The 57,671-nt window shown below is 73.4% G+C and carries 27 protein-coding genes (2 of these 27 cut by a window edge); 7 read left to right on the top strand and 20 right to left on the bottom strand.

The window, feature by feature from the left end; genetic code table 11:
• From AMK27_RS41125 to AMK27_RS06195, 13 genes are all read right to left on the bottom strand, one after another.
• A protein-coding gene (locus AMK27_RS41125) for a bifunctional SDR family oxidoreductase/pyridoxal phosphate-dependent aminotransferase family protein (protein ID WP_079188223.1) crosses the window boundary here: on the bottom strand, positions 1 to 2,548 show its 5' portion. It extends 1,682 nt beyond the left edge of the window; the window shows 2,548 of its 4,230 coding nt (coding positions 1-2,548); its start codon is at positions 2,546 to 2,548; its stop codon lies beyond the left edge, outside the window.
• Entirely contained in the window at positions 2,545 to 3,666 is a 1,122-nt protein-coding gene (locus AMK27_RS06250) for a DNA alkylation repair protein (protein ID WP_073903271.1), read from the bottom strand. Before AMK27_RS06250 ends, AMK27_RS41125 begins: the two co-directional genes overlap by 4 nt.
• A complete protein-coding gene (locus tag AMK27_RS06245; RefSeq protein ID WP_073903269.1) occupies positions 3,659 to 10,225 on the bottom strand; it encodes a type I polyketide synthase in 6,567 nt (2,188 codons plus the stop codon). The genes AMK27_RS06250 and AMK27_RS06245 overlap by 8 nt, the downstream gene beginning before the upstream one ends.
• A 26-nt stretch (positions 10,226 to 10,251) precedes the next feature.
• Complete coding sequence (locus AMK27_RS43470; protein ID WP_073903265.1) at positions 10,252 to 20,007, bottom strand: SDR family NAD(P)-dependent oxidoreductase; 9,756 nt, start codon at positions 20,005 to 20,007, stop codon at positions 10,252 to 10,254.
• The gene (locus AMK27_RS06235; RefSeq protein ID WP_073903262.1) at positions 20,004 to 29,624 is read right to left on the bottom strand and encodes a type I polyketide synthase; all 9,621 of its coding nucleotides are present in this window, start codon (positions 29,622 to 29,624) and stop codon (positions 20,004 to 20,006) included. Before AMK27_RS06235 ends, AMK27_RS43470 begins: the two co-directional genes overlap by 4 nt.
• Entirely contained in the window at positions 29,621 to 30,928 is a 1,308-nt protein-coding gene (locus AMK27_RS06230) for an aromatic ring-hydroxylating oxygenase subunit alpha (RefSeq protein ID WP_241847325.1), read from the bottom strand. Before AMK27_RS06230 ends, AMK27_RS06235 begins: the two co-directional genes overlap by 4 nt.
• 643 nt (positions 30,929 to 31,571) lie before the next feature.
• Positions 31,572 to 32,816 carry an NAD(P)/FAD-dependent oxidoreductase gene (locus AMK27_RS06225; RefSeq protein WP_073903259.1) on the bottom strand — a complete coding sequence of 415 codons (1,245 nt, stop codon included), beginning with the start codon at positions 32,814 to 32,816 and terminating at the stop codon, positions 31,572 to 31,574.
• A gap of 455 nt (positions 32,817 to 33,271) precedes the next feature.
• Positions 33,272 to 33,745 (bottom strand): hypothetical protein, encoded by a 474-nt coding sequence (locus AMK27_RS06220; protein ID WP_073903256.1) that lies wholly within the window; start codon positions 33,743 to 33,745, stop codon positions 33,272 to 33,274.
• A 210-nt stretch (positions 33,746 to 33,955) separates the two neighbouring features.
• Positions 33,956 to 34,132: a CsbD family protein gene (locus tag AMK27_RS06215; protein ID WP_073903253.1), complete on the bottom strand. Its 177-nt coding sequence runs from the start codon at positions 34,130 to 34,132 to the stop codon at positions 33,956 to 33,958.
• Between the two features lie 131 nt (positions 34,133 to 34,263).
• Positions 34,264 to 35,079: a glycosyltransferase family 2 protein gene (locus tag AMK27_RS06210; RefSeq protein ID WP_073904032.1), complete on the bottom strand. Its 816-nt coding sequence runs from the start codon at positions 35,077 to 35,079 to the stop codon at positions 34,264 to 34,266.
• Positions 35,064 to 36,077 carry a glycosyltransferase gene (locus tag AMK27_RS06205; RefSeq protein ID WP_073903250.1) on the bottom strand — a complete coding sequence of 338 codons (1,014 nt, stop codon included), beginning with the start codon at positions 36,075 to 36,077 and terminating at the stop codon, positions 35,064 to 35,066. Before AMK27_RS06205 ends, AMK27_RS06210 begins: the two co-directional genes overlap by 16 nt.
• Complete coding sequence (locus AMK27_RS06200) at positions 36,074 to 37,141, bottom strand: glycosyltransferase (RefSeq protein ID WP_073903248.1); 1,068 nt, start codon at positions 37,139 to 37,141, stop codon at positions 36,074 to 36,076. The genes AMK27_RS06205 and AMK27_RS06200 overlap by 4 nt, the downstream gene beginning before the upstream one ends.
• The gene (locus AMK27_RS06195) at positions 37,141 to 38,229 is read right to left on the bottom strand and encodes a glycosyltransferase (protein ID WP_073903245.1); all 1,089 of its coding nucleotides are present in this window, start codon (positions 38,227 to 38,229) and stop codon (positions 37,141 to 37,143) included. The genes AMK27_RS06200 and AMK27_RS06195 overlap by 1 nt, the downstream gene beginning before the upstream one ends.
• 370 nt (positions 38,230 to 38,599) lie before the next feature.
• Here AMK27_RS06195 and AMK27_RS41120 point away from each other — a divergent pair, with 370 nt between their 5' ends.
• Positions 38,600 to 39,394, top strand: coding sequence for an STAS domain-containing protein (locus AMK27_RS41120; protein WP_079188222.1), 795 nt, complete (start codon positions 38,600 to 38,602; stop codon positions 39,392 to 39,394).
• A gap of 339 nt (positions 39,395 to 39,733) precedes the next feature.
• Positions 39,734 to 40,030, top strand: a complete 297-nt coding sequence (locus AMK27_RS06180; RefSeq protein ID WP_073903243.1) for a hypothetical protein — start codon at positions 39,734 to 39,736, stop codon at positions 40,028 to 40,030.
• A gap of 398 nt (positions 40,031 to 40,428) precedes the next feature.
• On the opposite strand, the gene AMK27_RS06175 is transcribed toward AMK27_RS06180, so the two are convergent.
• Positions 40,429 to 42,576, bottom strand: coding sequence for a SpoIIE family protein phosphatase (locus tag AMK27_RS06175; protein WP_073903241.1), 2,148 nt, complete (start codon positions 42,574 to 42,576; stop codon positions 40,429 to 40,431).
• Positions 42,577 to 42,864: 288 nt separating this feature from the next.
• A complete protein-coding gene (locus AMK27_RS06170) occupies positions 42,865 to 43,026 on the bottom strand; it encodes a hydrophobic protein (protein WP_073903239.1) in 162 nt (53 codons plus the stop codon).
• Between the two features lie 153 nt (positions 43,027 to 43,179).
• Between AMK27_RS06170 and AMK27_RS06165 the strand changes: the two genes are divergently transcribed.
• The gene (locus tag AMK27_RS06165) at positions 43,180 to 43,353 is read left to right on the top strand and encodes a CsbD family protein (protein WP_073903237.1); all 174 of its coding nucleotides are present in this window, start codon (positions 43,180 to 43,182) and stop codon (positions 43,351 to 43,353) included.
• A gap of 127 nt (positions 43,354 to 43,480) precedes the next feature.
• Here the strand turns inward: AMK27_RS06165 and AMK27_RS06160 are convergent, their stop codons facing one another.
• The gene (locus tag AMK27_RS06160; RefSeq protein ID WP_073903234.1) at positions 43,481 to 43,798 is read right to left on the bottom strand and encodes a DUF3040 domain-containing protein; all 318 of its coding nucleotides are present in this window, start codon (positions 43,796 to 43,798) and stop codon (positions 43,481 to 43,483) included.
• 926 nt (positions 43,799 to 44,724) lie between these two features.
• Between AMK27_RS06160 and AMK27_RS06155 the strand changes: the two genes are divergently transcribed.
• From AMK27_RS06155 to AMK27_RS06145, 3 genes are all read left to right on the top strand, one after another.
• Positions 44,725 to 46,674 (top strand): diacylglycerol kinase family protein, encoded by a 1,950-nt coding sequence (locus AMK27_RS06155; protein WP_079188221.1) that lies wholly within the window; start codon positions 44,725 to 44,727, stop codon positions 46,672 to 46,674.
• The gene (locus AMK27_RS06150) at positions 46,674 to 47,627 is read left to right on the top strand and encodes a YihY/virulence factor BrkB family protein (RefSeq protein WP_073903228.1); all 954 of its coding nucleotides are present in this window, start codon (positions 46,674 to 46,676) and stop codon (positions 47,625 to 47,627) included. Before AMK27_RS06155 ends, AMK27_RS06150 begins: the two co-directional genes overlap by 1 nt.
• A 63-nt stretch (positions 47,628 to 47,690) precedes the next feature.
• Positions 47,691 to 48,545, top strand: a complete 855-nt coding sequence (locus tag AMK27_RS06145) for a phosphatase PAP2 family protein (protein ID WP_073903225.1) — start codon at positions 47,691 to 47,693, stop codon at positions 48,543 to 48,545.
• A gap of 120 nt (positions 48,546 to 48,665) precedes the next feature.
• On the opposite strand, the gene AMK27_RS06140 is transcribed toward AMK27_RS06145, so the two are convergent.
• The 3 genes from AMK27_RS06140 to AMK27_RS06130 all read right to left on the bottom strand — a co-directional run bounded on the left by AMK27_RS06140 (position 48,666) and on the right by AMK27_RS06130 (position 55,935).
• Positions 48,666 to 52,394 carry an NACHT domain-containing protein gene (locus AMK27_RS06140; RefSeq protein ID WP_073903222.1) on the bottom strand — a complete coding sequence of 1,243 codons (3,729 nt, stop codon included), beginning with the start codon at positions 52,392 to 52,394 and terminating at the stop codon, positions 48,666 to 48,668.
• A 218-nt stretch (positions 52,395 to 52,612) separates the two neighbouring features.
• Positions 52,613 to 53,098 (bottom strand): hypothetical protein, encoded by a 486-nt coding sequence (locus tag AMK27_RS06135; RefSeq protein WP_073904030.1) that lies wholly within the window; start codon positions 53,096 to 53,098, stop codon positions 52,613 to 52,615.
• A gap of 284 nt (positions 53,099 to 53,382) precedes the next feature.
• Complete coding sequence (locus AMK27_RS06130; RefSeq protein ID WP_241847323.1) at positions 53,383 to 55,935, bottom strand: discoidin domain-containing protein; 2,553 nt, start codon at positions 55,933 to 55,935, stop codon at positions 53,383 to 53,385.
• 312 nt (positions 55,936 to 56,247) lie between these two features.
• Between AMK27_RS06130 and AMK27_RS06125 the strand changes: the two genes are divergently transcribed.
• Positions 56,248 to 57,045, top strand: a complete 798-nt coding sequence (locus tag AMK27_RS06125) for an SGNH/GDSL hydrolase family protein (protein WP_073903219.1) — start codon at positions 56,248 to 56,250, stop codon at positions 57,043 to 57,045.
• A gap of 180 nt (positions 57,046 to 57,225) precedes the next feature.
• Here the strand turns inward: AMK27_RS06125 and AMK27_RS06120 are convergent, their stop codons facing one another.
• Positions 57,226 to 57,671: the end of a hypothetical protein gene (locus AMK27_RS06120; protein WP_073903217.1), read on the bottom strand. The gene runs 682 nt beyond the window's last position; 446 of the gene's 1,128 nt are visible here — the last part of the coding sequence; the start codon falls outside the window, past its right edge; its stop codon occupies positions 57,226 to 57,228.

The raw sequence follows: 57,671 nt of genomic DNA, 5'->3' as shown, positions 1-57,671 counted from the left end.
CCAGGTGCGTGAGGAGTGTGCCGACCCGGGTGTGCTCGAAGAACGCCATCGGGTCCACGTCGAGCCCGTCGGCGGCCAGCGAGGCCGCGAGTTCGACGGCCATCATGGAGTCGAGGCCCAGTTCCAGCAGGTCGTCCTCGGCGGAGACCGAGTCGAGGTGCAGGACCTTGCCGAGGGCGAGGGTGAGCGACGGCCAGAGGCCGGCGTCGGGCGTGACAGCAGTCATGGATGCGTCCTTCGCATTCGCGGCGGAGAGTACGTAGTGCGCGGGTGGGCGGCTCAGGGCCGCGTGGAGCAGGGCGATGCCGTCGTCCTCGGTAAGCGCGGCGACGCCGTGCGCGGCGGCCTTGGGCGCGATGCTCTCGCCCATGCCGACCGTCCACAGGCCCCAGCCGAGGCTGTACCAGGGGAGGCCCTCGGCCCGTCTGCGAGCGGCGTAGCCGTCCATGTAGCCGTTGGCCGCGGCGTAGGCGCTCTGGCCGAGGTTGGCCCGGACGGCCGCGATCGAGGAGAACAGGACGACGAAGGCGGGGTGTTCACCGCCCGAGACGAGGTCGGCGAGGACGTGCGTACCACCCACTTTGGGGCCGAGGACGGCGTCCACCCGGTCGGGCATGAGGCTGCGGGCGAGTCCGTCGCGGAGCACTCCCGCCGCGTGGAACACCCCGTCGAAGGGGCCGGCCGGCGACTCCCCCGGGGATCGGACGTCCGCGGCGACGACCTCGAGGTCGCAGCGCTCGGCGAGCCGGTCGAGGCGCTCTCGTGCCTCGCCCTGTGCGGGTACGGTCCGCCCGACCAGCGTCAGCCGGGCGCAGCCCTGGTCCGCGAGGAACTCCGCGACGCGTAAGCCGATGCCGCCCATACCGCCGGTGATCAGGAAGCGGCCGCCCCGGTACCGCACGTCGCGTGCGGGGGCCGGCGGTGCCGCCAGCAGTACGGGCTCGTACCAGGTGCCCTTCCTGAGGGCGAGCTCCGTGTCGTCCCGGCGCAGCGCCTCCCAGAGGGCGGCTCCGTCGACGTCCTCCGCTCCCCCGGCCCGGTGCGGGCCGGAGCCGAGGTCGGCCAGGCGGACCCTGCTGCGCGGGTGCTCCGTGCGCAGGGTACGGCCGAGGCCCCACAGGGCCGTCATGAAGGGGTCGACCTCGTCCCCCTCCGTCACCACGTGCGCGGTGCCCGTGACGATGAGGAGGTCGGGCATGGGCGGGCGGGCGGCGAGCCGGCGGACCAGCGCGAAGACGTCCTGGAGAGCCTTGGTCGCCGCCGCCGCGTCGTCCGCCGAGCCGTCGGGAGCCACGTAGACGACATCGTGGGGGACGGTGCCGTCCGGCAGGGCGGCGAGTCCCTCGTCGACGAGCTGATCGGGCGTCAGATGGACGACGCGGTGGCCCTCGGTCTCACGGGGCGGGTGTGCCGCCACCAGCAGGACGGTGCGCTCGGCGCCGGCCGGCGGGGCGCCGGTATCGGTGGTGGTGGCCGAAGTGGCGGTGGCGGGTGACACGGCGTCGGCCGCCCGGGCGGGGCCGGCGGTTGCCTGGGCCGTCTCGCGCCAGACCAGGGCCTCGATCGTCGGGACCGCTCGCCCGGCCGCCTCCGGTGTCCGCCCAGATCCGGGACGCTCGCCTTCGGCGGGCGCCGGAGATGCCGTGGACACCGAGGACACCGCGGGGCCTCCGGGCACCACGGACGCCACAGGCGCCACGGGGAGGGCGGCCGGCCGGGGCGCCGGGACGGGCGCTGTGACGGTGTCTCCGGTGGGGGCGGGTGCCGCCGGGGCCGCGGCCTTGAGGGTGATCCGGTCCAGTTCCAGGAGTGTCTCCCCCTGCTGGCTGCAGACCACCGCCCGGCCGCGGACGGCGCCGCCGCCGGTGTCGCCGGTCTCGTCCCTCTCGACCAGGGCGAAGACCGTGCCGGAGATCCGGCGGCGGGCCACCAGTCGGCCGACGTACCAGGGCAGGCACATGCCGGCCGAGCCGTCGTCGAGCATGCCGAGCGCCTGGAAGACGCTGTCGAGCAGCGGCGGCGGTACGAACGGGGGCACCGCGCCGCCGTCCGCCCCGTCCTCGGCCCGGAGCATCAGCAGCATGCGACCGGGGCCCCGGTGCGCCGACCGGACGACCCGGTAGGCGGGCCCGTACGAGATCCCGCTCGCGTCCCGCCACGCGGCCATGTCCGCCGGCGGAACCTGCTGTGTGCAGCCCGCCCTGAGCGCGGCCACGTCGACGTAGCGAGGCGGCGGCAAGGGGGTGCTCGACACCCGGGCGGCACTGTGCTCGACCGGCTCCGCACCCGGCGCCGACGGCAGGGAACGGACCGCCTGCCGGCCCTCCCCGACCGCCGCCACCTCGATGGCGGCGGCCGGGCCGGGGACGGTCAGCGGCGTCTTGAACGCGATCTGCTCCAGCTGCCACACCCGGTCGGGCAGGTCGGCGGCGCAGGCGGAGATCAGGGCGTCGATCTGAGCGGCGGCGGGAACGACCGGGACACCGCCGATCCGGTGGTCGGCGACCAGCGGATCGGCGGCCCTGAGGGTGATCCGACGGGCGCTCACGTCCGCAACCCGAAGCGGCCTGTGGCCCGCACGAGGCCATTGACCTGGATGTCGACGGCGTGCTCGCCGGAGTAGTACACGCGCGTCTGGACCTCCCTGATGGGGTGGGACTTCTCCAGCGTCCGCTTCTCACCGGGGCCGAGTTCCAGCGTGGTCAGCTTGAAGACCTTGGGGATGCTGCGCCCGTTCTTGCGGACGTGGTGCACCACGTAGTCGACGGCGATGCTGTGGCGTCGGTCGTCGGTGTTCTCGATGTCGAAGTCGATGACGAGGGTGTCGCCGACGGTCACCGCGTCCGGGGTGATCCGCAGCCGGGGTACGCGCACGTGCTCGCCGCCGGTCGCCCCGAGCAGGCCCAGGGCCTGCTGGTCGCCCTTCTTCACGAGGGTCCGCAGAGCGTGCTTGACGATCCACCGGGTCTCGGGGGTGGGGCTCTCCTCCAGCCAGCGCAGCGCCGTGGCGAGTGCGACCTCGGGGTGGTCCTTGGAGATGTCGTTGAGGTTGTTGGCGACGGACTTCCGCACGTAATCGGACGAGTCGCTGCGCAGCGGTTCGAGGATCTCCAGGACCGGCTGCGGGTCCTTGACGAAGAAGGCCAGCGTGCGGTGCCAGGGAAGCCGGGGGCGGACGCCCTCGGTGGCCAGCCGGCGCACGTTGTGGCTGGGGCTGACAGCCCAGCCGGCCACCTTCTCCATCGTCAGCTCGTAGTGCTGTTCGAGGTAGGGCCGGATGGCGTACTCACCGGTGTGCCGCTTGGTGATCTCCTCGATGGCTTCGAGGGACAGCTCGGGGTGGTCCAGGCCGTACTCCTCGACGTAGCGGGCCACCGGCATGAGGAACCAGCTGCTGTTGAACATGCCCTCGCCCTCGGCGAGTTCGTCCTCGAGGATGGCGAGGAGGATCGGCACGGCCTTCGCGTAGTCCTCGGGGAGCCGCGTCCGCAGCCCTTCCGCGAGGACCAGGACCCGGTCCTTCAGCTCCAGTCCGGGGATGCGCTTCTCGGTCTCGGCCGCGTAGTCCTCCACGTCGAAACCGGGGTGGACGGATCGGATCTTGCCGCCGATGAGGCGGGCCGCGTCACCGTTGAAGTGACGCTTCAGTCCGTACTCGCTAGCCATGATGCTGGTACCTCTCGTTCGTGTGGTGCGGGTGTTGCACGTTGTTCGGATGGGTGGGGTCGGGGGTGGATGGGGTCGGGGTAGAGGGTCGGGTCGGTATCGGGGGCTGGGTCGCGTTCGCGTTCGCGTTCGGGGAGATCCAGTACCTCTGCCGGTGGAAGGGGTACGTGGGGAGGGTCATCGTGCGATGGCCCTTGCCGGCATGCACACCGGACCAGTCCACCGCTCCTGACGCCGTACCGGCATACGCCGCCACAGCCGCGTACACCTCCGCCTGATCCACCCGGTCACGACGCAACGTCGACAACCACAACGGCTCAACCCCCTGCCACGACGCTCGTGCCAACGACGTCAGCTGCGGCTGCGCACCGATCTCCCACACCACACCCGCACCCGAAGCGGCACCCAGCAGGCCGACGGCCTCCGTGAACCTCACCGGCTCACGAATCCCCCGCGCCCACAGCCCCGCATCCCGCACCGACTCCGCCGTATGCCAGCCACCCGAGATCGTCGAAGCGAACGCCAGCCGCGGAGCCGACCACTCAACCCCGGCCACCACCTCGGCGAACGGAGCCACCGCGCCCTCCATCAACGCCGAATGGAACGCATGACTCACCACCAACGGCTGCGACCGCAGACCCGACCCCTCACGGAACCGCGCCACCGCATCGGCCGGACCCGAAACCGTCACCACACGAGGCGAGTTGAACGCAGCCACCTCTACTTCGGGAAAGGACCTCAGGGCTTCGAGAACGGCTTCCGCATCACCGTGCACGGCAGCCATCGCACCAGCACCCGGCTGCGACTCCATCAACCCACCACGCACCACCGCCAGACGCAGCAGATCCTCCAGACCCACCACACCCGCAGCCCACCCCGCACTCAACTCACCCAGACTGTGACCCACCACCACATCCGGACGAACCCCCAACGACTCCAACCACCGCACCAACGCCACCTGCACCGACACAATCCCCACCTGCGCACACCGGGTCGTGCCGAGGATGCCGGAGGTGTCGGTGAACAGCAGGTCCAGCAGCGGGACTTCCAGCTGGCCGGCGAGGAGATCGGCGCATTCGTCGAGTGCGGCACGGAACGCCGGTTCCGTGCGGTAGAGCCCTTGGCCCATGCCCGTGTACTGGGAGCCCTGGCCGGTGAACATGAAGGCGATCGGGGCGGAGCTCCTGCCACCCTTTCGGGTGACGGGGGTTGTGCCTGAGGCGACGTCCCGGAGAGCGACCGCGAGTTCACCCGCGTCACGGCCTGACACGACCGTACCGAACCTGCTCTCCGCGCGGCCGGTGTTGGCCGTGAACGCGAAGTCACCCACGTGGTTCTCGTCCACGGTGGCCAGGGCGTCCGCGTACGAGCCGGCCAGCGCACGCGCGGTGGTCTCGTCCGCCGCGTCCACACGCACCAGGAACGACTCCTGCCCCACCACCTCACGAACCGGGGCCTCAGGTGCCTCCTCCAGGATCACGTGGGCGTTGACCCCGCCCATCCCGAACGCGCTCACCGCGCCGCGACGCGGACCATCCACCGGACGCGGCCACTCCGACACCCGATCCGCCAGGAAGAACGGAGTCCCCTCGAACCGAATGTGATCATTCGGTCGCACCACATGCAACGACGGAGGAACCACACCCCGCTCCATCGACAACAACACCTTCACCAACCCCGCAAGACCCGCAGCCGGCTCCAGATGACCCACATTCCCCTTCAACGAACCCAACGCACAGAACTGCGAACGAGACGTCAACCCCCGCCACGCACGCGTCAACCCCTCCACCTCGATCGGGTCGCCCAGGCTCGTGCCCGTCCCGTGCGCCTCCACCAGACCGATCGACTCCACCGACACACCCGCATCCACCAACGCAGCCGAGATGACCTCGGCCTGGGCCCGCGGGCTCGGCGCCGAGTAACGGGTGGTGCGGCCGCCGTGGTTCACGGCAGCGCCCTTGACGACGCCCCGGATCCGGTCGCCGTCGCGCAGCGCGTCGTCGCAGCGCCGCAGCACCACGGCCACGGCGCCCTCGCCGGGGACGAAGCCGTCGGCGGTGCTGTCGAAGGCGCGGCTGCGGTGGCGCGGGGAGAGGGCCATCATGTCGCCCATCGACCGGAAGTACTCCGGGCTGATGCCGGCGTGCACGGCCCCGATGACCGCTGTGTCGATGTCGCCGGAGCGCAGGTGCTGGAGCGCGGAGTGCAGGGCGACCAGCGAGGACGAGCAGAGGGTGTTGACGACCGTGCTGGGACCGCGCCAGTCCATCAGGTAGGAGAGCCGGTTGGCGATCATCGCCTCCAGGCCGAGGCCTCGGCCCTCGGGCACTCCGTGGCGGAAGCGCTCCTCGTGGTAGTGGTCGTGGCTGTAGGCGATCCACAGCCCGGTGCGGTCCTCGCCTGCTCGGGCGCCGCCGCGTCCGCCGTCCTCCAGGGCCTCCCAGATCGTCTCGTAGACGATGCGGGCCTGCGGGTCGATCAGCGGCGCCTCGCGGGCGGAGATCCGGAAGGGCGCCGGGTCGAACTCGTCGACCCGGTCGAGGAAGGACGCGTGCGGAAGAGGACCGGCGGCGTCGCCTCGACGGCTTTCGGGCAGCGGGCCGACCGTGTCGCGGCCCTCGGCGAGCAGCTCGGCGAAGGCCGTCAGCGTACTGGCCGTGGGCAGCCTCACCGCGGCGCCCACGACCGCGATGTCGCGCGTCCTGGTCGCGTGGGTGTCGTCGTGGGACGCGGCCTCGGTGGCTGAACGGGACCTGGCGACGGCAGTCACGCGCGCCTGGGGGGCGGGCGGCGGCGCCGGCTCCTGCGGATGGGGCGCCGACGGGGCGACCCGAGGTGCCTCGGCGGTCGGGGGCACCGGGGCCGCTGGAATGACGGGGGCCACGGGGGGAGCGGGGGCCACGGGGGGCGTCGGGACGGCCTGGGCTGTCGGTGCCTCGGATGCCGCCGGGCCAGCAGTCGTCGCCGGGGCGGCCGTGGCAGCCGTCGTCGACGGGGCGGCCGTGGCAGCCGTCGTCGACGGGGCGGCCGGGGCCGAGGGGCTCGGGAGCCGGTCGACGAGTTCGGGTGCCTCCTCCGTCAGGAAGTCCGCGAACTGCCGGGGCGTCGCGTACTCGAAGAAGACCGTCGGGTACAGGGACAGGTCGTGTTCCTGGGAGATCCGCTCGCTCAGTGCCACCAGGCCGACGGAGTCGAAACCGGCCGAGAGGAACTCGGTGTCGGCGTGCTCCTCGGACGTGCCCGTCAGAGCCAGGAACCAGGCCAGCGCCCGTGCGGACGGCGTACTGAAGACGGCGGGGGCCGGGTCGGCGGCGGGAGCGCCCTCGGCCTCGGCCAAGCCATCGGCAACGCCAACGGCGACGGCCTCAGGAAGAGGCTCCACCGGAAGCGGTGCGGCGAGGGCGGGTGCGGGATCGGCGGCCGGGGTGGCCGGGACCGTCGCCCGCACGGTGGCGGGGGCCGGGGCGGCGGCCGGGTCCGGTGCGGGCCCGGCCGCAGTGTCCTCGCGGAACGCCAGCGCCGGGACGCGCTTGGACGACATGTCGCCGAAGACCAGCAGCGGCGTGCCCGACTCGTCGGTGACGGTCTGGGTGACCCGGCACGCCTCGTCGTTCCAGAAGGCGATCTCGGTACGGACGTACGCGGCGTCGTCCAGCGGGCCCAGGACGTCGAGCCGCCCCACCGACAGGGGGATGAACGCGGAGGCGTCCGCGGTGCCGAAGACCGGGTTGGCCGGGTCGATGGCCGCCACGGTCACGCTGTCCAGGAGGCCCGGGAAGAGCTGGACGTCCGGCGGGTTCAGTTCGCGCTGGCGGGGGCCCTCGATCCGGGCGAGGGTGCCGCCGTCCGGCAGGCTCGCCACCCACGAGATGTTCCGGTAGTAGCGCCCGTGGTGGTAGCCGATGCGCCGCAGCCACCGGTACAGGCCGGAGCCCGCGTGGACGGCGGATCCGGCGCAGTCGGCCAGCAGGGGACCGACCTGGAGGCGGGGCGCCGGCTCGGCACGGGCGGCGAGGCGCCCGGTGACGAAGACGTCGCCGGTCTCCCCGTCCTCGACCCGGAACCGCCCGTCCCCGTCGACCCGGCCGACGACCCGCCGGGCCCCGGTGGGGATGAGGGGGCGGTGGAAGAGGATGTCCAGCGCGCCGTGGAACGGTTCGCCGCGCAGGGCGGACCCCTCGCGCAGGAAGTCGAACCAGGCCACGCCCGGGAGCATCAGCGTGCGGTACACGGAGTGCTGCGCGATGGGCACCTCGCCCGGGCCGAACACGCGGGCGTACGTGTATCCGGCGGGCCCCTCGTCGGACACCAGCTCGGCGGGCGAGCCGGGTTCGGCGGACCGGAGCGGCTCGGCGAGGTTCAGGGCGCGTCCGCGCGGCTGGGCGACCGGCAGCAGGCGCTTGCTCCACGCGGCGCCGGTGGTCTTCTGGAACGCGGCCCAGTCGATGTCGCGTCCGGCCTCGAACAGTTCGGCGGCGAGAGCCGCCAGTGCGGCTGCGGCGGTCCGCTCGTCACGGGCCCCGGCCAGGCGCGCGCCGACGTCGCGGCCGGCGGCATCCTGTCGCTCGGCATCGAGGGCCGGGTCGCCGTCGCGCCGCAGGACGTCGCCGAGCGCCTGTTCCAGCGGCAGGCTCCCTCGTACGAAGTCGGCGACCGGCTCCCAGCCGGGCGGGAGGTCGACGGCGTCTCGGGGCAGCCCCAGGTCGCGCAGCGCGATGGCGAGGGCGATCCCCGAGAGGATGCGGAGCAGTTCGCCGGAGAACGCGGCCAGCGGGGTGCCGGTGGCCGTCTCAAACTGGCGTACGACGTCGTGCACGGCGGGGGTGGAGCCGTCGAGGGCGGTGAGCCACGCGGGCGGCGCCGCGGCGGCTTCGGGGCGTACGGAGACGGTCGGGCGGGACGCGCCGGTGGCACCGGTGGTTCCCGGAGCTCCGGAGGCAGTGCGACCGGGTGAGAGGAGCTTGGCGCGCAGGGCGGCCGTCAGCTCGGCCGCGTCCTCGCCGACGACGGCCAGTCGCGCGGCGCGGTGCGGCCGGGCGAGCCGGGCGGTGGCGCACACGTCGGCCAGTTCCTCGGGCCCGCCCCGGAGGGAGGGCAGGAACTCCACCCACTGGGCGCAGAGTTCGCGCAGGCCGTAGGCGGTGTCGGCGGAGAGCGTGAGGACATGGACGGGCTGCCGGGCCCCGGTCGGAGCCGTTGGGTTCCGGCGGGCCGGGGCGGGGACCGCCTCGGCCACGACGTGCGCGTTGGTGCCGCCGAAGCCGAAGCCGCTCACCGCGGCCCGGCGGACCGGCACGTCGGGCCAGGGCAGGGTGGCCTCGGGCAGGTGGAAGGGGCTCTGGTCCAGGTTGAGGCGGGGGTTCGGGGACTCGACGGCCACGGCCGGTACGGTGCCCTCCCGCAGCGAGACGATGATCTTCGCGAGGCCGGCGAGGCCGGAGGCCGAGTGGAGGTGGCCGATGCGGCGCTTGACCGAGCCGAGCGCGACCGAGTTGCGCGGGACGCCGTGGCACCCGAACACCTCGGTGAGCGCCCGGACCTCGATGGGGTCGCCGATGGCGGTTCCGGTGCCGTGCGCCTCGACGTACTGCACGGTCGCCGGGTCGACGGTCCGGTAGACCTTGTCGAGCAGCTCGATCTGGGCTTCCAGGTTGGGCGTGGTGACGCCCATGGTGCGGCCGTCGTTGTTGACGGCGACCCCGCTGATCGCGCCGAGGACCAGGTCGCCGTCGCGGAGCGCCGCCGCCATCGGCTTGAGCACGAGGGCCGCGGCTCCTTCGCCGGGGACGTAGCCGTTGGCCCGGCGGTCGAAGGTGTGGCACAGCCCGTCCGGTGACAGCGCTCCCGTACGGGAGAGGAGGACGAAGGTCAGCGGGTCGATCAGGAGGTCGACCGCGCCGACGAGGGCGAGTTCGCAGCTTCCGGAGGCGAGGCTCTGGCAGGCGAGCCAGACCGCCGAGAGCGAGGAGGAGCAGGCCGTGTCGACGACGAGGCTGGGGCCCGCGAGGTCGAAGCGGTCGGACAGCCAGGCCGCCATGAAGTTCTGCGACCGCCCCCACAGGGCGGCCGGGCCGGGCCCGGTGGCGTCCGCCGGGGTGGGCACCGCAGGGCCCGCCAGGGTGGACATCGCGGGAACCGGAAGGCCGGGGGCGGTCGTGCCGCGGCCCTGGTCGAAGCCGTAGGCGTTCATCCGGGCGCCGATGAACACGCCCGCGTCGAGCCTGCGGCGCGCGCCCAGGTATCCGGAGTCCTCCAGGGCCCGGGCGCCGACCTCCAGCATGACCCGCTGCTGAGGGTCGAGGAGGACGGCGTCCTCGGCGGTCATGCCGAAGGCCTCGTGGTCGAAGGAGAAAGGGTCGACCAGGAACGCGCCCCGGTGGTGGGTACCGCGGTGCGGCGCCTCGCCGAGGTACAGGTGGCGGGCCCACCGGCTCGGCGGGACCTCGCCGACCTCGACCCCGTCGCCGCCCAGCATGGCCGTCAGGTCGGCCACGTCCTCGGCGCCGGGGAGTCTCGTCGCGAGGCCGATGACGGCGATGCGGGTGTCGAGCTCGCTCACGGTTGTCCTTTCGTTCGGCTCGCCGGTCATGCCTGGACCGCCTCCCGTCCGCCGTCGCGGTCGCGGTCGAGCAGGGGGCGCAGCAGCGCGCTCAGGGTGGCGTCGACGGCCCCGGTGCGGTCGGGCGCGGTGGCGGCCGGGGGCGCCGGGACGGCGGCGGGTGCGGCCGGGCCGGAGGGTGCGGGTGCGGGTGCGGCCGGGCCGGCGGCGGGTGCGGCCAGGTCGGCGAGTTCGGCCGCGATGTCGTCGGCGGTGCGGGCCCGCATGAGGAGCGACGGGTCGACGGTCAGGCCGCCCCGTTCGAGGGCGGTGGCCAGTTCCGCGATCACCAGGGAGTCGAGGCCGAGCCCTTGGAGTGGCCGGTCGCCGGGGTCCTCCCCCAGGACGTGGAGGAAGGCTTCCCGGACGTGGGCACGCATCGCGGTGGTGTCGCGCCGGGTGGCCGGCGCCGCCGGAGTGGCCGGAAGCGCAGGGGTGGCCGGTAGCGCGGCATCGGCCGGGGAGGTGGGGACGGGTGCGGCGGTGGCCGTGCCGACCGTCTCCGCCGGGGCGGACGCGGTGCCGGGGAAAACGACGGCGCCGCCCGACCGCAGGTGGTCGAAGAAGGCGTCGAGCGCCTCCTCGGCGCCGACCGAGTGGCCTGCGGAGAAGGTGTCGTCGGCCTTCATCCCGATGCCCGTCCAGTTCGGCCAGGCGTGCGCGGTGACTGCGGTGACCTCGTCGTCCTCCCGTTCGGCGAGGGCCAGTTGGAAGGCGTTGGCGAGGCTGTAGTCGACCAGTCCGCGGCCGGCCAGGGCCTGGGTCCCGGCGATCGAGGAGACGAGGACGGCGAAGTCGGCGCACTGTTCCTTGGCCAGGCGGACGACGTGCAGCGAGCCTGCCACCTTGGGCGCGAGCACCTTCTCGGCGTCGCTCCAGGGGCGGCGGTGCATCGCCCCGAAGGGGTTGACCGCGCCGGAGGCGTGCACGACGCCGACCAGTCGGCCCCAGCGCCGGCCGAGCCGGTCCGCGACGGCGGCGAGGGCCGTCGGGTCGGAGACGTCGCAGGGCACGTACTCGACCTCGGCAGCGCCGCCCGCCAGCTCTCGCAGCGCCTGCGCGCGGGTGGCGTCGAGGGCCGACCGGCCGACGACGGCGACGCGCCGGGCGCCCCGGGCGACGAGGCGTTCGGTCAGTCGCAGTCCGACGGCCCCGAGCCCTCCGGTGACGAGGCAGTAGCCCTCGGCCGGAAGGAAGTACGGAGGGCCGGGCCGGGCGGGCACGGTCTCCGGCACGTACCGGGCGCCCTGCCGGTAGGCGGCGACGGTGGTCCCCGCGTCGGCGTCGTCGGGCTCCGGTGCACCGGACACCAGTGCGGCGAGCTCGGCGGCCAGGTGGGCGGCCTGGTCGGCGGCCGGGTCGGCGGGGTCCAGGTGGACGACGGAGGTGGGTCGGCGGCCTTCCGCTCCCGCGGCCCGGACGGCCATGGCGGCCGCCGCCCGGACCGGGTCCGGACCGGCGTCGCCGCCCTGCGCGCCGTGGCGGGTATGGGCGGCGGACTGCGGGTCCGCCCCGCCGAACGAGGCCCACAGGATCCCGGCCCGCTGCGGCAGCGTCCGCGTCAGGTCACCCATCTCGGCCCACAGGGAAGCGAGTTCGGCGGGGTCCGTGTGCCCGGTGTCCCGGGGTCCGACCACCACGGCGGCGTCGGCCGGCGCGCCGGGCGCGACGACGGTCACGCCCCGGTCCCGCAGCAGCCCGGTCAGGGCCTGCCCGAGGGCGGGGTCGGCGACGTTCAGGCTCACCGTCGCCGGTCCGGCCGAGGCGGCTCGTGCCAGGTCGCGGGCGCGCCACCGGACGCGTACGGCCGGTGTGCCCGTCTGTGCGTCCTGCGCCGGGGTCCCGTTGTGGCCGGTCTGGTCGATGTGGCTGGTCTGGTCGGTCTGGTCGGTCTGGTCGGTCTGGTCGGTCTGGTCGGTCTGGTCGGTCTGGTCGGCCTCGTATGCCTGGCTGGCGTCGTATGCCTGGTCGGCCTCGTCGGGGCCCCGCCAGAAGGCGGACCCGGCGAACGGGTAGGTGGGCAGATCCGTGACGCGGGCTCCCGCGGGGGACAGTCCGAACCAGTCGACGTGCGCGTATCCGGCGGTGGCCAGCTCCGCCGCGTGGGCCGGGTGGCCGGGGGCGGCGGTCGTCCCGCACAGGGCCGCCGCCGCGTCGGCGGTGAGGTCGATGTCGACGCGGGCGACGGGGTGGGTCCCGTCCGCGACCGAGCGGAGCGCCGCCGCGAGGTCCGCCGCCGAGCGTCCGTGGACGGCGGTCTGGTACTCCAGCGGGGAGCGGCCGGTGTTGGCCGTGTGGCACAGGTCGGCCGTCTCGGCGGAGTCCCGTGCCGTGTCGAGGCGAGCGGCGTAGGTGGCGGCCAGCTTCCGTACGGCCGTCTCGTCGGCGCCGGTGACGCGGACCACGAACGACTCCGGGGCGGGTACGTCACGGGCCGGGGCCTCCGGTGCCTCTTCCAGGATCACGTGGGCGTTGACCCCGCCCATCCCGAACGCGCTCACCGCACCACGACGCGGACCATCCACCGGACGCGGCCACTCCGACACCCGATCCGCCAGGAAGAACGGAGTCCCCTCGAACCGAATGTGATCATTCGGCCGCACCACATGCAACGACGGAGGAACCACACCCCGCTCCATCGACAACAACACCTTCACCAACCCCGCAAGACCCGCAGCCGGCTCCAGATGACCCACATTCCCCTTCAACGAACCCAACGCACAGAACTGCGAACGAGACGTCAACCCCCGCCACGCACGCGTCAAACCCTCCACCTCGATCGGATCACCCAAACTCGTACCCGTCCCATGCGCCTCCACCAGACCGATCGACTCCACCGACACACCCGCATCCACCAACGCAGCCGAGATCACCGCCTGCTGCGCCGCACTGCTCGGCACCGTCAACCCACTCGTACGACCCCCGTGATTCACCGCCGAACCCTTCACCACACCCCGGACCCGATCCCCATCACGCAACGCCGCACCCAACGGCTTCAACACCACCGTCACCACCCCCTCCCCCGGCACAAACCCATCCGCACCCGCATCGAACGGCCGCGAGTGGCCGGAGGGTGACAGGGCGCGCAGGTTCCGCATGGCGACGTAGTGCAGGGGCGACATGGCGACGCGGACTCCGGCGACGACGGCCTGTTCGCACTCCCCCGCACGGATGCTCCGCACCGCCGTGTGCAACGCCACCAGCGACGACGAGCACAACGTGTCGATCGTCATGCTCGGCCCGTGCAGATCCAGGAAGAAACTCACCCGGTTCGCCAGGAAGGCGTTGTGGTTGCCCAGACCGGCGGGGGCGTCCAGCTCCGGGGAGAGGTTGTAGTCCTTGTAGTGCTGGTAGCTGGCGCCGACGAACACGCCCGTGTGGGGCGACAGTCCGCGCGGCGGCAGGCCGGCCGACTCCAGCGCCTCCCAGGTGGTGCGAAGCAGCCAGCGGGCCTGCGGGTCGAGGGCCTCGGCCTGCTTGGGGAAGAAGTCGAAGAACCGGGCGTCGAACTCCTCGACGCCGTCGAGGAAGCCGCCCACGTCCGGCTCCCGGCGGTCGGCGTACCGGCCCCAGCGGCGCGCGGGCGCGGGGCCGACCCGGTCTCCGGACTCGGCCAGTACGTCCCACAGTCCTGCCGGGTCCGTGGCGCCGGGCAGGGCCACGGCCATCCCGATCACGGCCACGTCGTCGGCGGAGACCGCCTCGCCGGGGTCAGCTCCGTAGAGCGCGGCCGGGTCGGCGCCGCGGTCCGAGACCCGGGTGGACGCCCGGTGAGGTGCCTGGCCGGTGGCCGGACCGGTGGTCTCGTCGTCGGCCCGGGGCGCCGCTACGGCGGGTGCCGCCTCGGCCTCGGGCCGCGCGAAGGTGTCCTCCGGGGCCAGTTCGGTGACGTGGGCGGCGAGGGTGCGGCAGTCGGCGGCGTCCAGGACGTCCGTCGGGCTGAGCCGCACCCCGTACCGCTCGTCCAGGTCGGCGGCGACGGCCGTCGCCAGCATCGAGTCGATGCCGACGGCGGACAGCGCGGTGGTCGCGGTGATCCGGGGGTCGTGCAGGGCCGCCCGCACCACCTCGACGACGGCCGCCTCGGCCGCCGCCAGCCGTGCCGAGCGGGGCGCCGGCGCGGACGCGTCCGCGCCGGTGGTCGTGGCTGCGGGGCCGGTGGTAGCTGCTCCGGCGGTCGTGGCTGCGCCGCCGCTCGTACCTGCGCGGCCGGTGGTCCTACCTGCCGCGCTGCCCGTACTCGTGCTGTTCCCGGCCACGGTCCGGTACTCGATGCCTTCGAGGCGGACCAGGACGCGGCCGTCGTCCGCCAGCAGGTCGACGTCGCCGTGCCGTACGCCGTCGGCGCCCGCCTCGGCACCGTCGAGGAGCACGAAGGCAGTGCGCCCGGGGTCGCCCCAGCGCGCGGCGCCTTCGACGGCGACCGGCAGGAAGGTGCCGGTCGGCGCCTCGGGGTCGGCGAGCGTGAGCACGGCCATGGCCTGGAGGGCGGCGTCGAGTGCCGCCGCCTCGGCCTCCAGGGGGCTGTCGGCCGGAAGGTCGACGCGGGCCAGGACCTGGCGGGGTCCGTAGTGGACCTCGGTGATCGACCGGAGCGGAGCGGTCAGTTCCATGCCCTTGGCGGCGAACCATGCGTAGAGGCCCGCGGGTTCCAGGTCGCGGCCGAGGTCCGCGCGCAGGGCGTCCAGGTCCCGTGCGGCGGGTGCGGGTCCGGCCTGGGCGGCGCCGGTGGTGAGCCGGGCGATCGTGCGGCCGGCGTGCCGGAAGGCGGCCGGTCCCGTGCGGCCGGGCTCGTCCAGATCGGTGGTCAACGCGTGCGGGCCGCTCCCCCGGCCCGTGAAGGCGACGGCGCTCAGTTCAGCGGCCGCCCGCAGCCCCAGGGCGAGGGGCACGGCGCCGGGCACGGTCTCCTCGCCGAGTACGCGGTGGGCCCGCGAGAGCCTGCGGACGGCCGCGGCCACGTCCTCGCTCCGGACGGCGGCGGCCGGGGCTCCGGTCGGCGCGTCCGAGGCGACGGCGGGGGTCGCCGGTGCCATGGGGGCCGCCGGGGCCACGGATGTCGCGATTGCCGCGCCGAACGGGTACGGCGGCAGCGGCCTCCGGCGTACCGCCGGGTCCGGGTACACGGACGTCCAGTCGACGGCCGCCCCTCCGACGTGGCGCAGGGCGTGGACGCCGAGGCCCGCCGAGGCGGTCTCCACCACGACGGAGCCGCGCACGACGGTGCCGGGTGCCCAGTCCGCGAGCCGCAGGGCGTGGTCGAGTCCGGCGCCGATCTCCCAGGCGGAGCCGCCGAGCACGGCGATCCGGTGCGCGCGGTGGTCGCGTCCGACGGCACTGGAACGGCACAGTTCCCGCAGGCCGGCGGCGGTCTCCCCGCGCAGCACCGCCCGCGTGGCCGCGATGCGCCGCAGCAGGGCCTCCGGGGTGTGGCCGGAGAGGACCAGCAGGTGTTCACCGGTGGAGCCGTCCGCGTGGGCGGCCTCGTCGGCCGGTCCGCCGCCGGTCTCCTCGGCGCCGTGGTCCCGGACGTACTCCTCGACGACGACGTGGGCGTTGGTGCCGCCCATGCCGAAGGAGCTGACGCCGAAGCGCCGCGGTCCCGCGGAGGTCCACGGGCGGGGCTCGGTCGGGATCTCGAACGGCCCGGAGGACAGGTCGAGGTGGCTGCTGGGCTTCTCGAACCCGGCGACCGGAGGGATCTCCCCGTGCCGCAGGCACAGCAGGGCCTTGACGAGCCCGGCGAGCCCGGCGGCGGGCTCCAGGTGCCCGATGTTGCCCTTGACGGCGCCGAGGTGGACCGGCCCTTCGCGGTCGGGGTCGCCGCCGAACACCTCGGTGAGGGCGGCGAGTTCGATGGGGTCGCCGAGCCGGGTCGCGGTGCCGTGGGTCTCGATGAGGGAGATGTCGGCCGGGGCGAGCCCGGCGTCGTCCAGCGCCGCGCGGACGACGGCGGCCTGGGCCCCGCTGCGGGGCACGGGCAGGGCGCTGCCGCGCCCGCCGTGGTTGACGGCCGTACCCCGGACGACGCCCCAGATGAGGTCGCCGTCGCGCTCCGCGTCCGCGAGCGGCTTCAGCAGGACGGCGAGGGCTCCCTCGCCGGGGAGGAAGCCGTCCGCATGCTCGTCGAAGGGCTTGGGCAGGCCCTCCGACAGGGCGCCGAGCTGGCTGAGGCTGCGGTAGTACCAGGGCGTCAGGCCGACCTGGCAGGCCGCCACGATCGCGGCGCCGCAGTGGCCGGCGCGGAGCGCGGCGACCGCCTGCTGGAGCGCGACGAGTGAGGACGAGCAGAGGGTGTCGACGGTCTGCGAGGGGCCGGTGAGGTCGAGCGCGTACGAGATGCGGTTGGCGAGCACCGCGTTCATGGAGCCGAGCGCGGTGTGCGGGCCCACGGTCTCCAGGCCCTGCGTGTCGCGGTGGTGGGTGTAGGTCGCGCCGACGAAGACGCCGATGTCACGGCGGCCGACGAGGCCGGCGTCGTCCCGGACCGCCCAGGCGTGCTCCAGGAGCAGCTTCTGCTGGACGTCCATCTCCTCGGCCTCGCGCACCGAGATGCCGAAGAAGGCCGGGTCGAACCGGTCGGTGTCGGTGAGGAAGGCACCCTTGCGGCAGTACGTGCCCGTCATGCGGGGCCCGCGCTGTTCGACGTGGGCGTCGACGTCCCAGCGTTCGGCGGGTACGTCGGTGAAGGCGTGGCCTCCCGCGCGCACCAGCGGCCACAGGTCGGCCACGCCGCCGGGTGCGCCGGGGAGATCGCCGGACACGGCGACGACGGCGACGTCCAGGTCGCGTCCGCGTGCAGCCGAACGCCGGGGGCGCTCAGGCGTGGCGGCGGGGGCGGAGACGGTCGAGGCGGTGGAAGCGGCGGCGAGGGCGGTCGAGGTCGCGGAATCTGCCACGACCCGGGAGAGGGCGGGCTCGGCAGGCCGGACGGGCTCTGCGGCGGCGGGCTCGACAGGCCGGACGGGCTCGACAGCCTGGGCGGGCTCGGCGACGGCTGCATCGACAGCACCGGCGGCAGCGCCCCCGGCCGGTTCCGGCAGCGCCGCCGCCGCGCCGTAGCGCTCGGTGAGCGCCTCCGCCAGTTCGTCGAAGGCCCCGTACTCCAGGAAGAGGGTGGCCGGGAGGCTGACGCCCCAGCGGCGTGACAGCTCCTCGGACAGTTCGACGCTCATGATCGAGCTCATGCCGTAGTCCGACAGGAGCGCCTCGCGGTCGAGGGACGCGATTCCCAGCCGTTCCACGAGGAACTCCGCCAGCGCGTCGGCGACTCGCCCGACGGCGTCACCGGCTGTCCCACCGGAGCCGTCGGCGCGCTCCCCCTGACCGGAAGGACGGGATCCGACGCCCGCGATCTCGGCGGAGGCGGCGGAGGCGGCAGAGGCTGTCGAGACAGCGGAGGCGGACGCGGTCGAGACAGCGGAGGCGGCGCGGTGCGCCTGGTCCTCCGGCTCGGCGATCTCGGTGCCCGCGTCCGGGTGGGCGATGACGAGCTGCCGGGCGGGCTGCTCCGCTCCCAGGACGGCGATGAGCGCGTCCAGGCCCTCCGCGGTGGTCAGCGGACGGACGCCGCGCGCCCGGAGCTGGGCCGCCACGGTGGTGCCCATGCCGACCTCGCCCCACAGGCCCCAGTCGACGCTGAGCCACGGCGCTCCGTGCGCGTGGGCGTAGCCGTCGAGGTAGGCGTTGGCGGCGGCGTAGCCGCCCTGCCCGAGGTTGCCGAACGTGCCGGAGACGGAGGCGAACAGCACCGCGAAGTCGAGGTCGCTCCCGGCGATGGCGGCGGCCAGCTCGCGGACCCCGTCGGCCTTGGGCCGCATCACGGCCGCGACGTCGTCGGCGGTGGCGCTGCGGATCAGCCCGTCCTTGAGGGTGCCGGCGGCATGGACGACGCCGTGCACGTCGCCGTGCTCCCGTCGCATCCTCTCGACCAGGGCCGTCAGGGCGCCGGGGGCGGTGATGTCGGCGCTGTACGAGACGGCCAGGCAGCCGTGGGCGGTGAGGTCGGCGGCCCGTTCGTCGGAGGCGGGGTTCGCCCCGGATCGGGAGACCAGTGCGACGACGCCGGCGCCCTCGCGGGCGAACCGTTCGGCCACCTCGAGGCCCAGGCCGCCGTGGCCGCCGAGCACGAGGTAGCGTCCGCCGGGCCGGATCGGGCCCTGTCCGGCGGGGCGCGGCGAGGTGTACGCGGAGCGGTCGCGCACCCGGACGGGCACGTGCCTGACGTCGCCCCGGTAGCCGGTCTCGACGGGCCCCCGTGCGTCGCCGAGTTCCGCCACGAGGGCGGGAAGCAGCGTGCCGGGCTCGCCTCCGAGGTCGACGATGCGCGGGCGCAGGCCCGGGTACTCGATGGCGGCGGTGCGCAGGAGGCCCCACAGGGCGGCGCGGGCGGGCACCGGCCGGTCGCCGGGGGCGACGGGCTGGCCGTCGCGGGTCACGACGAGGAAGCGGGACTTGCGCTGCCGCTCGCCGAGGGTCCGCAGGGCGGCGAGGGAGGCGTACAGGCCGAGGCGCAGCTCCGCTTCCTCGTCCCTGCGGCCGTCGGTCGGGCCGTCGGCGTTCCACAGGTGGACCACGCCCGCGACGGGGTCGCCGATCTCCTCCCAGAGCCGCCGGAACGCGTCCTGGTCGGGCCGGTCCAGCGTCAGCCGGTCGGGGTCGGCGGCGCCGTTCGCGGGCGCGGCCGGGCCGGCCGCGACCTCCACGACCCGGGCGCCGTCGGCGCGCAGCGCCTCCGCGGCGCCCGTGCCGAGCCGGTCGGCCGGGCCGTGGTGGAGGACCACCCAGGTGCCGGAGGCCGGTTCGCGGCGGGCGGGATCGCCCACCTCGGGGTGCCAGTCGATGCGGGAGACGGGCAGCGGGTCCCGCCGTCGCGCGGCGCCGTCGGACATCCGTGCCGGGGTCGTGGCGCCGGTCGCCGCCGCGGGCGGGCGGGTCACGGTGGTGGTGCGCCGCATCCGTACGCCCTGGAACTCGGCGAGAACGTCGCCGGACGGTCCCAGCAGCAGGGCGTCGGCGGTGGCGTAGGCACCGTCGTCGCCGGTGCGGCGGACGTGCACGGCGACCCCGTCCGTCGCCGTCGACAGGTCGGCGAAGAGGGCGAGCCGCTCGACGCCGATCGGCAGCATGGGGTACGGGCCGTCCGCGCCCGTCAGGTCCTGCAGGGCGCAGCTGACGACCTGGAAGACGCCGTCCACCAGCAGCGGGTGGGCGTACCAGGGCATCGGCTCGGCGTCGGACCGCAGGGTGGCGCGGGCCGTTCCCCCGTCGGCGACGGAGAGCGCGCGGACGGTGCGGAAGTCGGGGCCGTACTGGAGTCCCTCGCGCTCCCATCCGGTGTAGAGGCGCTCCGGGGCGATGTCACGCGCACCGGCGGGCTCGTGGTCCGTCGCGGTGCGGGCGGGCCGTGCCGCGTCCGCCGGGAGGAACCGTCCGGCGCCGGTGGACAGCTGCTTGCGGGTGCCGGCCACGAGGGTGGTCAGCTCGAAGCGGGTCCGGTCGGGGCCGGGGGTCACGTCGAGCCGGACGGGCGCGCTGCCCTGGTCGGCGACCGTGAGGGGGCGGAGGAACGACACCCCGGTGAGTTCCAGGGGCGCGAACGGTCGGCGGCGTGCGACGCCGACGAGCGCCATCTCCAACTGCACGGCCGCGGGGAGCAGTCCGGTCCCCGCGGAGCGGTGCTGGGCGATGAGGGGCTCCCGGCCCGTGAACGTCTTCTCGTACGTCTCTGGGGTGTGCGTCACTGTCCCTCGCTCCGGTGCTCGTAGTGACGGTCGAACAGCGGGTGTCCGACGGTGGGCGCGGTGCGCGTGACACGTTCACCGCGGGCCGGGGGCGCCACCAGGTCCTGCCGGTTGAAGGGGTACGTGGGGAGCGTCATCGTGCGGTGTCCCTTGCCGGCATGCACACCCGCCCAGTCCAACGAACCCGACCCCGAACCCGCGTACGACGCGACAGCCGCGTACACCTCGGCCTGGTCCACCCGGTCACGCCGCAGCGTCGACAACCACAACGGCTCATCGCCCGACCAGGACGCGCGCGCAAGTGAGGTCAGCTGCGGCTGCGCACCGATCTCCCAGACCACGCCCGCACCCACACCCGACACCAGTCCGACGGCCTCCGAGAACCGCACCGGCTCACGAATCCCACGCGCCCAGAGCCCCGCGTCCTTCACCGACTCCGGCGTGTGCCAGCCGCCCGACACCGTCGACGCGAACGCCACCCGCGGAGCCGACCACTCGACCCCCGACACCGCCTCGGCGAACGGATCGACCGCCCCCTCCATCAACGCCGAGTGGAACGCATGACTCACCACCAGCGGCTGCGACCGCAGACCCGACTCGGCACGGAAACGTGCCACCGCATCCATCGGACCCGAAACCGTCACCACACGAGGCGAGTTGAACGCAGCCACCTCAACCCCAGGAAACACCTTCAGGGCTTCTACGACAGCAGCCGCATCACCATGCACCGCGGCCATCGCACCCTCACCCGGCTGCGACTCCATCAACTGGCCGCGGACCACCGCCAGACGCAGCAGATCCTCCAGACCCACCACACCCGCGGCCCACCCAGCACTCAGCTCGCCCAGGCTGTGTCCGACCACGACATCCGGACGCACACCCAACGACTCCAGCCACCGCACCAAGGCCACCTGCACCGACACGATCCCCACCTGCGCATACCTCGTCGAGTCGAGGAGGTGTGCCGATGTGCCGAACAGCAGGTCCGTCAGCGGTACGTCGAGGTGGCCGGCGAGCAGGGAGGCGCACTCGTCGAGTGCCGCCCGGAACACGGGCTCGGTCCTGTACAGGCCTTGGCCCATGCCCGCGTACTGCGAGCCCTGGCCGGTGAGCATGAACACCACGGGCGCCGACTTCCGACCGCTGCGACGGGTCACCGGGGACGCGCCCGAGGCGATGTCCCGCAGTGCCACGGCGAGTTCACCGGTGTCGCCACCCGTGACGACGGTGCCGAAGCGGTGCTCGGCGCGGCCCGTGTTGGCGGTGTAGGCGAAGTCGCCCAGTCGGTCGTCGTCGACCTCGGCCAGCCGGTCGGCATAGGCGTCGGCGAGTGCGCGGACGGAGGTCTCGTCGGCCGCGTCCACCCGCACCAGGAACGACTCCTGCCCCACCACCTCACGAACCGGGGCCTCCGGTGCCTCCTCCAGGATCACGTGGGCATTCACCCCGCCCATCCCGAACGCGCTCACCGCACCACGACGCGGACCATCCACCGGACGCGGCCACTCCGACACCCGATCCGCCAGGAAGAACGGAGTCCCCTCGAACCGAATGTGATCATTCGGCCGCACCACATGCAACGACGGAGGAACCACACCCCGCTCCATCGACAACAACACCTTCACCAACCCCGCAAGACCCGCAGCCGGCTCCAGATGACCCACATTCCCCTTCAACGAACCCAACGCACAGAACTGCGAACGAGACGTCAACCCCCGCCACGCACGCGTCAAACCCTCCACCTCGATCGGATCACCCAGACTCGTACCCGTCCCATGCGCCTCCACCAGACCGATCGACTCCACCGACACACCCGCATCCACCAACGCAGCCGAGATCACCGCCTGCTGCGCCGCACTGCTCGGCACCGTCAACCCACTCGTACGACCCCCGTGATTCACCGCCGAACCCTTCACCACACCCCGGACCCGATCCCCATCACGCAACGCCGCACCCAACGGCTTCAACACCACCGTCACCACCCCCTCCCCCGGCACGAACCCATCCGCACCCGCATCGAACGGCCGCAGGGCGTTGGACGGGGAGAACGAGCGGAGACGGGAGCCGAGCTGGAAGTACTGGGGGGACATGCCCAGGTGCACGCCGGCGACGACGGCCTGTTCGCACTCCCCCGCACGGATGCTCCGCACCGCCGTGTGCAACGCCACCAGCGACGACGAGCACAACGTGTCGATCGTCATGCTCGGCCCGTGCAGATCCAGGAAGAAACTCACCCGGTTCGCCAGGATCGCGTTGTGGTTGCCCAGACCGGCGGGGGTCTGGACGACATCGCCGACGACGGTGTCGCGGTAGTGCTGGTAGCTGGCGCCGACGAAGACGCCGGTGGCCGGCTGGGGCCTGCCCGCGAGTCCCGCGTCCTCCATGGCCCGCCAGGCGGACTGGACGAGGTGGCGCTGCTGCGGGTCGATCCACTCGGCTTCGGCGGGCGAGAGCCGGAAGAAGCCGGGGTCGAAGTCGGTGAGGCCGTCGACGAAACCGGCGCGCCGCAGGTAGACGGTGCCGGGGGCGCCGTCCGTGCCGTAGTGGGCGTCGATGTCCCAGCGGGAGGCAGGGACCTCCGTCAGGCAGTCCTCCCCCTCCGCCAGGACGCGCCACAGCTCGTCCAGGTTCGCGGCGTTGGGGAACACGCCGTCGATGCCGATGACGGCGATGTCGTGCGTGTCGGCGTCCGCGGCGGGAGCGACGGCGACCGGAGCCGTCGGCGTGGGCGCCATGGGGGCCGCTGCGGGCACCGCGGGAGCCGGCGGTGCGGTCCCGTTCGGCGCGGGGGCCGGGGCCGACGGGTACGTCGGCCCCTCGCCCGTTCCGGCGGGGCCTTCCGGGCCACCCGGGCCCCCGTCGGCCGGGAGACCGGTCGCGTCGGCGGGCGGGACCGTGACGCCGTACTCGTCCCGCAGCTCCTCCGCGAGGCGGTCGACGGTGCCGACCTCCAGGACGAGTGTCACCGGGATGTCGACGCCGAGCCGGGCCCTGATGTCCTGGGCCAGCGAGACGGCGAGCATCGAGTCGAGGCCCTGCTCCTGGAGCGGGCGGTCGGTTTCCAGTTCGGCGGCGTCCAGCTCCAGGGCCGCGGCCACCCAGTCGGTGAGCGCCGACTCGAGCGAACGGCCCGGACGGCCGCCGGGCAGGTGACCGTTGGAAGTCGGCACCGCGGCCGGGGTGCGCATCGGGGCCGGGGCCGGAACGGGGGCCGGAGGCGCGACCGGGGTCGGGCGGTGGCCGGGGCCGGTGTCCGCGGCCGCGCCCGGTCCGGACGGGGCCGACGACAGCCGCTTCCAGGTGATGCCCCGCGCCTCGAGCACGGGCTCGTCGCCGTCGAGGACGACCAGGCTGGCGGTCAGCAGCCCGGAGTCCGGCCCGGCGTCCCGGTCGCGCCGGGCGTACACGCGGGCGGTGGCGGGAAGCCGGCCGAGGACGGTGAGCCGTTCGACGGTGAAGGGGACGTACAGCCCCTGGGCGCCGCAGGCGGCGAGCGCGATCTGGAAGGCGCCGTCCAGGAGCCGGGCGTCCACGGTCCCGGCGGTGTCGCCGCGCAGGACGCCCACGGCCTCCCCGGGGGCGACCGACAGGGACGTCACGGTGCGGAAGCCGGTGCCGTAGTCCAGCCCGGAGCGGGCGAACGCGGCGTACATCGCGTCGAGCCCGACCTCGGTGAAGCGGTGCGCGGCGGGCGGGACGGCGAGCGCCGGCTGCTCGGGCGCGGTCAGCGTGGCGGTGCACACCAGGGCGCCGGAGCCGTCGCGGAAGGCGAGGGCGTCGCCGTCGCGCGCGGCCGTGAGCGTCGCGGGGGCCTCGACGGCCGCCCGGAAGGTGAGGTCGCGCAGTCCGAAGCGGTCCCGGCCGAGGAAGTCGGCGACCTTGGCCGGGTACCCGGCGCCCGGCAGCGTGGGCCGGCCGAGGACGAGGTGCTCCGCCGCCTCCGGGTGCTCCGTCCACGTGCTGCGGGTCCGGGCGGCGGCGGGCGGCGGCGTCTGCTCCTGCGCGGGTTCGAGCCACAGGTACTTCTCGGCGTGCGGCGCGGTCGGGAAGCGTACCCCCGCCCGGCGGCGCGGCCCGGCGGCGAGGTCGGTGCCCGCGACGAACGCCTGTGCGGCAACGGCGAGTTCACCTCGGCTCGCGGGCGCCGCGGTGGGCAGGCCGTGCGGACGCCCCGCCGTGGACGCGATGCCCACGTGGAGCGAGCGGACCTCCTCGACGCCGGCCAGGAACAGCTGGAGCTTGTCCTGGAGCTGTTCGGCGCTGTCCGCGACGCACGCCAGCCGGTGCACACCGGCCGGCCGCAGTCGGCTCGCCTCGGCCAGGGCCTCCAGGGAGGGGCAGTAGGCGGAACGCAGCATGAGCACGAGCCGTCGGGCGAGGGTGCGCAGCGCGTCGTCGGAGCCGGCCGAGAGGACCAGCAACTGGGGGCCGGAGTCCGTGCCGCCCTGTTCCGTGCCCGGTGCGGCTTCGACCACGACGTGGGCGTTCGCACCGCCGAAGCCGAAGCTGCTGACGCCCGCGACGCGCGGGCCGGGGCCCCACGGGAGGAGACGGTCGGCCACGTACAGCGGTGAGGCGTCGAAGTCGAACGACCGGTTCGGGGTCTCGTAGTTCAGGGACGGCGGGATGTGGGCCGCCTGGAGCGCCAGCACCGTCTTGATGAGGCCGGCGATGCCCGCGGCGGGCTCCAGGTGGCCGAGGTTGGTCTTCACGGAGCCCACCGCGACCGGGGTGCGGCCGGCGGGCTCGCCGAGGACCGCGTGGAGCGCCTCCAGCTCGATGAGGTCGCCGAGCTGGGTGCCGGTGCCGTGCGCCTCGACGTAGCCGATGTCGGCGGCGGTGCGCCCGGAGCGGGCCAGCGCCCGGCGCAGTACGGCTTCCTGGGCCGGCCTGCTGGGCGCGGTGAGGAAGCCCGCGCTGCCGCCGGTGTGGTTGACGGCGGTCCCGCGGATGACGGCGAGGACCGGGTCACCGTCGCGTTCGGCGTCGGAGAGCCGCTTGAGGATCAGGGCGCCGGCGCCCTCGCCGCGCACGTAGCCGTCCGCGGCGTCGTCGAAGGCCCGGCAGGCGCCCTGCGGGGAGAGCATGCCGTTACGGGTGAAGGAGCGGGTCTTGGCCGGTGTGAGCACCAGGTTGGCGGCGGCCACCACGGCCGCGTCGACCTCGCCGGCCCGCAGGTGCATGGCGGCCTCGTGGAGGGCGACGAGGGACGACGAGCAGGCCGTGTCGACGGCGAAGCTCGGGCCGGACCAGTCGAAGACGTGGGACAGGCGGTTGGCCACCATGGAGGGGGCCGTGCCGGTGGCCACGTGCGGGTCGGAGTGGCCGATGCTCCGGGCGACGATCTCCGGGAAGTCGCTGGCGATGGCGCCGACGAAGACGCCGGTGGAGGCGCCGAGGGAGTGGTGGTCCCGGCCTGCGCTCTCCATGGCCTCCGAGGTGACGCTGAGCAGCATCCGCTGGAGCGGGTCCATGCGGCGCGCCTCGCGGTCGGTGAGCCCGAAGCGCGCGGCGTCGAAGTGCTCGACGCCTTCGACCCAGCCCATCCGTACGTCGTCGGCGCCCGCCTCGGACCACAGGTGGGCCCAGCCGCGCTTGCCCTCGGGGGCGGCTCCGATGCTGGACACGCCGGCGACGAGGTTCTGCCAGAGCTCGTCCGGGGTGCCGGCGCCGGGGAAGCGGCACGCCATGCCGATGACGGCGAGGGCGCCGTCGTCGGCGGTGCGCGCGGAGGTGGCGTCGGACGGGGTGGGGGTGGGCAGGGTCGCGGACGGTGTGGCGGTGGGCAGGGTCGCGGACGGAGCTGCCGACGTGTCCGCGGTGACGGGTGCGGCCGGGGGCGCCGACGTATCCGCAGCGGTCGGCGCGGGCGCGGCGGGCTCGGCAGCGGTCTCGGCCGCCGGGTACGCCTCCGCCGGTGCCGTCCCGGCCGCCGATGTCGTCCCCGTCTCCCTCGCCGTCTCCGGGTCGCGCAGGGGCACGACGCCCTCGGCGCCGAGGAGGCGGGCCAGCTTCACCGGGGTCCCCGAGGCGAAGATCGAGGGGGCGGTGACGGAGGCGCCGAGCTCACTGCTGAGGCGGGCGGCGGCGATGGTGACGTTCACCGAGTCGCCGCCCAGGTCGAAGAAGTTGGCGTGGACGTCGAAGCCGGAGTGGTCCAGCGTGGCCGCGAAGACCCGTGCGACGGACCGCGCCAGCGCCTCTTCCGTCATGGCGGAGTCGGCGGTCGCCTCGGAACCCGCGGTGTCCTCGACCGTCGTCGCGTCGGCAGGCTGCGCGGCCGGCGTGACCGCCGCGGGCTCCGGTTCCGCCGCCGTCAGGGGCGCCGCTTCGGGGCTCGTCGTCGCCGCAACGGGCTCCGGCTCCTCGCCGGAACGCAGGATGGTGTCGCGCGTGGGCAGCGGGAGCCTGGCACGGGCCACCTTGCCGTTGTCGGTGAGGGGCAGGGCGTCGAGGTTCACATAGGCGTCCGGCACCATGTACGCGGGCAGGGCGGCGCCGACCAGGGCGTCCAGCCGTGACTTGCCCGGCATGGCGTCGCCCACCAGGTAGGCGGTGAGCCTCAGTTCGCCGCGGCCCTCGAACCGCGCCGCGACGACGACGGCGGCCGTGACGCCGTCGACCCTCTCGAGCACCCGCTCGATCTCGGCGGGCTCGATGCGGTGGCCCCGTACCTTGACCTGGGCGTCGGACCGGCCGAGCCACTCGACCGCGTCGGCCTCGTGCAGGCGGACCTCGTCGCCGGTGCGGTAGAGCCGCGTCCCGGTGACGGGGTGGTCGACGAAGACCTCCCGCGTCAGGTCCTGCCGTCCGGCGTAGCCGCGGGCGAGGCCGGTACCGGAGAGGTACAGCTCGCCGGTGCTCCCGGGCTCACACGGGTTCAGGTCCTGGTCCAGGACGTGCAGTTCCATGTGCCGCAGGGGTTCGCCGAGCGGCAGGAAGGAGCCGACCGACTCGACCCGGTGGGCCGCGGCCCAGATCGTCGCCTCGGTCGGGCCGTACAGGTTCCACAGCGCGCGGGCGGGCTCGTGCAACCGCTCCGCGGTGGCGGGCGACAGGGCCTCGCCGCCGGAGAGGACGGTCAGCTCGGCGTGCGGCGTCCAGCCGGTCCCCAGCAGCAGGCGCCAGAGGCTCGGCGTGGCCTGGGCCACGGAGACCCCGCTCGCCAGCTCGGCCAGCCGGTACGGGTCGGCCGCGGTCTCGCGGGAGGCGAGGACGACCGTCGCGCCGACGGTGAGCGGCAGCAGCAGTTCCAGCAGGGAGATGTCGAAGGCGACCGTGGTGTGGGCGAGGACGGTGTCGTCCGCCGTGACGCCGAGGCGTTCGCCGATGGCGGTGAGGAAGTCGGCGAGGGCTCCGTGGCCGATCTCGACGCCCTTCGGGTCGCCGGTCGAGCCGCTGGTGAAGAGCGTGTACGCCAGATCGCCGTCGGTCACGCGCGGGGGTACGGCCTGGGCCGCTCCGTCCGCCTCCGGGACCTGCCTCGCGAGGCCCAGGGACGCGCCCAGTGCGTGGGTGCGGGCGTCGGTGAGGATGAGTTCGCAGCGCGAGACGTCCACGTACCGCCGCAGCCGGTCCACGGGGTACCCGGGGTCCAGGGGCAGGAAGGACGCGCCGGCCCGCAGGATGCCGAGCATCGCGGGGAGCAGCGCGGTGCCGCGCTCCAGCAGGACGCCGACCACCGCGCCCTGCTCGATGCCCTCGTCGTGCAGGCGGGCCGCGACGGCGTCCGCCCAGCGGTCGAGATCGGCGTAGTCGAGCGTACGGTTCCCGGCGCGGACGGCGACGGCTCCGGGGCGCTCCGCGGCCGCGGCGGCGAAGAGGTCCAGTACGGTCGGACCGCCGGTCTGCTCGTCGGCCGTTCCGGCGGAGTCCTCGGTGGGCTCCCCGGCGGAGAGGGCGGCGTCGGCGGAGGGCTCCGTGGAGGGGGACTCGGTGGAGGCGGTGTCGGTGGACCGGCTGGAGTCGGCAGGCCCCGCGGAGTCCGTGGACCGGGTGGAGTCCGTGGACCGGGCGGAGTCCGTGGCCTCGGTCGGCGGCTCGTCGCCCTGGAGCAGCGCCGCCATGGCCAGGTCCTCGACGCGCTCGACGAAGGCCAGAGCCTCGTCCTCGCCCATGGCGGTCTCCCGCACGAAGATCGTGGGCGGGCCGTCGCTCAGGCACAGCAGGGCGATCTCGGTGTGCGGGTCGGCGGAGGCCTCCTCCCCCGGATCGCGCTCCAGCACCATGACGCGGGTGAAGCTCGGCTCGTCGGTGCCGAGCGGCCGTCCGGCCAGGCCGAGGCGGACCTCGAGGTCGCCGGTGTATCCGTGGCGGGCGGCAGCCTCGTCGAGGCTCTCCCGGAGAGAACGGGCGGTCCCGCCGTCGTAGCGGACGGGGAAGCGGGCGGCCGTCAGCCCGTGCGTGCGCTCCGCGAGGTCGCGGGCGGCCGAAGGGGACCAGGCGAAGTCGAACACGTCCTCGCCGGCGCGCTCGGCGACGGCCGCGAGGAAGGCGCGGAAGACGGCGACGCTCTCGTCGCGTGAGGCGGGGAGGTAGGCCAGCTCGTAGTGCCCGTAGTGGGCGGTGGCCGCGGAGAAGTCGTCGGCGGCCAGCGGGACCGGGCGGACGTCCTCCAGGCGGGCGCGCCACCACGGCTCGTGGGGACGCAGGCGCTTCTGGGAGTCGGCGATGTCGGCCAGGCGGTCCTCCGAGACGGGCGGGAGGGCCGCGCCGGGGGCGATGCCGAGCCGCTGGGCGGCGGCCTGGCCGCTGAGCGTGCTTCCGTCGACGGCCAGCCAGTCGCTGAGGACGAGGTCGGCGTCGGGGGCGGCCAGGGTGATGGCCGTGGTGGTGACGGACAGCACGGTGGTCGCGGTGCGGGTCTCGTCGCGCGGGATCAGCCGGGCCTGCCGGGCGTAGACGGCGCCCTGTTCGGTGATGAGGGCGGGCACGCCGAGCGGGTTGGGGAAGGAGCCGTGGTCCAGGGCCCTGACGAGCCGTACGGCCTCGGCGGCGGTGGTGCCGGCGTGGATGACGCCGCCGCCCGCCATGCGCGCGGACCGGCGGTAGAAGCGGCGCTCGCGGCCACTCGTGTCGAGGATCTCGGGGAGGGTGCGCCGGGCGACGTGCGGGACGAGGTCGGCGAACAGCTCGATGCCCGTCTCGGCCGCCTCGTAGGTGAGGGAGAGGGCGGTGGCGTGGTCGCGGACCGGGAACCAGCGCTCCAGGAGCACGCCGCCGGCGTCGACGGCCTCGGTCATCAGGTGCCAGGTGGCCGCGTGCCGCGGGGCGCCCTCGTACAGCGCCCAGGCGGGGACGTGGCTGCCGGAGTAGCGGGGCAGCGGGCCGTCGTGGAAGTTGATCGCGGCGATCTTCGGCAGGTCGAGGACGGCTCCCGGCAGGATGCGGAAGTTGACCATGCTGAACAGGTAGTCGAACGGGCGCTCCGACAGGAGGGCCATGAGGTCGCCGGACGGGTCGTGCACGGGGACGCCCTGGGCATCGGCCCAGGCGACGACCGCGGGGTCGCGGCTGAGGACGCCCTCGATCGTCACGCCGGCGTCGAGGAGCCGCGTCCCGCACTGGGTGAGGACGCGGGTGCCGCCGATGAGGTAGCAGTTGGCTTTCGTGCTCACCGCTCCGCCTTTCCGGGTTCGGCGGCCTCGTCGTTCTCGGCGGAGGCGGAAGCGGAGGCTGAAGCGGAAGCGGAGGCCCCGGAAGCGGCGGAGGCGGAAGCGGTCCCGGCACTCTCGGCCTCGGACGCTTCAGACCCCTCGGACCCCTCGGCCGTCTCGGCCGTCTCGGCGGTCTCACGCACGACCCAGGCGTCGATCTGGGCGACGACCTCCTCGTCGTAGGAGAGCTGGCCGGGGGTCCACAGCGGGTTGGAGAGGCCGCGGTGGGTCCGCTCGCACATCTCCCAGTCCTCGTAGTTCGCCTTGTCCCACAGCGCGAAGACGTCCTCGTGCGAGAAGTCGCTCTTGGCGGTCTCGGTGGGGTGGAACAGCCAGAAGTGGCGGACGAAGCAGGTGCCGGGACTCTCCGGCCAGACCCACTGCATCATCACGTAGTCGGCGGTGAACCCGAAGAGCAGGTTGGGCAGGATGGTGATCCAGTTGATCTTCTGGAGGTCGCCCTCGGGGACGTTCGGCATCGGCGTGCGCGCGCTGCGTCCCGTGACGGAGACGGAGTTGTAGCCGGTACGGATCGACTGCCAGGCGCCGACGATGTCGCCCCGGAGGCCGTAGGTGCCCGCGTCGTCGAAGTCGGTGATGCGGTGCAGGTCCTTGTGGGCGGTCGGGAAGTGGAGGCTCTCGTTGACGTTGTGCGCGACGAGCTTCCAGTTGGAGGCGACCGGGTAGTCCTTGGCCTCGACGCACTCCAGCTCGGCGAGGTCGTAGACCTTCGCGAACTCGCCGAACTCGCCCAGTGACTCGTCGAGGTCCGGAGCGTCGTCGGAGAGCGCCACGAAGACCACGCCGAAGCGGACCTCGGTCCGCACGGGCAGCAGACCGTTCTTCTCCTTGTCGAAGAAGTGGTCCATGTAGGTGCCGTTGAGGCTCTTGAGCTTGCCGTTTCGGTCGTAGACCCAGCAGTGGTACAGGCAGACGAGGCTCTGGCGCTTGCCGGTGGCCTCCTCGACGAGCTTGTAGCCGCGGTGACGGCAGTAGTTGTGGTAGCCCTGGATTCCGTTGTCGCCGTGGAGGAGCAGAATGGACCCGGAGCCGATGTTGAGGGTGCTGTAGGCGCCCTTCTCCTTCAGGCGGGAGACGTGGTCGACCGGGATCCAGCGCCGGCCGTAGATGCGGGACATCTCCCTGCGGAACTGCTCCTCGCCCGTGTAGAACGCGTGCGACCTGCCGATGCCGCCGGTCTCGAAGTAGGGCCTTTCCTCATCCTGGTCACTGATGAGGTCGAACATGCTGGACGCGCGCGTCATCTGCGGGACTCCCTCGAAGGCGAAGCACATGGAGTGGTGCCGTGCCGGCGCTGCCGCGGTCCGGGGCCTGTGCGGACAGGCCGCACCGGGCCACGGGCGCGCCTGGACGGCGGGTGACTGGGGTGCTGCTGGAGAAGGGGAAGAGCGGCGATCGCCCGGACGGGGGCTGCTTCGTCCGGACGGGAACGGTGATCGTCCGGGCGCGTATGGAGAGCGTCCGGGCGGGAGACATGAGCATCCGTGGCGGGCCGGGCACGTCGGACCAGGAGGGCGGACCGGGCATCGGTGCTCCCGTGGCCTTCGGGAGACACCGATGCCGGAACGCCGTCCGAACGGCACGCCGGAGTGCCGATGCGGTCGGGAAACGCCCGAGCCCATGCTCAGGCCGTACCCGGGCCCGTGCTCATGCCGGTGCCGGTGCCGGAACGCATGTCCGTCGCGGACGGGGAACGGACGGTGGGAAACGGGCCGAGTCACACGGATGCGGTGAGCCACCGACGCGAGCGTGGGCAGAGGCGCACCCGGCGCTCGGTGGAGAGACGCTGCTCCGGGATCCGATCCGGGACTGGGCTACGAGTCCGGGATCCGGCGTCTTCCCTCGGGGTCGGCCCGGAGGGGGACGGCGGCGGGCAGCGGGCCGCGGTCAGCCGGCGGGGTCGTAGATCCGCTCGGCCTCCGGCACGCCGGCGGCGTCGTAGAGCCGCTCCAGGGCGTCCGGTGCGTAGATCTCGTAGTCCGGGACGATGCCGCCGATCAGGCCCAGCATCTTGTCGGTCCACTCCTGGGACTTGCTCATCGCGCTCATCGTCGCCTTGAAGAACGGCGGCAGTTCGGTGAGTTCACCCAGCGTCGTCGTGAAGTCGTAGACGCCGGCGCTCTCCTCGTCGCGGAGCTTGTTGTACTCGGCCAGCGCGTCCTCCATGGGGCGCTCGCCCGCGAGGCCCTGGTGGATCCGCTCGGCGAGGAGCTCGCCGTGCAGGAAGGAGTCCGTGATGCCCCAGCCGGTGTAGGGGTCCTTGTGGTAGCCGGCGTCACCGACCAGCGCCCAGCCCGGGCCGTACGCGCGGCGGTAGTAGTTGTCGGGGTAGCGCATGGGGCGGAAGTCCTCCACGCGCCGGCCCTGGTCCCGCAGCTGCTCGCCCATCTCCGGGGAGACATCGTCGATCACGGCCTGGAAGTTGGCCTCGACGTCCTGGCGGAACTCCTTGAGGTGGCGCTTCGCCCCGATGATGGCGACCATGTTGACATCGCCGTTGGTCGGCCAGGTGCCGAACCACTTCTCGTTGAAGCCGTTCTTGTGGTGCAGGCCCCACGACTCGAGGCCGGCGTAGTACGAGTAGTAGACGAACCCGGCGGCGGGGCGCACGTTGTACAGCTCCGCGCCCACCTTCTTGGCCACGGTGGAGTGGAAGCCGTCGGCACCGACGACGATCGTCGCACTGAACTCGTGCTCGGGGCCGTCTCCTTCGCGGCCGCGGATGCCCGTGACGCGTCCCTCGGAGACCACCACGTCGGTGACGGTGAATCCCTCGACGACCTCGGCGCCGGCCCGGCGGGCGGCGTTGACGAGTATCTCGTCCAGGACGGTACGACGGGGGCAGTAGACGGCGTCGATGCCGTCGACAGGCTCCGCGAAGCCGTTGAGCTCGATGCCTCGGTAGGAGTAGTGCATCTTGCGGAGTGCGGGCGTCTTGGCCGCGATGATCTCGTCGAGCAGACCCCACTCCTGCAGGCGCAGCAGACCGGCCTGGTGGATGTAGTGGGTCGACACCGCGTCGCTGGGGAAGGAAGCCCGGTCCACTACGAGGACGCGGTGGCCTTGTCGGGCCAGATGCATGGCGAGAGGCGATCCTGCGCACCGGCCACCCACAACGATGACGTCATACATAGATTTCCCCTGCTGGTCGACTTAACGGCCTGAAGCTCGGTCTGGTCAGAACGCGAGCGCGAAACGGAGGCTATGCAAGGGGTAGATCCAGGTCAAGCACGCCCCACGGGAAGGTAATGCAGTAGGGGCGATATTAAGTCTGCGGAATTCAACACTCCACGCATTTTTGGCCCGCCATGGGCGATTTGACCGAACCAAACCAGCCGAAAATCATGCTTCTAAAACTCCCCAAGGAAGGGTAAAGAAGAAGCCATTCCGCTTATGCCCGTCAGAAGATGCCCAATGCATTGGTTTCAATCTGCACCACTATTGCGGCGAAACCTCGGGCGGAGGCGGCCCGGCGCTCCGCGGTACGAGTTCTGATCGATCAGAACGAGCGGCGGCGCGGGCGTGGCGGCTGCGCAGCACGGACGGCTCCCGCGGGGGCGTTGATTCGTCCCGTGGTGCCCCTCGGGCTAAGGGAGGCCGAAGCCCAGGACGAGAGCGTCCTGGTCGGGAGTACCGACACGCTTCAGATCCGCCGACGCGAAGACGTGCACGGTGACGGTCGGGCCGGCATCGCCCACGGCGTGCATCCGATGGTAGAAGTTCTCGTCGAAGCAGAACCCCTGACCGGCTCCGACCTCCTCGGGGTGCGGGGCACAGCCGAGGCGGGCCCGCTCGTGCAGGAGGGACCCCCGAGCCACGAAGACGGCTCCTCGCACGCCCTCGTGGTCCAGGTACGCGGTACCCGGGGGCATACTGCTCCAGCTCAGGGCCCAGACGCTGATGTCGCCGGCCTCGAAGAGGCGGATCCAGAGGCTCTCCCCGTCCGCACCCGCCAGACGCACCCGCCAGCGGGCGTAATCGCGGCCGGCGTCGTGAGCGACGTCCAGCAGGGCTTCGGGTCGCAGGAGTTCCCTGGTCGAGGTGGAAGCCGGCTCTCTCATCGCTGACACCGCCCTCACGCACCGGGTCGTCGGTCCGCCGTGCGACGCACCGACCCCCTCTACCAGCGCCTGCCCCGGTCATGCCGTTTCATGCCGCGGTCCCGCCGGGTCACGTGATCGTCCGCGCGTGCGGGCGAGACCCAGGAGGCCGACCGGGACGCCGGAAGGGTCCGCTTCCGTGAGGAGCGGACCCTTCGCGCCGCGGAGCGATCAGCGCTCGTCGCGCTTGCCCCGCAGGGCGTCCTTGGCGTCGGACGCCGCTTCCTTCGCCTTGCCCTCGACCTGGTCCATCTTGCCTTCGGCCTTCATCCGGTCGTTGCCGGTGACCTTGCCGACCGCTTCCTTCGCTTTGCCCTTGATCTTGTCCGTGCGGCCCTTGTCAGCCATGACCTGTCCTTCTGGGTGAGGAATTGGGAACGATGACAAACTAGGACATATCTGCCCACGCCGCCTCCTGACCGCATCGTCGGGCGTACCTCCTCGTCCCGGGCACTCCCCCGCGGAGCCCGCCCGCCCTCCTAAACCCTTCGCCAGGTGTCGGTCGCCGGGACGTACCGCACCAGCCCCAGCCCTTCGAATGCGCGCAGCCATCCCTCCATGGGCCAGCTACCCCAACGAGACTGGTAGAGGGCTCCGTTGCGCAGGATGTCGTCGATGTGGTCGACGGGCGGCCGTTGAGTCGGATGGTGCTGGTGATAAGCGGGTGCTCCGCCCACCCACCACAGGTCCACGCCCCGCCGGGTCGCCTCGGCAGCGAAGTCGGTGTCCTCGCCCCCGTATCCGGTGTAGTCCTCGCAGAACCCTCCGACGCGTTTCCAGGTACGGGCGGTGAGGGCGAAGGAGAGCGACCAGAACAGCCGCGGGTCTCCCCCGCGCACGACCTCCCCGGTGCCGGGTGCGGGACGGGCCGCGTGCGGTGGCGCCATGTCGGCCAGGGCGTCGAGTCGATAGCCCCCTTCGGGCGGGGGCGGCAGATAGGCCACGGCGCCGCAGAGCAGCGCTCCGTCCTGGGCGGCACGGGCGTAGGCGTCCAGGAGGTCGGGACCCGGGACGCAGTCGACGTCGAGGAAGACCAGGAGTCGCGCGCCCGCGGCCAGAGCCCTGGCGGCGCCGGCGTTGCGGGCCGCTGCCAGCGGAAGACGCCCGTCCGCCAGAGGCAGGCGGAGCACCTCGGCGTGCGGCCTCCTTCCGGCGACGACCGCCTCGATCCCTGGATCGGCCATGGAGACGACCACGTAGTGGTCGGGGGTGCACTCGCCGCGGGCGAGTCCGTCCTGCTGGAGACGGAGATGCCGATGCCGCCCCGCGGCGAGGGTGATCACCGCGGTACGCACGCGGACCGTCCGGGCCGGCGCAGGCACAGCTCGGTGAGCAGGCGGCCGGCGGTGCGGGCACCGTCGCCGGGCGACCACTGCCGCCAGCGGTCAGGTCGCGCGGCCGCCTCCGCCAGCAGAGCGGGCCATGCCCGAGGGACCGGCCAGGTGTCCCGAACGGTCGCCAGCCCCGCCGTCCGCAGGGCGCGTGCGGTGGCGGCCTGTTCGCCGTGGGGCCGGTCCTGAGGGAGGACGACGGTGGCGGTACGCGCGGCGGCGCACTCCGCCACGGCGTTCTGTCCGGCATGTGTGACGACGACGTCCGCCCGGCACAGCACCGGCCACGGATCGTCCGTCCAGCCGGCAGTCGGGCCGCCGAGCCGGGTCCACGACCAACCGGGTGTCGCCCGCATCGCCTCCTCGACCTGGCGCTCGGTGACATCGGCTCCACCGGCGCCCAGCATCAGGACCACCTCCCTGCGGGAGGGCCCGTCGCCGACCGCGGGGCGGGGCCGGCCGTCGTAACGGGAGATGCTTCCGGTGTGCACGGTCTTGGCGTACCAGTGCGCGGGCCAGCCTGGCTCGGGCAGCGACCGCGGCCAGGGGGCGAGGAGAGCGTCGGCCAGGTCATAGGCGAGGCGGTGTGCCTCGTCGCCGCGGTCCCCTCGCATGGCGGCGACCACGACCGGAGTACCCATCAGCCGGACCAGGGTGGCGACCTCGACCGACACGTCGCTGACGAACAGGTCGGGGTTCACCCGTCTGACCCATTCGGCGATCATGCCCAGCCGCTCCCGGTGCCCGTCGTGCCGGACCGGGGCCCAGTGGAGACGGCCGCGTGCCGTGGGGTCGTCCGGGGCGCCGTCGATGTCCGGCGGCAGGGACATCCAGCCCCCTGTCCACGAGCGCGGGCGGGGCAGGGACGACAGGATGGTCACCGGCCCCCGTACGTGCGCGGCGACACAGACGGCGCGGTGCAGGTGTCCGCGACCTTGGTGGTGGACGTAGTAGCCGATCACGACCTCACCTCCTCGTACAGATCGGTGTATCCGTCGGCGGTGCGCTCGAGTGAGCAGAACTCCTCGGCCCGTCGGCGTACGTCACGCCGGTCGAGTTTCATGGCCCGCGGGATGAGTTCCGCCAGGGCCTCCACGTCCCCCGCCCGCGCCAGGAGCCCGCAGTCTGCGGTGAGGATCTCCGGCAGGGCGCCCCGGTCGAAGCCGCAGACCGGAGTCCCGCATGCCAGCGCCTCGGCAACCACCAGCCCGTACGGTTCGTCCCAGCTCGGGGTGACCAGGGCGGCGCTCGCGGTACCCAGCAGTTCGACGAGCTCCTGACGGTCCAGGTGTCCGACGTACTGGACGTCGCCGCCCAGCGAGGGCTGTACCTGTTCGTCGAAGTACGTCCGGTCGGAGATCGGTCCCGCGACGCGCAGCCGCACCCCGGCCGCGCGCGCCGCCGCGATGGCGTGGTGGGGCGCCTTCTCGGGCACCAGCCGCCCGAACCAGACGAGGTCGCCGCCGCCCGGGCCGGGCCTCCAGTGGTCCATGTCGATGCCGTTGCGTACGACGCGCGCCGAGGGAACGGTCTGCCTCCAGGCGCCCGCGGTGAAACTGCTGACCGCCGTGAAGGTGACGGGGCACGCGTCCTGCGCCGTGATGGCGGACTCCAGCCACGGGGTGGGCGGAGTGTGCAACGTCGTCACCACCGGCACGCGCAGTGCCGATGCCATCGCGATGGGCAGGTGGTGCAGGCTGTTGTTGTGCACGACGTCGAACCGGTGCTCCCCGTCCGCCGCCAGGTCCAGCATCAGTCCCAGGTACGCGTGGTGCTCTTCCATCCACCTCGCACTCGGCATGCTCGCGTCCGAGCGGGCTGCCTCGCTCAACACGGGTCGCCGCACCCGTAGTTCCCGCGCCCCGAGCGCCGGGTCGGAGCCCGGTGCCGCGAAGAGCTCCACGTGGTGGCCCCGTCGGTGGAGGGTGTGCGCGAGCCACCAGGTGTGAGCCTCCAGCCCTCCGGCGAACGGTTCACTGATGGGGAACCGCGCGGACGCGATGAGGGCCACTCGCAGGCCGTTCATCACAGCAGGCTCGCGTACAGGGCCCGGTGCGCGGCGGCGAGCGCGGCGCGCTCCCGCGCGCGGTCCGCCACCGTGGCCCGGGGCGCGGGCCCCTCGTCGTACGCCGTCCGCACCGCGGCGTGCAGCGATTCCGCGTCGAGACCGGCTTCTTGCGAGTTTCCGTAGGTCAGGCAGGGCCTCTGTTGGGCGTAGAACCCGCAGTCCGGGGCCGCGACCGCGGTGCCCAGGTCGTGACACGCCTCCAGCCAGCCGGAGTGGGTGCCGAACCGGTAGGGCAGAACCGACAGGTCCAGCCGTTCCAGGTATTCCCAGAGCTGCTCGTCGCCGAAGTAGTCGTGGACCTCGAGGGTGAGGCGCCCTCGGTCCGCGAGGTCTTCCAGCGCCCGCATGAGGTCCGGGTCGTGCGCCGCTGAGCCGGAATCCGCCACGTCGTGGTGGATGTTGACCTGGAGTTCCGCGTCCCGCAGTTCCGCGACCGCATCCGCGAGGACCCGGACGACCGGAAGGACGGACATGTTGGGGCGCAGGCTCTTGGCGTGGACCCCGACGCGGAACCGGTCGGTGCGGGGGCGCGGGCGGGCCATGCGGGGCAGCTCGACCACGTGCGGATGGGGCAGGACGGCCGCCGACCGGTGCCAGCGGCGGCGGATGCTCTCCGCGGCCCCGGGGGTCAGGGTGATCAGGCGCTGGGCGGAGGGAACGACGACGTCGAGGGCCGCGTCGTGGGCGGCGGGATCGGGCTGGTGGGGGTTGCGGAGATCGTGCACCGTGTAGACCAGGGGCTTCGCGTGCCGGTCGAGGGCCTCCAGAAGCGACGACAGCTGGGCCGGGCTCTGAGCGTCGAAGCCGAAGTGCAGGTGGAAGAGGTCGAAGTCGTCGTGGTGGTCGTGCACCCACTCCGGGGCGAGCATGACCGGCGGCCACCAGCGCTGCGACGTACTGGGGGCTCCGTTCGGCCGGGGATCGGCCAGTCGCCGTACACCGTCGGATTCCGGAGCGGCGCAGTGGCGCGTGTACACATGGCCGGCCGGCACGGAGGCCACCCGGATCTCCTGCTCGGGTTGCGCGGAGGGCTGCCGTACGGGCATGGTGCGCTCCTTCGTCGGGGGCTGCCGGCCGGTCGGGGACACGCGGTCCCGACCGGTGCCGCGGGCGTCGGTCGGCTTCTCTTCCCGTGCACCCCGTCAGCCGGTCATGGCGCGACTGCCCCGTAACCGAAGCCGAAAACGGGCATAACGTCAGCATTCCGCCATCGGTCCTTCGCGCGGGAGCGGGCTCCGGAGCGTTCCGCGCGCTCACGCGGCGGCCGGTCCTCGCAGGCACCCGCTCTGCGCCGGGCCCGGGTCGCGCCCCTGGTCGTCGGCCCCTCGGCGAACCCTGAGGCGCGGCGGGCGACTGTCCCCCCGTCTCAGGGGTAGGCGCCAGGAAGCAGGCACGGCGGCAGAAGGGCGAAGATCCATGAGCACCTCCCTGAACATCGCCTCCGACGCCACATACCCGGACCGCATCCTGATGACCGTGACGGGAGAACTCGACCCCGAAACGTGCTCACGTCTCGCCTCGGCGACCGAGATGCTCACCCTGCGCGGGCGGGCCCTCCTCCTGGACCTGTCCGGCATGACCTTCATCGACTCCGGCGGCGTCAAGACCCTCCTCGCGCTGCGGAGGCGGGTACAGGAGGCCGGTGGAGCCCTGCAGTTGTGCGGCCCCGGCGCCCAGGCGCTCCATCTGCTCGACGTCACCGGCACCCGCCATCTGTTCACCATGCGGGCCTGCCCGCCCCGCGCGGCGTCCGGGCGCCCCGCGTCCCCGGCGGCGCACGGTGGCCGTCCCGTCGTCCGCGATGCCGACACCGCGTCACGCGCGGCCCCGCCCCCGGGCAGCGATCACGTCGCGGCGTTCCGCCACGTCAAGGAGCAACGCGACGTGAACACCGTGGTCCTCACCCTGCGCGGTGACGTCCTCATGGTGGAAGCGGAAGCGAACTGGACGCCCGAGGAACTGGTCGTACACATGCCCCTGGACCAGGCACGACTGATCGTCCATGAGGTGTCCTACGCGACCCGTACCGGTGCCCGTCGTCGAGCCCACCTGCTGATCTGGTGGATGCCCGCGTCCGCCCACGAGCAGGAGCACGCCTATCAGGCGGCCTTCGAGACGTTGAAGAGGCAGCACACCGAGGCGCCCGTCCACGTGATCGCACGGACTCCGGAGCACCTCGCCCACCCGAGGCTCGTGGCCCTCGCCGACTGACCCGCGTCCTTTCGGAGCTGTGCGACCGGGCCCGCGCGATCGCGACCGGGGCGTCCGGAGGCGGCTCTGGAACCGACCTGTGTGCCCGTGCGCGAAACGGGCAGAGGCGTACTGTGAGAACAGCTCGGAGGGCCGGTCGGCGTCCCGACCGCTCACGCCCCACCGGGGGCGTGCGGTGGTCGCCCACCGGTCGCGCAGCCGTGGACCTTACTCGGCCCGGGGCCCCGACAGTGTCGTGACGCCCCCTGTGAGCCTCTTCGTGTACGACGATCCGGTGTTCACCGGCCCGTCACCGCTGCTGGCGGGCGGACGGGTCGGTCTGGTGAAAGGCAGCGATCCATGCCCGTGGAGTACACCACCGAGGGCCCCGTCCTGGCTCTGCGCCTGCGTGCCGATCTCGACGTCACCGCTCGGGCCGCCGCGGCCCTGCGCGTGGAGCGCTTGGTGCTCGCCCACCGGCCGGGGGGTGTGCGCCTGCACCTCGCCGCCGGCTACGCCACCGGCGCCTCGCTGAGCGTTCTCGCCCGGGTGCGCCGCCTGTGCGAGGGCCTCGACATCCCTCTGGTCGTCACCGGCGGCCCCTGGGCGGCCCGCACGCCGTTCGCCATCACGGTCACGCAGGCCGTCGGCGCCTGACCCGCACGGGACGGGGCGGAGGGCCCGATCGCACCAGGCCGGGAGAGCCGCGAAGCCGTCCCGGCCCGCGACGGCTAGCCGGGGGGCCGCGGCCGACGCTCCTCTCGCACCTGTCGGCCCTCGTCGCGCATCCGGCGCCCTTCGGCTCGCATGGCGGAGTCCCGCAGGGCCTTGCCCTCGGACTCCTTCATCAGTCCCCGGACCTGCAGGTATGTGGCTCGTACGACACGCATCGCTTGCTGCCTCTCGAACTCGGCTCCTGGAGCGGGCTTCCCCTCAGGGGCATCCCCGCATGGGCGTTCTGTGCTGTTTGCCCGAACTGTGGCGGCGGAAACGTGCGGGAGCCGGCGCTTCGGCCGTGCGCACCGGACGGCTCCGCCCAAGCCTCCGCCCACCGCTCACCGGTCCCCTGCCCGGGTCCGCAGGAGCAGCAGAGCCGTGTCGTCGGTGTGCCGGCCGGCGGGCCACGCCCGGCGGATGAGGCGGTCGACCAGGCTCTCGGCATCCTCGCCGTGGTGACGATGGAGATACCCGGCGAGGTCGTGGGTGGTCTGGTCAGGCTCCGTGCCGGACACTTCGACGAGTCCGTCCGTGTACAGCACGAGCGTGCTTCCCGGCGGGAGGTCCAGGTGGTTCACCGGGTAGTCCGATCCGTGGTCGATGCCCAGGAGCGGGCCGGGATCGAGTCCCACGACCGAACCCGGTTCGCCGGGGCGGTGCAGAAGGGGCGGGGGATGGCCTGCGCTGACGAGCTGGACGCTGCCCCGGGCGAGGTCGATGCGGGCGTAGAGGGCGGAGACCAGCAGCTCGGTGCCCAGGTCGAGGAGCACGCGGTTGGTGTGGGCCATGACCTGGTCGGGTGAGGCCTCGGCGGTGGCGTGGATGGCGGTACGGACCTGGCCCATGAGGGCGGCGGCGGCGATGTTGTGCCCCTGGACGTCGCCGATGACGGCGGCGACGGTGGTGGTGTCGTCGAGGCGGATGACGTCGTAGAAGTCCCCTCCGATGTCCATGCCGTGACTTGCGGGGAGGTAGCGGGCGGCCAGGGTGAGGCCCGGCACGGAGGGAAGGCCGTGGGGCAGCAGCGCCTCCTGCAGGCCGAGGGCGAGACCGTGGACGTCGTCGTAGAGCCGGGCCCGGTCCAGGGCCTGGGCGATCAGGCCGGCGAGGGCGGTGAGGACCGCCCGCTCGTCGGCGGTGAAGGCGTGCGGCCGGTCGTAGGAGAGGATGCAGCACCCCACGGGTCGGCCGGAGATGAGGAGGGGCAGGAACGCCCAGGCGCGCTTTCCGCTGAGGAGAGGAGCGCGCGGGAACTCCTCGGCCATCTCCTCCGTGCTGCCGAAGAAGGCGGGAACGCCGGTCGACAGGACTTGTCCGGCCGGTGTGAGCTGCGTACCCAGCGGCAGACCGTCGAGACGCTCGAGGGTCTCACGGTCGTAGCCGTGCCAGCCGGTGATTTTCAGGCGGCCGGCGTCCGCCGCGGACAGGACCAGTCCGTCCGCGCCGAAGGCGGGCAGGACCTGCCCGGCGATCAGCTCGACGACATCGTTGACCGCCACCGTTTCGGTGAGCGCGGACGCCAGGTGGAGGAGCTGGTAGAGGCGGCCTGTGTGGGCGGTCGACGAGGCGGCGGAGACGACGCGTGGAAGCCGGGGCGGGGCGGGGGTCCGGCCGGTGGGAGGCTCTTCGGACACGGGGGTGATCCGGACGCTGATGCCGCTGGCATCGGGAAAGAGCTGGAAGCGGAGGGGCCGGTCAGGGGGATGCGGCGAAGTGAACTCGACGGGTTCACGGCTGATGACGGCGGTGCGGTAGTGGTCCTCGACGACGGGTTGGTCCAGCCATGGCAGGGACTGCCAAGGACGCGTCCCGAGCAGGCGACTCGCGCTTCGGCCGAGCAGGACGGCCGCCACGCCGTTCACGAACGTGATCCTTCCTTCCAGGTCCAGTGCCAGCGCGCCTTCGGGCAGCCGTTCGGCGAAGTCCGCGGCCGCGGCGCCCGCCCGGCTCCCGTACGGAGAGGAAGGGGCGAGCGGGACGCGGAGAGGCTGCTCGGGCAGGCGGGGCGGCTCCGGAGACTGGTCCAGCCTGTGGGCGATGCGGCGGGCCTCCGCGACGATGTGGCCCGTTTCCCGGCGGGTGGCCCGTTCCGGGTGGGAGGCCGGCCACAGCAGGACCAGACCGCCCCAGGAGCGCGTCCGGCCGGACAGCGGCGCGGCGGCGAGCGCGCAGCGGTACGGCAGGCTGACCGCGACGCGCGGGTAGGCGCGGGCCATCTCCTCCTGGGAGCCGACCCACACCAGACGTTCCTCCCGGACGGCCACGCTCACCGGAGTGGTGGTCGCGAGCGGGACCCGGTGCCAGGGCCAGGCAACCTCGTCGGGCAGCCCGCACAGGACAGCCAGGTCGAGGGCGCGAGCGGTGTCGTCCCGCAGATAGAGCACCCCCGCGGAGGCGCCGGTGCGTCGCACGCTCTCCACCAGCGCGGCTCCGAGCGACCCCGGGCCGGACGGCTGCTCGGCGACGCCAGGTGGCACGGCTCGCATACTGCGACCATACGCTGACACACCCGCGAGGGCTCTTCGCCGACGGTCGAGGCACCGGGGCTCGACCGCTCGTCCGTCGGAGCCCCGCCGGTCACCCGTAGGAGGGTCGGCGGCCGGTGCCGGAGCCTGGGTTCTCCCGAGAGGGGCGACGATCCCGGACGAGGTGAGCGGTGACCTGTCGGTCATGCCGCCCTCCTCCATGGAGTTCTGGGTGTCCACAGGCAACGGCCGCGAACCCGTTCGTCAGAGACGGGTTCGCGGCCGTGTGGTGCGGGACGTGCCTTGTGCCTACCAGCGGTACCAGCGGCCGCTGCCTCCCTTCGGCCGGGCGACGAACCCGAGCAGCCACAGGACCAGCACCACGACGGCGACCCACCACAGGACGTTGAGTGCGAAACCGGCACCGAAAAGGATGAGCACGAGCAGCAGAACGAGAAGCAGGGGAACCATGGATATCAACCTCCGAGGCGCCGTCTGCCCCACCGACCTTCGGTCATGCGTACGAGATTCACGGGATTCTCCAGGCCTGCTCAAGGTTTGCGGGCAGGCATCGAGAGCAGGCGCCGGTCAAGACCAACCCGGTTCACACAGGAGGAGGTCCCGATGTCGGGCACGGAGAAGAGCAAGGCGCAGGTCGAGCAGGCCAAGGGCAAGGCCAAGGAGGCCGTGGGCCGCACGGTCGGCAACGAGCGGCTCACCGCGGACGGCCTCGCGGATCAGGCCAAGGGCAAGGCGCGCGAGGCCAAGGAGGACGTCAAGGACAACCTCAAGCGCTGAGGTGCCCACGACGCGCCTCCGGGCCCCGACCTGGTGTTCAGGTCGGGGCCCGGCCTTGTGCGGGGGCCGGAACTCCGGGCTCGCTCGTGGCCGGTGCCACCGCGGGTGCGACCCGTGTCACCGACTGTCACCGACGACCGGATCCGGCGACCGCCTTGCAGAGCCTGCGGACCCAGCAGACGCCGCACATCAGCGTGCCGGCCCACGAAGCGGCGAAGGCCCAGATCAACGGCGCCGAGGAGGCGGTCACCGCAAGCACCACCAGCGTGGCCGACACCAGTGCGAGTACCAGGGTCGCCATGGGGAGGAGGCGTCCGCGCGTACGGCGGAACGGGCCGTCACGCATGGTCCGCAGACGGCGCTCCAGGCGCCGGTCGCGGGACAGGCCGCGCTCGATGACGGCGAGCATCGTGCGCTCGCCCGGCGAAAGGTGCGGACCGTCCATGTCGACTCCCGACGCCTGGCCGCCTCGTGGTCGGGAACCGGCGGCTCGGTGAAGGCCGCGAGGGGTGAGGCAGACGCTGCGGGCTCGTGCGTTCTGAGTTGGTGCGCCGCAGCAGGCGTCGGCCTCGGTTGCCCTGCCCTGTGTGGGGACTGCGGCGCTTCTGGCGCCTTCCCCGGTCGCGCGAGCTCAATCCTGTGGAGCCGTACGAGGGCTCGCGCCGCCCGGGAGCTCACCCTGATCGCGCCGTTCGAGAGGACGCAGCACCAGCCCTTCGAGCACCTCGCCGAGCGCGCCTGCCCCCCGGACACGGGAGGGCGTCATGGCCCCCGGAGCTTGAAGGCGGATCCGGCACTCTTCCCGGGTCGGGCTTCCCTGTCCTCTGTCAGAAACACTGGCAGAAAGGGGGTTTGGACAAGAACAGTCGGGCCAGAAGAGTGATGTCGGAAGTGCGCACCTCGAGTGATGGGCCTTCCGGAGCGGGGACCGCCACCCGACGCCCCTTCCCCTCGGCGTCCTAGGCACACCCGCACGCACGATGGGCTGCCGCCGGGTCCGTACGGCACCCGGACACCCCGCGCCCCGCCTCCCCGGCAGGGGCAGTGGTGACACTCCGGCGCACCCCCGGCCCCGGCGTTCAGAGCACCGGCCCCCGGGCAACGGATTCGACGGCAGCACCCCACCCTCATCAGCAGGGCGCCCCGTTCCTTCGGTGCGCCGGGGACGCGGAGGCCGAGCGCGCCGCCCGTGACCGCGTGCAGACCGCGAAGGTCGCCCTCGGTGCACGCAGGCCGCCGGCCCCGCCCTCCCGCCGGCCGCGCCCGACGTAACCGATCGGCGCGAGCGCCCGGCGCGGGGCCAGCACTCGCTCGGCGCTGATTTGCTCCCGGCGCGGAATCATCCGGCCGCGACGGGCAAAGCGGTCTGTCATGACGACGCAGACAGACACGGCCGCGAGACCTTCCCGGCTTCTGGTGCTGGTATCCGCGCAGGTGACGCTGATGGTCGGGCTGGGACTGCTGGTGACCAGAGATCCGTTGGCCGGCCTGCTCACCTCGGTGGAGGACCGGGTCAGCCGCGGGTTCGCCGCCGACCGCACCCACATGGCCGACGCCGTGTCGTCCGGGCTGTCGGTGCTGGCAGGGACCCAGTCGATCGTCGCGGTCACGCTGCTCTGCGTGGCAGCCCTGCTCCTCCTGCCGGGTGCGACCCGGTGGGCGGAGGCCGTGTTCATCAGCGCCTCGGTCGCCACGCAGTCCGCGGTGTTCCTGATCGTCACGGTCTGCGTGCGGCGACCCCGCCCCGCCGTACCCCACCTCGACGCGGCGCCGCCGACGTCGAGCTTCCCGTCCGGCCACGTCGGAGCCTCGGTCGCCCTGTTCGGAGGGCTGGCCGTGCTGGCGTTGACCCGTCTGCGGGGCCGCCGGCGATACGTCGTCGCGGGCGTTCTGCTGCTCGTTCCTCCGCTGGTCGCGCTCTCGCGGCTGTACCGGGGCATGCACCACCCCACCGACGTCGTGGGCGGGCTGGTCAACGGAACGCTCACGCTTCTCGTCATCGGCTCGGTCGTCCTGGCCGGGCGCACGCGGGACAGCGCCGACGACGACCGCGGCAGTCGGCTCTCCGCCGACTCGGCGCCCGCCGCGACCTGGAGCCGGCGGATGGCCGCCGGACGGGTCGTCGTCGTCCGCCATCCGCACGCCTGCGACGACCGGCTCGCCGACCGGGTGCGCGCCGTCCTGGAGGCGCACGGCCATCGGGATCAGCATTGGACGATCACCACCGCCGAACGGCCGAGCGGTGCGCTCGCCGAGGTCATCGGCACCCGGACTCCAGGCGGCACCGCCTCGGACGCGACCGCTTCGGACGCGACCGCTTCGGACGCGACCACACCGGGCGCGGACCCCCCGGCCGCCGTGGCCCCGGTCGCCGTCGGCCTGGTCGTCGTCTGCGGAGGCGACGGAACCGTACGGGCCTGCGCCGACGTGCTGGCCGGGACAGGGATCCCGCTCGCGGTCGTGCCCTGCGGCACCGGCAATCTCCTCGCCCGCAACCTGGGGCTTCCCCTGGAGCCGGCGACCGCACTGGACGACGCCCTCGGCGGGGAGTGCTTCGGCATCGACCTGGGGCGCGTCTCCGGCGACCGCCTCGAGCCCGCCCGGTTCACGGTCATGGCGGGGGCCGGCTTCGACGCCGCGATGGTCCGCGACGCGTCACCGCGGCTCAAGGCGCGTCTGGGCTGGGCCGCCTATCTCCTCGCGGCGGCCCGGCACCTCCGGGACCCCCGCACCCGGGTGTCGATCCGGGTGGACGGCGGACCGCGTCGCCGCCACCGGGCGCGCATGGTCGTCGTCGGCAACGTCGGCACCCTGCAGGGCGGGCTCGAACTCCTGCCGGGCGCGCGCGCCGACAGCGGGCGGCTGGACGTCGTGCTGTTCGCCCCCGAGGGCGCGGCCGGGTGGCTCGCCGCGACCGGGCATCTGCTCTCCCGGGCCCTGCGCCCGCGCTCCACGACGCAGCGGGAGACAGCAGGCATCACGGCCGACTCCGTGGAGGTCGGCCGACGGTCCGTCGCCGGCGGCGCGCTGACGTACTACCGCGGCCGGCACATCGACATCCGGTTCGCAGGGGCGCAACCCAGGGAGCTCGACGGGGACGCCGTCGCCGACGGCCGGCGGCTGACCGTGGAGACCGAGCCGGGCGCGCTGCTCGTACGACTGCCGCGCGCTCCGCGGCCCGCCCCGGTCCGGCCCGCCACCCCAGCCCCGCGCCGCACGAGGAGCGACGCTGTGGCCCGGGCCGCCGGAGTTCCGGACCGTCCCGCTCCACCCGACGTCCCCGCGCCGCTCGCGCCGACCCGCACGCCGGCAGGCTCGTGATGGGTACCGCCACGCGTGTTCCGCAGAGACGTGATGTCCAGGGCGAGGAGCTGTCCGGAGACGAGGCATGGGCCGCGCTGCGCCGCTACGGAGGCTGGCGGCTGGCCCGGGACTCCTTCATACGGTTCCGCTATGCCGACGGCTTCAGCCACTCCCGCGCTCTGGCCCTGCAGACCGTGCTGTCCATCGTGCCGCTGGCCATCGCCGCCATCGGCCTGTCGAGCGTGCTGCACACGGAGGACATCGGCCGGGTCGCGGAGCTGACGATACGCCGGATCACCAGCGGTCCGAGTCAGCAGATGGTCGACGACGCCCTGCGCGAGAGCCGTCGCCACGCCGGCGACGGCGGCCAGGCGGCCCTCTGGCTGGGGCTGCTCTTCTCCCTGGTCAACGTGACGACCAGCCTGTGCCAGGTGGAGCGCGGCGCCAATCGCATCTACGGGAACGAACGCGACCGTCCGTTTCTCCGCAAGTACACCCGCGGCCTGGTGATGGCCGTGCTCGCGGGGTTCCCGCTGGGACTCAGTTTCGTCGTCACGGTCCTCGGCAGCGATCTCACGCACTCGTTCGCCGAGGTCTACCACCTCGGGCCGGGCACCGTCCGGGCCTGGGAGATCCTGCGGTGGCCGATCGGGGTCCTGCTGGCCGTCCTGGCGACCAGCGCGATCTTCCGCCTCTCGCCGCGCCGTGCCCAACCGGGGTACACGTGGCTCGCCTTCGGTGCCGTGGTGCATCTGTTCCTGTGGATCACGGCGACCTGGGCGCTGAGCCTGTACGTGGGCGCCAGCGGCTCCTTCACCACCGTCTACGGGCCCCTGAGCGCGATCGTCTCCCTGCTCCTGTGGTCGTACCTGACCTCCCTCGCCCTCTTCCTCGGCCTCGCGTTCGCCGCGCAGCTGGAGGCCACGCGAGCGGGCGTGAAGGAGCCGGTGGGCCGGGACCCCGGTGTCTGACCCCCTCCCCCACGAGCCGGCTGCGGCTCTCCCCTCATGACACGTAAGGAAGTCGGCTCTCCCATGGCACAGCGCACCACGCGAGTCCGAAGGCCCGTGCGGGCCCTGCTCCTCCGGCATCGCAGTGCCGACGCGACCTTCGGGACGCGGCTCGTCCTGGCGGCGATCGCCACCGCGGTGGTGGCGGTCCCCTTCGCGCTCGCGCTGGTTCTCGTCGAGTCCCGTTGGCCGCCGCTGTACCGGCTCGACCGGGGCACGGCGGAGCGACTTCACCAGACCGCTCTCGAACACCCGGGCTGGGTGGACTTCCTGGAGTTCCTCACCGGCTACGTGTGGGATCCGGTGGCGATGCGCCTGCTGGTCGCCGTCGTGGTGGTGTGGCTGCTGACCCGCCGCGCGTGGCGGCTCGCCGCCTGGGCCTCCGTCACGGCGGTGGCCGGTGGTCTGATCGGCCTGCTGACGAAGCACGTGGTCGAGCGCGCCCGCCCGCACCTGCCGGATCCGGTGTCCCACGCCCCCGGCTTCTCCTTCCCCTCCGGACACGCGATGACCGCCACCACCTCCTGCGCGGTCCTCCTGCTGGTCCTGCTCCCCCTGGTCCCCCGCGCCTGGCGCCCGCTCCCCTGGGCGCTCGCCGTCACGGCGGTCCTGGGAGTCGGGTACACCCGGGTCGCGCTGGGGGTGCACTGGGTGAGCGACGTCGTCGGAGGGTGGCTGCTGGGCCTCACGGTGGTCACGGCGACGACCCTCGTCTTCGAAGCCTGGCGGCTCGACACCGGGCGCCGACGCACGACGCCCGCGCAGGGCCTCGAACCCGAGATCTCCTCGACCACACCGGAGCCGCCCCTGTCCCTGCGCCACGCTTCGGTTCCCTCGGACGAGCGGCGCGATCCACCGGGAACGCATCGGTCCGGGTGACGGAAGGAGCCCACGCTCACGCCGCGCCCGGTGACGCGCACCGGGACCGGCCGGGTCGACGGGCACGACCCGGCCGCCGCCGTCCCACCGCGCGAGAGAGGGACGGCCTTCCCGCGCGCCTCACCGGCCGGTCTCCGTCTGCGTCCAGACGTCGTTGAGGACCTTGTCGGCGAGATCCGGGTACGTGGGTGAGGAAGTGACGCGCAGCCAGAGGAGGACTTCGAGCGGCACGGCTTTCCTCCTCCCCTGGTGAGAGGTCGCCGCGAGCGTCCGGTAGAGGTAGCCGGAGCCGGGGGAACGGTCATGGGCGACCGTGCCGCGGTGGTCCCAGTCGGCCAGGGGCTTTCCCGGGCGCCGATCCGTGAAGGCCCGTTGTTCGGCCGCCGAGCAGGACGCGCCGCAGGCGGCGAACACAAGGTCCGCGCGAAAGCCGGCAGCGGGGCCGCTGCTCACCGTGCAGGCGAGCCATCGGCCGGTGACGACACTCGTACCGGCCTCTTGTCCCCCGTCCTCGCCCCCGGTGGAGCACCGCGCTTCGCGCGGTACCCGCAGCCCCACCAGTTCGTCGAGCGCCACGACACGGGCGGGATCGGAGTCCGCCCATACGGCGCCGCCGAGCCGGCCCGTCCGCTTCCTGTCGAAGATCCCGAAGCGCGATGCGGCGGAGACACCGCTCTCCGGGACACGCGTGAGGGGCGGCCCCTGGGGCACCGGCCCGCCCGGGAGGCCGTGGGTGCGGCGGATCCGGTCGAGGACCTGCCGTACGAGCGTCTCCGCGGTGTCTCGGGCCTGTCGCTCGGTGCCGAACTCCAGCGCCGCGTCCACGGCCACCAGCGCGTTCCCGATGCGACCACGGGCCCAGCCGACGGGGATGTCCTCGTCGGCGCGCCGCGACCGGGCATCGGGGGACGACGCCCACTCCGTCCCCGCGGCCACGGACCAGTCGGTGCCGGAACTGCGTACCCGGGCGTTCAACAGCCCGGGATGCTCCACCTCGTACTGCGCGCGCTCGGCACTGTCGGTCATCCCCGCTCCGGCGGCGAGGGCCACGGTCAGCACGATCTGCGTCTCGGGTCGCAGTGCGGACTGCTCCGTGGTCACGCAGGAGGTGCGCGCTCGGGCGCGCCGGTCGTCGGCCTTCTTCGGCTGCCGGAAGCCGTCCTCGAGGAACCGTCCCGCGTCGGAGAAGATGTCGACGGGCGGCTGCCCGCCGAAGCCTCTGCCCGGATACCCCATCAGGGGGCGCACGGACGAGAGCGGAAGCAGGTCGCAGGCCGTGGCGAGCGTGTGGAGCGGCCCCATCGCACCGGGGGCCGAGAGGACGGAGCCGACCAGGAGGACCACGGTGGTCGCGCCCGTCGCCGCCGACAGCACGCCGACGCCCAGACGCCGCACCCGGCCCGTCCGGACTTGCGCGCTCCAGGGCTCCGGCCCGGCCGCCAGGCTGCGCTGCAGTTCGATGTGCCGGAACCGGTAGAGGCCGCCGGTCTGCCGCAGCACTCCGCGACGGTGCGCGTCCGCGAGGAACTCGGTGAGCCGCAGGGGCAGGCGTCCGGTCGAGGCGAGCCACCAGCGGGCCAGCGTGAAGCGGCCCCACGCGGACAGGACGCAGCTCCAGAGGAACCACCACACGGCCACCGCGCCGTACACGACGGCCCAGCGCCAGGGGGTGACGGCGTCCGCTCCGCGCCCCAGGCCCCAGAACAGGAGGGTGGCGATCACCAGGACGGGCAGCGCCTTCTGAGCGGACAGCATGCTCCGCGTGTGCGGGGAGGTGAGGGCGGCGAGGGCCAGCGTGGCGCGGCGGTCCTCGCGCAGCAGGGTGACGGGATCGCTTCCCTGCAGGTCGGCGGGCCGGCGGACGACGGCGAGCGTCCGCGAGACCGCGGTGAGCGGCGCCACCAGCAGGAAGGAGGCGAAGAGGACGGCGACGCCGTTGCCGGACGCCACGGCCCAGATCCACACGGCGAGCGCCGCCACCGGGACCGACGCGGAGAGCACGGCTCCCACCGGCCGCTCACGGAGGGAGTGGAGCACCTGTCGGCGGGGCGAGTGGAGCCGGTGCGGGGGACGGGCCACGCTTCCGTGCTCGCCGATCCAGTCGAGCGCCCCGGCGCACAGGGCCGCGACGAGCGCGAGAAGGCCCGCGCGGAGTCCGACGCCGGGAACGTCCGGTTCTCCCGGCGCGGGCAGGGCGGTGACGGCGACCGCTGCCGCGAGAAGGAGTCCCAGGGGCAGGGAGACCAGCAGGGCGCGGAAGGCCCACGGCACCTGTTCCTCAAGGCGCCACCAGGCGATGTCCTGCCCGGTGCCGCGGGCGAGACGGGCCAGGTAGCGGCGGGCGCGTCCCGGCGTCACTCGGTCGTGCCGGCCCGGGACCCCGGCCGGGTCCGGCTGGTAGGCGGTATCGACGAACGCGCTCAGCAGATGCCGTTCCACCGCCTCCCGGCTCGTGAGATCCCCCTGCGACAGGAGATCGTCGGGACGCGCGGTGGTGTCGCTGTACACGGCGCGGGCCAGGGAGACCATGAGCGGAGTGCGCAGGACCTCGCGCAGACGCCGTGCCACGGAATCGTGGGAGGCCGGGGCGCCGGAGCCGCGGGCGCCGGAATCTCGAGTGTCGGAATCTCGGGTGTCGGCGTCCGCGGCGCCGCACCCATGGGTGCTGGAGTCCCGGGCGCCGGAATCTCGGGGGCCGGAGTCCGGGGCGCCGGAATCAGCGGCCGGAAACGTGGCGACGGCGGCCATCCGCTCCAGAACGCGGTCCCACTTCGTCGTGGAGTCATCCCGCTCCCGACTGGTGCGCGGCAGGTAGGCGCGCAGTTCGTCCAGTTCCAGCGGCTGGAGCTGGACAGCCGCCGTCTTGGGGATACGGAGTTCACCGGCGTTCACCGCGTCGGTGAACTCGGCGGTACGGCTGGTGAGGACGAAGCGCCCGGCCGGAAGCAGACTTCTGCACAGCTGGGCGAGCGCCTTGGAGCGGGTGGCGTCGGGGAGTTCGTCGAAGCCGTCCAGGACGGGCAGGACGCGCCCGGACGTGATGAGGCCGTGTGCGACGGAGCGCGCGGAGGCCGGGAGGCCGTCGTCCGCCAGGACCCAGGCATGCGTCTGGGCGAGCCATCCGGCCGCCCACCACCACAGGGGCGTCCCCTCTCCGGGGTCCCATGACGAGACCGGGAACACGACGGGCACCGGATCGCCGGTCTCCCGCCGTGCCAACAGCCCTGCGGCCAGGTGGAGGACCAGCACCGACTTGCCGGCACCGGCCTCACCCAGGATGACGAGGCGACCGTGCGGCAGGCTTTCGTAGGTCCGGACGATGTCGGAGAAGGAGCCGTCGAGCCGGGGCGCTGCCTCGCCTGCGCCCGCGAGGTTCACCGGGTGGTCGCCGATGCCGCTCGGAGCCGCCGCCCAGCGCACCGGCAGCGGACCGGGGTCGTCGATGCGGACGGCGGCCCGGTCCCGTGCGTACTGCTCGGCGAGGGTCCTCGCCAACGACGAGGCCGCCTGGCGCAGCTCCTGCTCCGACAGAGGCTGCTCTGGCCGCCGCCGGAGGCGTGACCGTCCGACGAAGACCCCGATCGCGGTACCCAGAACGAGGAACGCCACGGCGGCCCACCGGTCCGTGGTCTCCGAACCCAGCACCGCACCGTTCCCGGCGAGGCCGACGGCGAGAACCCCAGCCATGAGGATGGCCGACGCGGTCCTGGTCCGTGCCCTGCGAGGTGACGGGGACGGCGGCGGATAGATCGTCTCGCCGGTCCGGTACGCGTGCACGACCAGGGCGGGTCCGCCCCCGTCCGCGTGCGGGACGTGGAAGTGGACCTGCTCGGCGTGGTGGAAGGCCACGCTGCCTCGGTCGGCGCGGACCGTGACGCCGTGGTGGGGAGACGTCTCGCCGTCCTCGTCGGCGGGGTCGTCGCCGTCACCGCCGGAACGGGTACGGCCGTCGGTGACGCCCTGGGCGTCGCCGTCACCGCCGAGACGGTAGCCGCCGTCACCAAAGTCGCCGTCGGCGCCGTTCCCGTCGACGCGGGGTGGGCTGGGGTCAGCTGTTGCCGGGCCGTTCAGCCCCGAGTCGGATCCGGCGCCGGAGGGACGGAGAGGTTCACGTCCCCGTTGACGACGCCGGCCGCGACCGATCCCCGGTCGGCCTGGACCCGGACGTCGCCCTGTGCCACGATCCCGCCCGTGCCCGTCGTCAGCGAGTCGGCCGGAGCGTGGCGTCGCAGCAGCCCGCGCAGCGCTTCCGCCGCCTCGTCCCGTTCGTCCTCACGCAGCCCTTGAAGCAGTTCCTCGATGCGGGACCGCCACACCGCGTCCTGCCCGACACACACGCGTTCCGCGGTCGCCTCGCCGTCCTCCCGCGCGACCGCGAGCTCTGCGGCGGTACGGTCCAGCCGCTCCAGTGCGGCCCCCCAAGACGGCTCGTCACCGCGCCCGAACCACTGGGCCAGCGCCTGCCGCAGCCCGGTCCACGCGTCCGTGCCCGCTGCCTGCACCACCGCGGCCCCGCCCATACCGGCAAGCGCCACCAGGGCCTGCTCCAGCATCTCCGTCCCCTCCTCGCGCCCGGCCGTACCGGCCCCCACCGTAGCGCCTGACTCCGCAGCCCCGCGCAGCAGATGGCGTCCCGCGACACGGCATCCCGGACGAGCAGTGCCCCGGGTGGCGACGCAGTACGTTCCGGGGCCGGATCTGACCAACGGGGTCGGCAAGGGCTTCGGCCGGCGGCGTTCTCAACCTCCGTCGGCCGCACCCACCAGCACGTCACCGGCCGCGCCCCCGCCTCCCGGCGCCGGGAGGCGGGGGCGCGGCCGGCGCCGGATCCGTACCGTCAGGAGAGGGTGAGGAAGCGGGCGATGCTCGGCACCCCGTGCGCGTCGAGCGCGAAGAGCATGTAGGTGCCCGGCAGGACCACGCCCCTGTCCGCCGGGATGGACACCGTGTACGTGCCGGTCCCCGCGGCGGTGGAGGCCAGCGGGACCCGCCGCTGGTCGTTGTCCGTGGAGTGGGTCGCGGCGGCGGCCCGCATCAGGACGAAGGAGGCCACCGGACCTTCGGTGGCGACGGTGAGCGAGCTGCCGACCGCGGCTCGGGGCGGCACGCCGCCGGTGATGACGGGGCGCGGCTTGGGCGAACCGTCCGCGTCGAGCAGGTACGGCGGTGTGAACACGGCCCCGTCGGAATGGTTGGTGGCGCAGTCCCCGCAGAGGCCTCCGCCGCCGGAGAAGATCCGCCCGTCGGGCAGCAGGTTCGCCACGCTGTGGTAGTTGCGCGGGACGGCCATGCTGGCGAGCGGGGTGAAGGTCCCCGTCGCGGGGTCCCACAGCTCGGGGGTCAGGACGGACGTGGCGTCGCTGAACGGCACGGGGTAGGACTGCCCGCCGAACACGGCGACCTTGCCGTCGGGCAGGACGACGCTGTTGCCGAAGGCGCGGGCGTGGCCCATGTCGCCCGTGCGCGCGGCCCGCACCTGGTCGCCGTCGACGCTCACGGTGTACGCGCGCCGGGTGGCCGGTGTGTTCTCGTACGCGGGCGAGCCGCCCAGGGTGAGCAGCTTGCCGATGTCGTACGCGACGGCGTTGCCGGTCATGGCGTCCTGGCTGTCGGCCCGGGTGCCGGCGGAGGTGATGCTGCCGTTCCCCTCGGTCGAGATCCAGTTCATCTGCTTGCTGGGGCCCGCCTGGAGCACCCTTCCGCCCGAAGTCGCGTACAGCCACATGTGGTTGTCCGCGCGGTAGGGGCCGCGGGGGTCGGTCGTCAGCGCGGGCGCGGCCGGGACGCCGGGGAGCCTGCGCCAGGTGCCGGTGTCGGGGGACCAGACCTCGCCGGACTTGTCGCCCGTGGCTCCGCTCCACGATCCGCCGAGGACGAAGGCCTCGCCGGTGGAGAGCAGGGTCATGGACTGGTAGCCGCGGGGGATGTTCATGGCGGCGGTCGCCGACCAGGAGTCGGTGGCGGGGTCGTAGATGCTCGCCTTGTCCGCGTTGCTGCCGCCGGTGACCAGGACCCGGCCGTCGGCGAGCATCGCTATGCCCGGGCAGAACATGTCGTGTCCGGTGCTGTCGATGCGGCGTTGGGTGACCTTGCCGGTCTTCAGGTCCAGGATGGCGGTCTGGGTGTAGCCGCTGTTGCCGCCGAAGCGGTCGAGCGCGTACGCCGACCAGGCGAGGAGCTTGTCGCCTGGCAGGACCGCGGTGGCCACCGGCACCAGGGGGAAGCCCGTGATCCGGTCCCAGGAGCCGTGGACGGCGGGGTTGGCCGGTCCGCTCAGGCGTATCTCGGCCGCCGAGGTCCAGGGTCCGCGTTTCCCGGCCTCGCCGGTGACCGTCAGGCGTATGTAGCGGGCGTTCACGGCGCGGGTGAAGGTGGCGGTCTTGACGGTGTCGTCGTCGCGCCAGGTGCCCGTGGCGACCGATGCCCCGAAGGCGGTGCCGTCGGTGCTGGTGGTGACGGTGTACGCGCCCGCGCGCCCGTTGGTGCCGTCCTTGCGGGGCTGGTAGACCAGGGCGGAGACAGCGCTGGTGCGGTGCATGTCGACGGTGATGCTGTGCGGCATCGGGGCCGCGGTCCCCGACCACCTGCTGTGCCAGAAGGTGGCGGCGTCGTTGTCGAGGACGTTGGCCGCGCGGCCGTTCTCCTTGGCGGTCTCCTCGTCGCTCGCGACGGCGGTCCATCCGGTCCTGGGCAGGTCGACCGTGGCCGCCGGGGTCCCGGGGTCGCCGAGCAGGTTGAGCTCGGCGGCGGAGGTCCACGGGCCGCGCCGACCGGCTTCGGTGACGGCGGTGAGCCGGACGAACCGGGCGCCCTGCGGGGCGAACGCGAGGGTCTTGGCGCTGCCGTCGTCCGCGAGGGTTCCGGTGGCGACCGGACTCCCCCAGTCCCGGCCGTCGGTGCTCACGCTGATGCTGTACTCGCCGACGCGCCCGTTGGCCCCGGTGGCGCGGGGTTGGTAGACGAGCGCAGAGACCACCGTGGTGCGGTGCATGTCGACGGTGATGCTGTGCGGCATCGGGGCCGCCGTGCCCGACCACCTGCTGTGCCAGAAGGTGGCGGCGTCGTTGTCGAGGACGTTGGCCGCGCGGCCGTTCTCCTTGGCGGTCTCCTCGTCGCTCGCGACGGCGGTCCATCCCGTGCGGTCGAGCAGGGGAGCCATCGGCTCCATGGCATTGGCCGGCGCCACGCCGTGGTGCGGCGACTGCTTCGCCGACTGCTGTTCGAGGGGGCCGGGTGTCGGCCGGGCCGCGGGCGCGCGGCCGTCGGGCCCGGCGCTCGCCACTCCGAGCCAGGGGGTGAACCCGACGAGGAGCGAGCCGAGGGCGAGGGCGATGAGCAGAGGGGAGCGTCGTAACGCTCCGGCGAGGGCTCTGGTACGTCTGGGCTGCAATCGTGCCTCCTGGGCGAACTGCGCATGCTGCGGGCTCCCAGAACATAGGGCAGAACAGTGCAACTCACTCGCGGAAAGGCGGAGTTGTCCGAGACAGGCCCCTCCGTCGCGACACGGCGCAACCTGACGCGCTACGAGTTGGCACCGCGCGGCGCGCTACAGGGAGGCACGACGTGGCGCGATACGGGGAGGGCGCCCGCGGACGCCGATGCGGCAGGCTCCCGCATACCCATCGAAACGAATACACACATTATTGAGTACTATGCGCTTCCGGATACGGCACGCCGGTGCCGCGGGAGAGACGGACGGCGCATGAGCAACGGTCAGTACCTGCGATACGTCGCACTGGGCGACAGCCAGACGGAAGGCGTCGGCGACGGCGACGACGTCACCGGGCTGCGCGGCTTCGCGGACCGGCTCGCCGAGAGGCTCGCGGCGGTGAACCCGGAGGTGCGGTACGCGAACCTGGCCGTCCGGGGCCGGCTCGCCGGACAGATCCGCGCGGAGCAGCTCGGCCCCGCACTCGCCCTCCGCCCCGACGTCGCCACGGTGATCGCCGGTGTCAACGACCTGCTGCGGCCCCGGTTCGACCCGGACGAGACCGCCGCCCACGTGGAGGCGATGTTCGCCGCACTCACCGGAGCGGGGGCGCGCGTCGCGACCGTCACGATCCCCGACATCACCCGCATCGCGCCCATCGCCCGCCCCGTCGCACCCCGGATCGCCGCCCTCAACGACCGCATTCGGCTCGCCGCGGCCCGGCACGGCGTCGCTCTCGCCGAGACCTCACTGCACGCCGCCGCCATCGATCCGCGGTTCTGGGCCGCGGACCGGCTGCACGCGAGCCCGCTGGGACACGACCGGATCTCCGCCGCCCTCGCGCAGGCGCTCGACCTGCCGGGCAGCGACGACTCGTGGACCCGGGACCTGGCGCCCGACACGACCGCGACCGTCGGCGCGGTACGTACGGCAGCCGCCGAACTGCGCTGGGCCGCCGGATTCCTCGGCCCCTGGCTGCTCCGCCGCCTGCAGGGCCGCTCCTCCGGCGACGGCCGCGCCGCCCGACGCCCGCAGCTGCTGCCCGTGGGGATGCCGCCGGTCAGCGCCTGAACACCAGAGGCGGGGCGGGGCCTGAGTTCCAGGCCGGGGTGACTCGGAAGGGGTGCGGCACGGGCCGCTCCGGGGCCGGAGCCGTTCGGCCCGAGGACGGTCGGCACACGGCACCTCCGCATACCGTCGCCGCCGTCCACGAGGCCGAATCGGCTCCGTCCGGCTCCCTCATGCGTCGGATCAGCGGCGGATGCCCGCGTACGCCGACGGGGAGATGCCGCCCTCCGCGCCCTCGGCGCCGCCCACCGTCCAGACCCGGCCCGCCGCGTCGCTGGCGGCCCCGTACAGGAAACCGGCGCCGCGCGGGCTCTCCGTGCGCTTGAGCAGGCCGTTGGGTCCGAGCGTCAGGACGTAGTTACCGGCCGGGTTGACCTCGGGGTTCATGGTCTCCCCCACGATCACCGGGCGGCCGGAGCCGTCGAAGGCGATGTCGAACAGCTGGCCCGTCTCGGCGGGCGTGCGCACGATGGACCACGTCCGGCCGTCGAAACGGATGACGACGGGACGGCGCCACAGGTTCTCGTCCCGCATGTGGCCGACGGCCCAGATGTCGTTCGCCGACCGGCGCTCGATGCCGTCGAACATGGCGCCGTCCAGCCCGCTCGGCAGCTCCTGCTTCGTCCACG

It is taken from the genome of Streptomyces sp. CB02009, assembly GCF_001905825.1.
GTDB lineage: Bacteria > Actinomycetota > Actinomycetes > Streptomycetales > Streptomycetaceae > Streptomyces.
Note: the sequence above shows the minus strand (reverse complement) of the source record. Positions and strands in the feature narration are given on the sequence as shown.

Coding starts and splice junctions, on each gene's coding strand:
- AMK27_RS06175 (WP_073903241.1), bottom strand. CDS start 42,576: ATGCGAGCCGTGCCACCTGGCGTCGCCGAGCAGCCGTCCGGCCCGGGG.
- AMK27_RS06165 (WP_073903237.1), top strand. CDS start 43,180: ATGTCGGGCACGGAGAAGAGCAAGGCGCAGGTCGAGCAGGCCAAGGGC.
- AMK27_RS06250 (WP_073903271.1), bottom strand. CDS start 3,666: ATGGCTAGCGAGTACGGACTGAAGCGTCACTTCAACGGTGACGCGGCC.
- AMK27_RS06170 (WP_073903239.1), bottom strand. CDS start 43,026: ATGGTTCCCCTGCTTCTCGTTCTGCTGCTCGTGCTCATCCTTTTCGGT.
- AMK27_RS06230 (WP_241847325.1), bottom strand. CDS start 30,928: ATGACGCGCGCGTCCAGCATGTTCGACCTCATCAGTGACCAGGATGAG.
- AMK27_RS06195 (WP_073903245.1), bottom strand. CDS start 38,229: ATGCCCGTACGGCAGCCCTCCGCGCAACCCGAGCAGGAGATCCGGGTG.
- AMK27_RS06200 (WP_073903248.1), bottom strand. CDS start 37,141: ATGAACGGCCTGCGAGTGGCCCTCATCGCGTCCGCGCGGTTCCCCATC.
- AMK27_RS41120 (WP_079188222.1), top strand. CDS start 38,600: ATGAGCACCTCCCTGAACATCGCCTCCGACGCCACATACCCGGACCGC.
- AMK27_RS06135 (WP_073904030.1), bottom strand. CDS start 53,098: ATGCTGGAGCAGGCCCTGGTGGCGCTTGCCGGTATGGGCGGGGCCGCG.
- AMK27_RS06215 (WP_073903253.1), bottom strand. CDS start 34,132: ATGGCTGACAAGGGCCGCACGGACAAGATCAAGGGCAAAGCGAAGGAA.
- AMK27_RS06150 (WP_073903228.1), top strand. CDS start 46,674: ATGGGTACCGCCACGCGTGTTCCGCAGAGACGTGATGTCCAGGGCGAG.
- AMK27_RS06220 (WP_073903256.1), bottom strand. CDS start 33,745: ATGAGAGAGCCGGCTTCCACCTCGACCAGGGAACTCCTGCGACCCGAA.
- AMK27_RS06180 (WP_073903243.1), top strand. CDS start 39,734: ATGCCCGTGGAGTACACCACCGAGGGCCCCGTCCTGGCTCTGCGCCTG.
- AMK27_RS06155 (WP_079188221.1), top strand. CDS start 44,725: ATGACGACGCAGACAGACACGGCCGCGAGACCTTCCCGGCTTCTGGTG.
- AMK27_RS06125 (WP_073903219.1), top strand. CDS start 56,248: ATGAGCAACGGTCAGTACCTGCGATACGTCGCACTGGGCGACAGCCAG.
- AMK27_RS06160 (WP_073903234.1), bottom strand. CDS start 43,798: ATGGACGGTCCGCACCTTTCGCCGGGCGAGCGCACGATGCTCGCCGTC.
- AMK27_RS06145 (WP_073903225.1), top strand. CDS start 47,691: ATGGCACAGCGCACCACGCGAGTCCGAAGGCCCGTGCGGGCCCTGCTC.
- AMK27_RS06225 (WP_073903259.1), bottom strand. CDS start 32,816: ATGTATGACGTCATCGTTGTGGGTGGCCGGTGCGCAGGATCGCCTCTC.